Annotated in this window: 50 protein-coding genes and 1 riboswitch; of the genes, 34 read left to right on the top strand and 16 right to left on the bottom strand. The window is 34.8% G+C overall.

Annotated elements, in window-relative coordinates:
- Positions 1 to 223: 223 nt before the first annotated feature.
- Together BMW29_RS10630 and BMW29_RS10635 are read right to left on the bottom strand one after the other, a co-directional pair.
- Entirely contained in the window at positions 224 to 646 is a 423-nt protein-coding gene (locus tag BMW29_RS10630; protein WP_177165750.1) for an ImmA/IrrE family metallo-endopeptidase, read from the bottom strand.
- 66 nt (positions 647 to 712) lie between these two features.
- Complete coding sequence (locus tag BMW29_RS10635; protein WP_177165751.1) at positions 713 to 1,129, bottom strand: helix-turn-helix domain-containing protein; 417 nt, start codon at positions 1,127 to 1,129, stop codon at positions 713 to 715.
- 148 nt (positions 1,130 to 1,277) lie between these two features.
- On the opposite strand from BMW29_RS10635, the gene BMW29_RS10640 reads away from it, so the two are divergent.
- The 4 genes from BMW29_RS10640 to BMW29_RS10655 all read left to right on the top strand — a co-directional run bounded on the left by BMW29_RS10640 (position 1,278) and on the right by BMW29_RS10655 (position 5,628).
- On the top strand, positions 1,278 to 1,616 hold the full coding sequence (locus BMW29_RS10640; RefSeq protein WP_092653189.1) for a hypothetical protein: 339 nt from the start codon (positions 1,278 to 1,280) through the stop codon (positions 1,614 to 1,616).
- A gap of 575 nt (positions 1,617 to 2,191) precedes the next feature.
- Positions 2,192 to 2,389: a hypothetical protein gene (locus BMW29_RS10645; RefSeq protein WP_092653191.1), complete on the top strand. Its 198-nt coding sequence runs from the start codon at positions 2,192 to 2,194 to the stop codon at positions 2,387 to 2,389.
- A 56-nt stretch (positions 2,390 to 2,445) separates the two neighbouring features.
- Positions 2,446 to 3,174: a hypothetical protein gene (locus tag BMW29_RS10650; RefSeq protein ID WP_092653193.1), complete on the top strand. Its 729-nt coding sequence runs from the start codon at positions 2,446 to 2,448 to the stop codon at positions 3,172 to 3,174.
- 129 nt (positions 3,175 to 3,303) lie between these two features.
- Entirely contained in the window at positions 3,304 to 5,628 is a 2,325-nt protein-coding gene (locus tag BMW29_RS10655; protein WP_092653195.1) for a SpaA isopeptide-forming pilin-related protein, read from the top strand.
- Between the two features lie 371 nt (positions 5,629 to 5,999).
- Here the strand turns inward: BMW29_RS10655 and BMW29_RS10665 are convergent, their stop codons facing one another.
- Complete coding sequence (locus tag BMW29_RS10665; RefSeq protein ID WP_092653199.1) at positions 6,000 to 6,647, bottom strand: hypothetical protein; 648 nt, start codon at positions 6,645 to 6,647, stop codon at positions 6,000 to 6,002.
- An 84-nt stretch (positions 6,648 to 6,731) separates the two neighbouring features.
- Between BMW29_RS10665 and BMW29_RS10670 the strand changes: the two genes are divergently transcribed.
- From BMW29_RS10670 to BMW29_RS10795, 26 genes are all read left to right on the top strand, one after another.
- On the top strand, positions 6,732 to 7,019 hold the full coding sequence (locus BMW29_RS10670) for a hypothetical protein (RefSeq protein WP_092653201.1): 288 nt from the start codon (positions 6,732 to 6,734) through the stop codon (positions 7,017 to 7,019).
- Positions 7,020 to 7,034: 15 nt separating this feature from the next.
- The gene (locus BMW29_RS10675) at positions 7,035 to 7,442 is read left to right on the top strand and encodes a hypothetical protein (RefSeq protein ID WP_092653203.1); all 408 of its coding nucleotides are present in this window, start codon (positions 7,035 to 7,037) and stop codon (positions 7,440 to 7,442) included.
- 344 nt (positions 7,443 to 7,786) lie between these two features.
- Positions 7,787 to 9,250 (top strand): FtsK/SpoIIIE domain-containing protein, encoded by a 1,464-nt coding sequence (locus BMW29_RS10680; RefSeq protein WP_092653205.1) that lies wholly within the window; start codon positions 7,787 to 7,789, stop codon positions 9,248 to 9,250.
- Positions 9,247 to 10,323: a replication initiation factor domain-containing protein gene (locus BMW29_RS10685; protein WP_092653207.1), complete on the top strand. Its 1,077-nt coding sequence runs from the start codon at positions 9,247 to 9,249 to the stop codon at positions 10,321 to 10,323. The genes BMW29_RS10680 and BMW29_RS10685 overlap by 4 nt, the downstream gene beginning before the upstream one ends.
- 322 nt (positions 10,324 to 10,645) lie before the next feature.
- Entirely contained in the window at positions 10,646 to 11,017 is a 372-nt protein-coding gene (locus BMW29_RS10690) for a hypothetical protein (RefSeq protein ID WP_092653209.1), read from the top strand.
- Positions 11,017 to 11,445 (top strand): hypothetical protein, encoded by a 429-nt coding sequence (locus BMW29_RS10695; RefSeq protein ID WP_092653211.1) that lies wholly within the window; start codon positions 11,017 to 11,019, stop codon positions 11,443 to 11,445. The genes BMW29_RS10690 and BMW29_RS10695 overlap by 1 nt, the downstream gene beginning before the upstream one ends.
- Complete coding sequence (locus BMW29_RS10700) at positions 11,426 to 11,746, top strand: hypothetical protein (protein WP_092653213.1); 321 nt, start codon at positions 11,426 to 11,428, stop codon at positions 11,744 to 11,746. Before BMW29_RS10695 ends, BMW29_RS10700 begins: the two co-directional genes overlap by 20 nt.
- Positions 11,747 to 11,756: 10 nt before the next feature.
- Positions 11,757 to 11,942: a hypothetical protein gene (locus BMW29_RS10705; protein ID WP_092653215.1), complete on the top strand. Its 186-nt coding sequence runs from the start codon at positions 11,757 to 11,759 to the stop codon at positions 11,940 to 11,942.
- Positions 11,942 to 12,160: a hypothetical protein gene (locus BMW29_RS10710; protein ID WP_092653217.1), complete on the top strand. Its 219-nt coding sequence runs from the start codon at positions 11,942 to 11,944 to the stop codon at positions 12,158 to 12,160. The genes BMW29_RS10705 and BMW29_RS10710 overlap by 1 nt, the downstream gene beginning before the upstream one ends.
- A 38-nt stretch (positions 12,161 to 12,198) precedes the next feature.
- Positions 12,199 to 12,585 carry a conjugal transfer protein gene (locus tag BMW29_RS10715; RefSeq protein ID WP_092653219.1) on the top strand — a complete coding sequence of 129 codons (387 nt, stop codon included), beginning with the start codon at positions 12,199 to 12,201 and terminating at the stop codon, positions 12,583 to 12,585.
- Positions 12,572 to 15,073, top strand: a complete 2,502-nt coding sequence (locus tag BMW29_RS10720; protein ID WP_092653221.1) for an ATP-binding protein — start codon at positions 12,572 to 12,574, stop codon at positions 15,071 to 15,073. Before BMW29_RS10715 ends, BMW29_RS10720 begins: the two co-directional genes overlap by 14 nt.
- On the top strand, positions 15,054 to 17,048 hold the full coding sequence (locus BMW29_RS10725; protein ID WP_092653223.1) for a CD3337/EF1877 family mobilome membrane protein: 1,995 nt from the start codon (positions 15,054 to 15,056) through the stop codon (positions 17,046 to 17,048). The genes BMW29_RS10720 and BMW29_RS10725 overlap by 20 nt, the downstream gene beginning before the upstream one ends.
- A gap of 15 nt (positions 17,049 to 17,063) precedes the next feature.
- Complete coding sequence (locus BMW29_RS10730) at positions 17,064 to 17,996, top strand: bifunctional lytic transglycosylase/C40 family peptidase (RefSeq protein WP_092653280.1); 933 nt, start codon at positions 17,064 to 17,066, stop codon at positions 17,994 to 17,996.
- A 16-nt stretch (positions 17,997 to 18,012) separates the two neighbouring features.
- Positions 18,013 to 18,900: a conjugal transfer protein gene (locus BMW29_RS10735; protein ID WP_177165752.1), complete on the top strand. Its 888-nt coding sequence runs from the start codon at positions 18,013 to 18,015 to the stop codon at positions 18,898 to 18,900.
- Complete coding sequence (locus BMW29_RS10740) at positions 18,901 to 19,485, top strand: hypothetical protein (protein WP_092653227.1); 585 nt, start codon at positions 18,901 to 18,903, stop codon at positions 19,483 to 19,485.
- Between the two features lie 194 nt (positions 19,486 to 19,679).
- A complete protein-coding gene (locus tag BMW29_RS10745; protein WP_092653229.1) occupies positions 19,680 to 19,865 on the top strand; it encodes a hypothetical protein in 186 nt (61 codons plus the stop codon).
- Between the two features lie 390 nt (positions 19,866 to 20,255).
- Positions 20,256 to 21,122: an Rgg/GadR/MutR family transcriptional regulator gene (locus BMW29_RS10750; protein WP_092653231.1), complete on the top strand. Its 867-nt coding sequence runs from the start codon at positions 20,256 to 20,258 to the stop codon at positions 21,120 to 21,122.
- A 64-nt stretch (positions 21,123 to 21,186) separates the two neighbouring features.
- Entirely contained in the window at positions 21,187 to 22,338 is a 1,152-nt protein-coding gene (locus BMW29_RS10755; protein ID WP_092653233.1) for a tyrosine-type recombinase/integrase, read from the top strand.
- Between the two features lie 73 nt (positions 22,339 to 22,411).
- A riboswitch (SMK box riboswitch) is annotated at positions 22,412 to 22,497 on the top strand.
- Positions 22,495 to 23,685 carry a methionine adenosyltransferase gene (gene metK / locus BMW29_RS10760; RefSeq protein ID WP_092653235.1) on the top strand — a complete coding sequence of 397 codons (1,191 nt, stop codon included), beginning with the start codon at positions 22,495 to 22,497 and terminating at the stop codon, positions 23,683 to 23,685. It overlaps the preceding riboswitch by 3 nt.
- Positions 23,686 to 23,807: 122 nt before the next feature.
- Positions 23,808 to 25,277 carry an MDR family MFS transporter gene (locus BMW29_RS10765; protein ID WP_092653237.1) on the top strand — a complete coding sequence of 490 codons (1,470 nt, stop codon included), beginning with the start codon at positions 23,808 to 23,810 and terminating at the stop codon, positions 25,275 to 25,277.
- A 318-nt stretch (positions 25,278 to 25,595) separates the two neighbouring features.
- Complete coding sequence (locus tag BMW29_RS10770; protein ID WP_092653239.1) at positions 25,596 to 27,578, top strand: BglG family transcription antiterminator; 1,983 nt, start codon at positions 25,596 to 25,598, stop codon at positions 27,576 to 27,578.
- Positions 27,571 to 28,038 (top strand): PTS sugar transporter subunit IIA, encoded by a 468-nt coding sequence (locus BMW29_RS10775; RefSeq protein WP_092653241.1) that lies wholly within the window; start codon positions 27,571 to 27,573, stop codon positions 28,036 to 28,038. The genes BMW29_RS10770 and BMW29_RS10775 overlap by 8 nt, the downstream gene beginning before the upstream one ends.
- Positions 28,039 to 28,053: 15 nt before the next feature.
- Positions 28,054 to 28,368, top strand: coding sequence for a PTS fructose transporter subunit IIB (locus tag BMW29_RS10780; RefSeq protein WP_092653243.1), 315 nt, complete (start codon positions 28,054 to 28,056; stop codon positions 28,366 to 28,368).
- Positions 28,369 to 28,387: 19 nt separating this feature from the next.
- Positions 28,388 to 29,488 carry a PTS fructose transporter subunit IIC gene (locus BMW29_RS10785; RefSeq protein WP_092653245.1) on the top strand — a complete coding sequence of 367 codons (1,101 nt, stop codon included), beginning with the start codon at positions 28,388 to 28,390 and terminating at the stop codon, positions 29,486 to 29,488.
- A 27-nt stretch (positions 29,489 to 29,515) separates the two neighbouring features.
- Positions 29,516 to 30,163, top strand: coding sequence for a class II aldolase/adducin family protein (locus tag BMW29_RS10790; protein ID WP_092653282.1), 648 nt, complete (start codon positions 29,516 to 29,518; stop codon positions 30,161 to 30,163).
- A 39-nt stretch (positions 30,164 to 30,202) separates the two neighbouring features.
- Positions 30,203 to 30,919 carry a transaldolase gene (locus BMW29_RS10795; protein ID WP_092653247.1) on the top strand — a complete coding sequence of 239 codons (717 nt, stop codon included), beginning with the start codon at positions 30,203 to 30,205 and terminating at the stop codon, positions 30,917 to 30,919.
- A 102-nt stretch (positions 30,920 to 31,021) separates the two neighbouring features.
- Here the strand turns inward: BMW29_RS10795 and mnmM are convergent, their stop codons facing one another.
- Entirely contained in the window at positions 31,022 to 31,588 is a 567-nt protein-coding gene (mnmM, locus tag BMW29_RS10800) for a tRNA 5-(aminomethyl)-2-thiouridylate-methyltransferase MnmM (RefSeq protein ID WP_092653249.1), read from the bottom strand.
- A 15-nt stretch (positions 31,589 to 31,603) separates the two neighbouring features.
- The gene (mnmL, locus tag BMW29_RS10805) at positions 31,604 to 32,554 is read right to left on the bottom strand and encodes a tRNA modification radical SAM protein MnmL/YtqA (protein ID WP_092653284.1); all 951 of its coding nucleotides are present in this window, start codon (positions 32,552 to 32,554) and stop codon (positions 31,604 to 31,606) included.
- A 135-nt stretch (positions 32,555 to 32,689) separates the two neighbouring features.
- Here mnmL and BMW29_RS10810 point away from each other — a divergent pair, with 135 nt between their 5' ends.
- On the top strand, positions 32,690 to 33,910 hold the full coding sequence (locus BMW29_RS10810) for an MDR family MFS transporter (protein WP_092653251.1): 1,221 nt from the start codon (positions 32,690 to 32,692) through the stop codon (positions 33,908 to 33,910).
- Between the two features lie 71 nt (positions 33,911 to 33,981).
- Here the strand turns inward: BMW29_RS10810 and BMW29_RS10815 are convergent, their stop codons facing one another.
- From BMW29_RS10815 to BMW29_RS10830, 4 genes are all read right to left on the bottom strand, one after another.
- On the bottom strand, positions 33,982 to 34,614 hold the full coding sequence (locus BMW29_RS10815) for a phosphatase PAP2 family protein (RefSeq protein ID WP_092653253.1): 633 nt from the start codon (positions 34,612 to 34,614) through the stop codon (positions 33,982 to 33,984).
- Between the two features lie 129 nt (positions 34,615 to 34,743).
- Positions 34,744 to 40,002, bottom strand: coding sequence for an LPXTG cell wall anchor domain-containing protein (locus BMW29_RS10820; protein WP_092653255.1), 5,259 nt, complete (start codon positions 40,000 to 40,002; stop codon positions 34,744 to 34,746).
- A gap of 453 nt (positions 40,003 to 40,455) precedes the next feature.
- Positions 40,456 to 41,367, bottom strand: coding sequence for a DUF4097 family beta strand repeat-containing protein (locus tag BMW29_RS10825; protein ID WP_092653257.1), 912 nt, complete (start codon positions 41,365 to 41,367; stop codon positions 40,456 to 40,458).
- Between the two features lie 2 nt (positions 41,368 to 41,369).
- Entirely contained in the window at positions 41,370 to 42,014 is a 645-nt protein-coding gene (locus BMW29_RS10830) for a DUF1700 domain-containing protein (RefSeq protein WP_092653259.1), read from the bottom strand.
- Between the two features lie 278 nt (positions 42,015 to 42,292).
- On the opposite strand from BMW29_RS10830, the gene BMW29_RS10835 reads away from it, so the two are divergent.
- The gene (locus tag BMW29_RS10835) at positions 42,293 to 42,541 is read left to right on the top strand and encodes a hypothetical protein (RefSeq protein ID WP_092653261.1); all 249 of its coding nucleotides are present in this window, start codon (positions 42,293 to 42,295) and stop codon (positions 42,539 to 42,541) included.
- A 47-nt stretch (positions 42,542 to 42,588) separates the two neighbouring features.
- Here the strand turns inward: BMW29_RS10835 and thrB are convergent, their stop codons facing one another.
- Genes thrB through BMW29_RS10850 form a run of 3 tightly spaced genes read right to left on the bottom strand, consistent with a single transcriptional unit; the run spans position 42,589 to position 45,793 of the window.
- Positions 42,589 to 43,455, bottom strand: a complete 867-nt coding sequence (gene thrB, locus BMW29_RS10840; RefSeq protein WP_092653263.1) for a homoserine kinase — start codon at positions 43,453 to 43,455, stop codon at positions 42,589 to 42,591.
- A complete protein-coding gene (thrC, locus tag BMW29_RS10845) occupies positions 43,455 to 44,510 on the bottom strand; it encodes a threonine synthase (protein ID WP_092653266.1) in 1,056 nt (351 codons plus the stop codon). The genes thrB and thrC overlap by 1 nt, the downstream gene beginning before the upstream one ends.
- On the bottom strand, positions 44,492 to 45,793 hold the full coding sequence (locus BMW29_RS10850) for a homoserine dehydrogenase (protein ID WP_092653268.1): 1,302 nt from the start codon (positions 45,791 to 45,793) through the stop codon (positions 44,492 to 44,494). Before BMW29_RS10850 ends, thrC begins: the two co-directional genes overlap by 19 nt.
- Positions 45,794 to 46,024: 231 nt before the next feature.
- Here BMW29_RS10850 and ade point away from each other — a divergent pair, with 231 nt between their 5' ends.
- The gene (gene ade, locus BMW29_RS10855) at positions 46,025 to 47,752 is read left to right on the top strand and encodes an adenine deaminase (protein WP_092653286.1); all 1,728 of its coding nucleotides are present in this window, start codon (positions 46,025 to 46,027) and stop codon (positions 47,750 to 47,752) included.
- A gap of 85 nt (positions 47,753 to 47,837) precedes the next feature.
- Positions 47,838 to 48,251, top strand: a complete 414-nt coding sequence (locus BMW29_RS10860; protein WP_092653270.1) for a cupin domain-containing protein — start codon at positions 47,838 to 47,840, stop codon at positions 48,249 to 48,251.
- A gap of 75 nt (positions 48,252 to 48,326) precedes the next feature.
- Here BMW29_RS10860 and BMW29_RS10865 read toward each other — a convergent pair whose 3' ends face one another.
- From BMW29_RS10865 to BMW29_RS10880, 4 genes are read right to left on the bottom strand one after another with little or no spacing between them, the layout of a single operon-like run.
- Positions 48,327 to 49,748, bottom strand: coding sequence for a sensor histidine kinase (locus tag BMW29_RS10865; RefSeq protein WP_092653272.1), 1,422 nt, complete (start codon positions 49,746 to 49,748; stop codon positions 48,327 to 48,329).
- Positions 49,745 to 50,410, bottom strand: coding sequence for a response regulator transcription factor (locus BMW29_RS10870; RefSeq protein ID WP_092653274.1), 666 nt, complete (start codon positions 50,408 to 50,410; stop codon positions 49,745 to 49,747). Before BMW29_RS10870 ends, BMW29_RS10865 begins: the two co-directional genes overlap by 4 nt.
- Positions 50,411 to 50,427: 17 nt before the next feature.
- Positions 50,428 to 51,066, bottom strand: coding sequence for an ABC transporter ATP-binding protein (locus BMW29_RS10875; protein ID WP_092653276.1), 639 nt, complete (start codon positions 51,064 to 51,066; stop codon positions 50,428 to 50,430).
- A 12-nt stretch (positions 51,067 to 51,078) separates the two neighbouring features.
- The gene (locus BMW29_RS10880; protein ID WP_177165753.1) at positions 51,079 to 52,497 is read right to left on the bottom strand and encodes an ABC transporter permease; all 1,419 of its coding nucleotides are present in this window, start codon (positions 52,495 to 52,497) and stop codon (positions 51,079 to 51,081) included.
- Positions 52,498 to 52,836: the final 339 nt, after the last annotated feature.

Here is a 52,836-nt window from a genome sequence, read left to right on the forward strand (position 1 = left end):
AAAAAGAAATCTTCTGTCATTTACCCCTTGCAAAATACACTGTTAACGCGTTATAATAATATGATTTTAATACAATTGCATATCCCGAGAGGATTGGAACGACCTTGTTTAAATACTTTTAACTATGTATAAAGCCATAAAGATATGGCTTTTTTTATGTTTCTGGATAGAACGTTAGTTCTTATTCGTGCAGTGTTTTTTGAATTTTTAGGTCAAAAATAGGTCAAAAGTTAAATAAGTAATGTAAGTCATGTGGAATGCCTAAATCATCCATGACTTGGAATATAGTGCAATTTTCATAATATGAATAATTGGATGTTAGCAGTTTTATTGCAAATTCATTTGCTTCACGCTCAATTTTTGGAATAAAGGAATTTGAAGAGACTCTCTTCATGAAAGGTGTATCAATTCCTTTATGAAGTAAGATGTGAGCCAACTCATGAGCGATAATAAATTGTTGTTTATTTTCATCAGTATTAATATTTACATAAATAACATTAATTCTCTTGTTAGTACTTTTCATTCCTAAAATATTTCCTAAATCTAAGTAAATAATTGGAATATCTAGTTTTTTACATATACTTAATGGGCTTGAGGTTTTTGTTTTCTTTACAATTCTAGTTAGTTGTTTATCAACGAAACTCAATGTTTCATCTCCTTGTATATACTTTTATAGAACGTTAGTTCTTTTTTGTTTAAAAGAAAAGGATTATTAATCGCGATAATCCTTTCTAGTAAATTTTTTCTTAGCTTTTTCTTTACTTAATCGTAGACCAATTTCAAGAGCATTAGCTAAAAGTTCTCTGTCTTCGTGAGACATTGGCTCTCCATAAAAATTTATGTCTGTATCATTTTCCATTCCATCAAGAATTTTGTCAATTTGTTTACCAACATCTTTTTCTTCCTTTTCAGTAAGTTCCCAATATTGTTTGTCATTCTTTTTTCCGAGTAAATAGTCTGTAGATACATTAAATATTTCAGATAGAAGGATAAGTGTTTCATTGTTTGGTTCTGCTCTGCCTACTTCCCAGCTTCCTATAGTTTGTTGAGAAACATTCAAAAGTTGAGCGAGTTCTTTTTGAGTGAGATTTTTTTTATTTCTTAATTCTTTTAATTTATCAGCTAGCATGATCGTTTCAACCCTTTTTTTGTTTCTATTTTCATTCATAATACAACAAAATGTAGAGAAAATGTAAAAAAACAAAAAAAAGTAGTAAAAATTATTGACTTACTACTTTTTGTAGTGTATATTAACTACATAAGGTAGTAAGGAGGCGTTGGAAATAGAAAATCAAACATTAGAATTAATGAAACCAGTGATTAAAGAAATGCTAACTCCAGTAATAGAAGAAGCTGGTTTTGAAATGTTAAAACAAACACTAGAAAAGCTAGTAGAAGAAAAACAAAGACCACTTGTTATTACTAATAAGGAAATTAGAGAAATGTTTTCAATTTCAACCAGTACATTATGGAATTTAAAACAATTTGCAGATTTTCCAAAAGAATGGTTGGGAATAAAAAATCATTATGAAACAAAAGAAGTCTTAAAGTGGTTTGATGAAAACGAAGGACAAGTTTATCAAGAGAAAAAAGAATTGTTAAAACTTGTTGATTAAAGCAAGAAAAAACTTGCTTTAAATAAGCACCTAAAAAGTTAAGTGTTTATTTAAGACAAGTTTTGAAAATCAATACTTTAATAAAAATACATGAGGGTATTATGTAAAACGTTTGGTATTGTATGCAGTTTGAAACTGTCTGATTGTTCTTTGACAAAAAAATAGCTGAAACATTCGGAAATGAATGCTCCAACCACAAATTAAATCTCAACAGTTTAATTATAGTAGAAAGAGCGAGTATTTGCAAATGATTCAGACGGAGTTTGGCTATCCTCCTATAAGAAATTAAAAGGCAAGTGGGTTTAGCTCACCTACTATATGATAGTAAATACTATCGCGTATTCTTTATTCATTTATTACGCTAAAAAGAAATGAATTGCTAATAATAAGTTATTTGACCGACTGAAAGAAGTCTGCTTGCTGTAAAGTACAGCTACTAGGTTCTTTTGGACTGATAAGCGCCATGAAATCGTATTAAAGATATTAGCGAATTAAATATTAACTTTAAGCTATACCATTGATTTGGTGTAGCTTTTTACATATTCAATATGAATATTTGAAGGAGGAAGATTAACGTGGGAAAATTAACAATTGAATTAGATTTTCTTCAACTTGCTTTTTTAAAAAATATTGTTGGAGAGGATATTGAGAAAACGAAAGATATGCTTCAACAATGTAAGGGGAAATATGAAAAAAGATTTAGTGCAACAGAAACACGTTTAAAAAAAATGAATGATTTGCTTATGAAAATCGATATTTTGATAAGTGAATAGCAATCGTTTATTAAATTGGTTATAATGAAAACATACATCATAGGAGGAGAAACAAAATGAATAAAATTAAAAAGTTTGTATTAGAAAATAAGAAGATGGTAGTTATTGGCTCAAGTGTTGTAATGGTAATTTTGGTTGTATTGATTGCTGTAGGTGTTGCAACTAAAGATAATAAAGAAGTTATTGCAAAAGAAGAGACGAAGAAAGTAGCAACTGATAAAAAGGAAACAAAAGATAACGAAAATGAAAAAGTAGTAGTTGCTGAACCTGAGGCGAGAAAAAAGGAAAGAAAAGAGATTGCGCGACAATTTCAATTGATTGCTGATGAAGAAAAAGCGAAAGAGGAAGAGGCTCGCCTTGCAAAAGAAAAAGCTGAATCTGATCAAGTTGCTCAAGAAGAGCAAGTGAATCAAGAACAAGCACAACAAGTAGCTAGTGCACCACAAACAAATGTAGATTCAAATTCACCAAATAATGGTAATAGCGGTTACAATGCGCCTACTACAAATGGTGGAGGCAATACAGGGAATTATACCCCACCAGCAACAGGAAATAGTGGTGGTGGACAAGTAGCACCACCAGTAGCCCCACCAGTTCAAGAACCGCCTAGACGATTAAACGCATTAGGTAACAGCGGTATGGAGTTTGCAACAATGGCTCAAGCTACAGCTTGGGGAAACGCTCAGTTAATTGATGATAATAGTCCTTGGGCATGGATGTCATTCACGGTAACCCAAGTAGATTACAGTGATGGTTCATTTACGTTTACGGTTGGTTTTTATTAGAATAGAAATGCTTAAAAGATAGCTATTTTGTAGCTATCTTTTTTATTGTTTAGGAGGGAGAAAAGATATGAATATGGCACGTGCGCCAGATAAAAAAATAAAATAAGAAAAAAGAAAGGAAGGGGAAAAATGAAAATAATTAAAAAAATCCTAACGTTATCTGCACTGTTGCTAGTGTTTCTAGGTACTGCAAAAGAAGTGTTTGCGGCTACTGCAACTGCAACAGAAAGTACAGGGTATCGTTATAAGGTGGACAGAAATGGAGGGTATCTTTTCGGAGATTTATTGATGATTAAAGTGGATGGTCAATATAGTTTTTGTCTAGAACCCGAAGTATTAGTACAACAAGGAGATGGGTATACTCCTGAAGATATGCCTACAGAAATGCGTGAAGATTTATCAAGAATTGTCCATTTTGGATATGATGTTAATCCTACAAAGCATAACTATGCAGTAACGCAATTTATGATTTGGGAATATGTAGGAGGAGTAATTGATTGGTCTCAAACGAATGTTCCAAATTATGAAGAAAGAAAATCTGAAATTTTAAATGCTGTTGCTGGGTTCAATTCTAAACCAAGTTTTCATTTGCAAAATGTTGAAGTAGACTTAGGGAAATCTGTAACGTTAACAGATACTAACAATGTATTGTCAAGCTACAAGACAGTTAAACCAACTGCTGGTTTAGATGTTTCAATTCAAGGTAATAATTTAATTATTACACCAAATGAAAATGCTACAGAGAATGAACGTGTGATTATTCAAAAAATTCCTGATAACGAATTAGGTTCATCAATTGTTTTTAAAAAGAAAAACTCTCAAACATTAGGCACGTTTAAGTTGAGTGACCCTTCGGCTAGTAAAATTGATGTAAAAGTTAATTTGAAAGGGAATGCAGAAGTTTTAAAATTAGATGAGGGTACAGGAGAAGTTGTACCAAATACTGAATTTTTATTTGAGTATGATGGGAAATCGGAAACTATTAAAACTGATAAAAATGGTGTAGCAATGCTAGAAGGAATTCTTCATAATACAAAAGTGAAAGTAACTGAAACTTTTGTGCCTGCGCCGTATGTGTTGAATAAAAACAATACAAAAGAAATTGTTATTCAAGGTGGGAAAACTGTAAATGTTGAATTTAAAAATCAGCGTGCTACAGGGAAAACAACGTTAACTAAACAAGACAAAACAACAGAATCTAATATACCATTAAACACAACTTATCCAATGTTAGGTGCTAAATATGGCTTGTTTAAATCTGATGGGACACTTGTTAAAGAATTTACTTTAGGCGAAAAAATGTCTGCAACAATGGACAAATTGGAGCTAGGCAGTTATTACTGGCAAGAAACTCTTGCACCTACTGGTTACATTTTAGATTTAACTAAACATGTTGTTGAGTTGACTTATAAAGACCAATTCACAGCCGTTGTTGTTAAAGATGCTCTTTCTGATGATGATGTCATTCGCATGAATATGGATGGTCAAAAGTTAATTCAAAATGACACAAATGAAATGTTGAAAAATGATGTTGAATTTACTTTAACTAATCAACGTACAGGCGAAGAACTAAAAAATGTAACAGCGACTGTAGACGGAAAAAAAGGCTATTTCAGCTTTAAAGACTTACCGCTAGACGATTATGTATTGACTGAAACTAAGGGTGTTGATGGCTACAAAAACATTGACCCAATTTCGATTACTCATAAATACGACAAAGAAACAGATAGTTTTATGTTTACAGTAAAAGACCAAAAAACAGGTAATTTACTGAATGAAGAAACGATCACTCAGCTAGAATTATCGCAAGGCGAAAATGTTGATTTAGGAACATATACGCTTAAAGATAAAGCTGAAAAAGTTGAAAAGCCAGTTGTAGGTATCTCAACAAAGGCACACCTTGGAGATGGAGAGAAAAACACCTTTGTATGGGGTGAAGATGTTAAGTTTTATGATGATGTAAAAATTAGTCATAAAAACATTGAAGAAGGTACTGCACGTGCTTATCAAACAATTTTAGTCGTTGTATATCCTGATGGAACTGAAAAAGATGTATGGACATCTGAAAAAGTTGATTATACAGTGACGGACAAAGAAATGACGGAACGTGTACTTGCTGAGTATGACTATAAACAAGATGAAAAGGGTACTCGTTACTATTTCAAAGAAATTGGGTATAACAAGCTATCTGAAAAAGAATATGAAAAAGATTCTGAACACAATTTTGATGGCAATGAAAAAACACAAGATATTACACCAACGGTTAAAGATGAACCTAAAGAACTTGTTGAACCTGAAAAGCCAGTTGAACCAAAAGAACCAACGCAAATACTACCAAGTACCGGTGAAAAAGGAAACCAATTGTTGATTGGTATTGGTTGTTTAGTTGTAATGTTTGGTTTGCTAGTATTCTTCGGTAGACCAACAAAAGAAAAACAAAATAAAGAACAATAATTAGAGCGTATCAATGATGATAGGCTTATTTTTTATTGTCAAATAGAGGTATCTACGAATAGATACCTCTATGTTTAAGGAGTGTTGAAATGAATGACAAATTTTTCAATATTTTTACTCATTGGTATTGTTATAGCTATAGTTGCTGATATTTCAAATACTATACATTTGCATAATCAGATTCAAAATGAAAGAGGTAAGCATGGAAAATTTAATTGAAGGTATATTGTTATTAATTTTTATAACTGTAACTGTAGATAATTTCTATATATTGTCTTTTTTAGAATATAAAACATTAAAGATGAAATCAAACTATCAAAAATATTCTATAAAAAAAAGAATTATCATAGATAGTACTGTTTTTATTGGCTTTATTCTATGTCTTCTATTTTGATATGAACAGGTTGGTCTTTATTGCTAATTTGTTTAACAACAAATGGGCTTCGTTCGTTGTTAGAAAATATTACTTTTATTTTTTCTATCGGTTTAATTTCAATGAGAAACGGAACAGCAAAACTTACTGTAAATAGAATCAATACTGAAAAGCGTAAAATATAATTATTATTTTCTATAAAATGAATAGGGAAAAGTGCTGTATTAAATAGTTTATCTGAAATAAATGTGCATGCTATATAAATAGAACCAATTCCTTGGAAAATTGTAATAATGCTGGCAACTTTTTTATCTAAAGAGGAAGCTAAATTATCAATAAATTCAGGTAAAACTATTTTAAAGATTGCGTCAAAGTTTGAAAGTAAAAAAAGAATGATTCCTAAAATAACACTAGTGATATAAATGTATAAAAACCCTTCAAATGAATCATTTAATTCTTTTGGTGTTAAAGAAATATTGAGGAAGTATTCTTGAATGGAATTAGGTAAAATAGCAAATAAAAATAAGAAAAAAGCTTTCATCCTTTGATTAAATAAATGTGTACACAGCATAAGGATATAAAGAAATACAATTAATTTTAAAGTGTATTGTTTGAAATATCCTGTGAGGTCATTAATTGATGGCATGAGAAAATCTCCTTTTTAAATAAGTATAGCTTTTATTCTAAAAAAAGAAAAGTGGTGTTTCATAAGAAAGAGGGTGCATGATTCGTGGGGTGGGAGCATTTACAAAACAAGTCGAATGTAGAAATCATGAATTATATAAAATATGACATTGTCTATTTTGTAGAGAATATGGAGTACAAGGAGGTGTTCAGCTATTCAGATTATTTATATCAAATAAGGGTACGCACGCAGTTGTGGAATGTTGATAAATGGGAGTTATTCAGACAATTAATGTTTGAGCCAATTCTTGAAGCGCTAGAAAACAATCTCTCAATATCTTTAATGGATATTGATGCAGAACAGATCGAATTTAAATACAAAAAAATAAAATAAAAGGTGGAAATAATTATGAAAATTACAATGACAGAAGCAGTAGTAAAAGAAAGTTTTGGAGATATTTTATATATCGGTTGTGAAGTGAAACGTGAATATGATAGAGAGTTGCCTGAATTAGAGCGACCAATTAAAAGTGCAACGGTGACTGTTGGCGCTGAAAAGTATGATAAATCAATTGAAATTAAACTGGAAGCAGACGAAAAAGGAGCCATTCATTTACCGAATGTGAAGAAATTTGCCAAAGTTAAAATGACAGATTTTATTTATGACCCTAAAGCAAAAGCAAACACATTTTCAGGTGGAGATTCAGGTGAAACTACGGCATGGGGTACCTTAAATGAAAACTTTACTGCTACAACTGTACAAGCTGTTAACCCAGCAGACAAATTAGCAGACGAAAATGGAGAAAAAAATAAATAATCTATTTGGCTGGTTTGGTCTTTAGGGGCTATTAAACTGGGTCAAATGTAAAGGCGACTGGGGAGTATGAGGGGTGGCAAGCCCCTCTGTATGCCTAAAAATAAAAATAGTATCGTGAAATCAGGAGTTATACAACGGTTTTGCCCCTTACAATACAAAGTCCAAGGGTTGAAATTAATTATTAACTGGTTCAAACGCTTGGCGTATGAGTCACAAGGGGCAAAATGTTTTCTGTCAATGGCAAAAAGGTGGAGATTATTTTTGTGGTTCAGCTTGCTGATCCTAAGAAAATAATACTACCTGACCATTGATATAAAACAAGTTATTTGAATAGGAGGAAAATCATGAAACTACAGTTCATTGATTGGAAATTTAAGGGAAATCGTGTAAGAAGCAACTACAGAAATATTCTAAAAGATATTTTTAGTACAATTTTTGCCATACCAACCCTTATTTATATTTTAGCATTTATATACACAAATTTTGAAACACTGCGACAGTTTACAAATAGCAATTTAAAAGATGGTTTATTTTATTTTGGTAAACATATGCTGATTGCTGTTGCAATTGGTCTATTTACTTGTTCAGTCGCATTTATTTTGATGTATCGTTTTTGGGCGTACATACATCATATTCAAAAGCTATGTCGTATGATGTACTCTTCAAAATACTATTTGGTTAATGATAGAGAAGACCCTAACATGATGGCATCAAGTGAAAAAAGAATGGTTAGAAATCTGCAGTATTTTCCAAAACTATACTTTTGGCGAACACGTGAATATGTAAATATTACTATTCAATTGGATGGTAGTAAATTCAATCAAGATTATAGAGAACTTGCTGATAGATTTGAGCAAATGTTCGCTCTTTCTTTGGTTGAAACTGAGGAAAGAAATGGTTTTTACACGTATAAGATGTTACCGAATGCTTCAAAATATCGTTTACACATATCTGAGATTATTCCGAATGGCTATAGAATTAGACTATCTAAACATTTTGTATGGGATATTTCAAAATTACCCCATGCTCTTATAACTGGTGGTACAGGTGGCGGTAAGTCTCGCTTTATGATTGCTTTAATTAAAGGGTTTATAGAAATGAGGGCTGACGTAAGGGTGATTGACCCTAAATTGTCTGCCCTCTCTGATTTAAGCCGAATTATGCCAAATGTGGCATATACAACTGATGGTATTCTTGAATTAGTTGAAAAAACGGTCAAAGAAATGAATGATAGACAGCTTGAAATGAAAACAAAAGAAAACTATATTTCAGGGAATGACTTTACACACTATAATATGCAACCAATCATTTTAGTTATTGACGAGTATGTGGCATTTATGGATGGTTTACCTAAGAAACAAAAAGATATTTTTGCATCTAATGTTCTTCAAATTACTTTAAAAGGTCGTGAAGCTGGTGTATTTATTGTTCTAGCTACTCAAAGACCTGATACGACAAGTCTTGCTGGCTCTGTACGTGATAATTTGGGTCTTCGTGTGACTTTAGGTGAAATGAAGCCTGATGGTTACCGCATGGTTTTTGGGACAACTGAACAAAAATTACGCAATAAGAAAGGCTTAGGTAGGGGCTATATCTATCAGAACGGCGATTCTCTTATTAGAGAGTTCTTTGCACCATTAGTACCTGATAGCTATAACATGATGAATGAATTCGCTCGGATGCTCGACGTTGAGCCATGCGCTTTTTCGGCGCAAGCCGTAAAAGCAAGCATGAGCGCAAACACCGAGCGTGAGCCGTCAGGCGAACTAGAGGTAAAACAAGTGATACATGGGAGGAAAAACGAATGAGCGAAGCGAACACCCCCCCTACTAATAGGGGGGTAATCGGGGAAAATGAAAAAGATACAAACTATTTAGCTGCCTTAATCGATTGGTGTCAAATTACAGTTCAAGATGTTAGTCCTGAAATGATAGCGAACGACATTTTGAAAATTCCTTTTCAATTAATGAAAAATGATTTGAGAGGTGGTACACGAGGATACAAAGCACTGTTGTGCTTTGATGATATTCGAGTGATGGAAGGTGTTGTAAATACGGAAAACGGTTATCAAATTTTGTTAACCGGTCAAGGCTGTAGAAACTATGAAAAATTTTTAATTGCAAATAATGAAACGTGGTTTGATTTCTTCAAACGAACATTAACTTATAATGTCAATTTTCCTCGTGTAGATATTGCAATTGATGATAGAAAAACTTATTTCAAAATATCTAAATTAATTCAACTTTCTAAGGCTGGCTTAGTGGTTAGCAAATTACGAGATGGTATAGAACATGGCTCGTTTAAATTAAAAGATGGACAACGAAAAGGTCAAACAATTGACTTTGGAAGTCGAAAAAGTCAATTTTTTATGACATTCTATGAAAAAAATTATGAACAAGCTGAAAAATTGGGTCTTGATGAAACGGAAATTGCAGAAAAATGGAATCGATACGAATTGAAGTTTAGACAAGAAAGAGCCGTAAGGCTTGTTCAAGAACTTGTTGCTAGACAAGAAGTATTTACGATCGCTATGGAAATCTTAAATGAAAATATTCGCTTTGTGAGAAAACCGAATGATTCAAAATTAACAGATATTAAAAAATATCCATTATGGCAACCTTGGGCTTGGTTCATGAGTGATGTTAAGAAGCTAAATTTATGCATGAGACCTGAGGCGAAAAATTATTTTACAATGCTTAATTGGATTAAAGTATCAGTTGCTCCAACCCTGAAAATATTGAAAATCATTGATGATGTAACTGGAAAGAATGAACTAGATAGTTTAATTGATGGTGCTAAGTTTTCAGAAAAACATGAAAAGCTTCTTGAAGATTGTCTGAATCAGGCTTTGGCTTTTGAAAAAATGGGAATTATGATTTGATTATTGAATCAATTTAGGTATTTTTTTGCCTGTTATCTTTGGAAATAAAGCGTGAAAAGAAATGTGGGTTCTAGCGTAGCTAGGTTCAGCATTTTTTTGAGGGCTTGAAACAACCGTAGGGCGTTAGTATCTTTTGAAAGGAGAAAAAATGACAATTGGAATGTTTTATTTTTGCTTGTTGGTATTCACTGCTGTACCAATAGTGGTTGCAACTTACTTGTATCAAAATGGAAAAATCAAGTCTTTAACATTAATCTTGATTTTGATAACAGTGGAATTGATAGGCTTAATTTTTATACTATAATCGAAAAGAGGGGTTTGGATGTATCCAATTAATTTATTATCAGAAAGAAAAATTTTTGAATTGTGTAGCTTATTAATTGTCGCTTTGTTGCTAATAATAACTATTTCAATTTATTTTTTAATTCAGTTTCATGGACAAAAAAAAGAAAGAAATACTGATTTAAGAATTTTATCATTGCATGAACAAAGGTGTAAAAAAATATCAGAACTATTTAAAAATGAAAAAATTATCATGACAAATGTTGGAAATTCAGGTATTTATTCTGTTGCAATTAGTACAAAGGATTTGGAAATTGAATTTCAGGAAAATAGTGCAGTTATTCTAAATATGTATTGCAAGAAAGATTATACTAATCCAAAAATATTAAAAGAAGAGGGAGTGAATGAATAATGGGCGTTATTGAATTTTTTGTTGAACTACCAAAATATATTCAGTGGTTGATGCTTGCTGTTATTGTTTTATATGCGTTAAGTGTACAATCTGATTTATCAATTTTGTTGAAAAAGGCAGAAAAAAGAGAGAATGAGAAATCTTTTGGTTCTTTAGGTATTCCAATGGGAGCATCAATTGGTAAAATAAAGCCTTTAAAAGAAAGGCGTATTGAAGAAATTTTATCTATGCTGGGTGTTGTTGAAAATCAAATCGTTGTTAAGGAATTATCAGAAGATATATTTACTATAATAACAGAATCAAAGGACTTAGAAGTGATGTTCCAGCCACATGATACAACGATCATTCGTATGATGTGTAAGAAAGATTATTCAGACCTCCTTATTAAAAAGAAAGTAGATTCAACAAATGAAATGGATAACACTTGATGACAAAATGCAAGAATTAGGTTTTACTGTAATATCTACTCACAACGAATATTTTCGAGATTATGGCAAAAATAAAATGCTAGTTGTTGAACGTAAAAAAATAGTAAAAACTATGACCGTTTTATCTGAAAAAGAAGAGTACACCATTCATGAGTTTGAATTTTATAGTTGTGAATTTGTACAAGGTAAAATGCAATCTAGAAAAATATATGTGAACACTACAGATGTTAGAACTCTGCTATTGAGAGTAAAAAGACACCTGTATTTTTTATTGTCAAAAAACATTATAGACAAAATTTAGGAGGGATATTATGCCAAATGTAACAGACTTATTTATAGGTATGTTATCAGTATTTGGGTTCATTACATTAATTAATTTCTTGTTTTTGTTGCTAGCGAATAAGTTACAAACAAGAAAAATCACAAAAATAGTAGAAGAACAAACAGAGGTTTTGTACTATGCCATTCTTGAAGAATTGAAAGGAGGTGACGAGTAATGGGCGCTGGACAAAATTTATTTAATACACTGCAGACAGAAGCTGGATGGCTTGTATTAGTTGGTATTTTAATTGTAGGTATCTATTTTGCGATTAAACGAAAGTTTACAGAAATGTGGGCTACAGTTGCTGTCTTAGTAATCGCTGTTGGCTTTGTATTTGATACTGAGGGCGTTAAGACTATTTTCCTAAACCTGTTTAAATCAATCTTCAGGTAGCTTATGCTACTTGAAGTATTTTGAAAGGAGAGAAAACAATGAATATTAAAGTATTTACTAAAATATGGAATGTAGAAAAAGTGTTGTACAAAATTAGCGATTTCAATTTGCCGTTTGTTCTCACTTTTTCGCAAATAAAGTATTTGCTGACTACATTTATGTTTATGTTGATGTTTGGTGAAAAAATTCCAATTCCATTATTAAAAAATGGAGTGATTAAAAATATAGCTGTATCTATCGGTATCATGATGTTTTTATCAAATGTAAAGTTAGATGGAAAGAAACCAATGAGCTTTTTAAAATCATTTTTCAAGTATATGTTTAGGGGTAAATCAAGTTGCAAAGGGAAGCCAGTAAAACTAAAAAAATACACATGGGATGAAACAATAACAGTTGTAAGGAGGTTAGACCATGTTTCCAATTAAATACATTGAAGAAAATCTAGTATTTAATAAAGAAAATGAGTGTTGGGCGTATTATGAACTTGAACCATACAATTACAGCTTTTTATCAGAAGATAAAAAGTTAGGCATATTTCGAGAAATCAAGAAATTGATTTCCCAAAATCATGATGGCGATATTCACGCTTTATATATCACTACAGAAGAAAGCATACGTGATATACAAGAGCGTTCTAAAAAGCTGATACGTTCAGAAGGTGAGTTAAAAGAGTTAGCTTTTGACCACATGGACATGCAAACAGAAGTTTTGATAAATGCCAATGGAGAAAATGAGAACAAAGTGAAGTATTTTATTGGCTTTAAGTTATCCAATAAAGAAGATATGTTTCAGGATGGTGATTTTGTTGCTGTGCTGGTGAAAAAAATCAAAGAATTTTTTAGACGAGCATCTAAACAACTATTTGATGATGTAACCATTTTTGATGCTAAGGAACTTGATCGTTATGTTGCCATTGAAGATATGCTAGAAAATCGAATTTCTAAAAGATTTAGGTTCAGAAGATTAAATCAAAAAGACTTTGGTTATATTGTTGAACACATCTTCGGTCTTGAAAGTATTGCTTATGATGATTACGAGTATGCTATTAAAAGTGTAAAAGAGGGAACGAATGTACAATTTAAAAAGTATGATTTGCTCAAGTTGACGGATGTTGGAATTGAAGAGGAAAAAAGATATATTAAATTGCAACATGGTGATAACCTACAATATGTTGCAGTGCTGACTGTATCTGAACTTACTGGTGAATTGTCATTTCCAGGAAATGAAGTTTTATATCTACAGCAAGAAAACTTTGATTTTCCTGTTGATGTAAGTGAAAATATTGAAACAATTGGTAATCGTTCTGCATTAAAAACTGTTAGGAATAAAAAGAAAGAATTGGATGACTTAGACGACAACGCACAAGAAGCTGGTACATCTTCATCAGGTCAAGTTTATGATGCGATAGAGGAAGCCGAAGAGTTAGAGGACATCTTAGACAGTACAAAAGAAAGTATGTACAAGTTAAGCTATCTGATACGTGTTAGTGCTTCATCAAAAGAAGAGTTGGAAAAACGTGTAACAACTGTTAGAGATTTTTACAGTGATTATAACATGATTTTACAGCGACCGTATGGTGACCAGCTAGGGTTGCTTCATGAGTTTGTACCATCATCAAAACGTTATTTGGATGACTATATCCAATACGCTACTTCTGATTTCATTGCCTTGCTTGGTTTTGGTAGTAGTCGTTTTATTGGTGAAGAGTTGGGCTTTCCTATTGGTTATGATGTTGCTACAGGTCAAACGGTTAGAATCAGACCTGAATTGGCGGCACAAGGGGTTAAAGGTGCAGTAACTAACGCATTAGCCAAAGCGTTCATTGGTTCTCTTGGTGGCGGTAAGTCTCAAGCAGAAAATACGATAACCGTTAACAGTGTGCTGTGGGGGGCTGAAAGTTTAATGCTAGACCCTAAAACTGAACGTGATAATTGGAAAGAGGATATACCTTGGTTAGCTCCTTATATCAATAATATCAATTTTACAGCTGAGGAAAAAAACAACGGAATTCTCGACCCTCTAGTTATTATTGAAGATAAGAAGAGCGCTGAACGTTTAGCACTTGATATTTTAACCTATTTAACAGGTATCAGTATTCAAGATAGTGCTAGATTTCCACTCTTAAAAGGTCATATTTCTAGGGCTGTTACAAAACATGGTGGGATGCTTACGGTTATTAAAGAATTACGAAACACTAACACAAAAGAAAGCTTAGAATTAGCAGAACACATTGAGAGTTTTTCTGAGTTATCCTTTGCTAGCTTATTGTTTAGCAATGGTACAGCTAGCCGAAAAATTAAACTTGATAAAGAAATTAATATTTTTGGTAGTGAAGAACTAGTGCTTCCTGATGAAGAGACTGAACCTGATAAATATACACCTAGTGAAATGTTAACTGTAGCAATGATGCTTGTATTCTCGCATCTTGGTCTTATCTTTATCAGAAGTGGCAATAACGTGTTTAAAATTGTTACCTTAGAGGAAGCTTGGAGTTATATGCAATTTCCACAAGGTAAAGTATTAACTGGAAAAATGATTCGTGAGGGTCGTTCTAAAAATAGCGCTACTGATATTGTCACTCAAAATACAGATGATATTGCAGGCGAAAAAATGAAAAACAATATTGGGTTGAAATTTGCTTTTAAATCAACTGATAAAGTAGAAGTGGAAAAAACATTGAAATTCTTTAATTTAGAATTTACGGATGAAAATGCTGAAACTTTAGCAACACTTGAAAATGGACAATGCTTGTTCCAAGACTTGTATGGAAATGTCTCAGTTATTCAAATTGATTCAATGAGTGATGAGTTGGACCATGCTTTTGATACAAGACCAAATATGGAGCAAGAAGACTACGAGGACGATTATGAAGACTATTACGAGGGGGAGGAATATGAAGAAGAAGAGATTTAGAAAAACAAAAAAAGTCTTAAAAGTGCTTGGCATATCGCTAGGTACTATTTTTTTAACCTTTTTCATTATTGGACTGATTCCACCTTTACGTGTTCATGCGACTTCGTGGGTTAAAGATACGGTTGGAGTAATTGCAAATTATACCAAACACCCCATAGACAATTACTCTCTTGATTTTTATATTGATACATCAGGAAATTGGCTTCCGTGGAATTGGGGCGACGGTATCATGAATGCTGTCTATTATGCGCTGTTTCTTCTTACAAATATGTTTTGGATGCTAAATGCGCTTTTTAGCTATTTTGTTGGCTATATTGTTGAGCAAGCGTACAATCTTGATTTTGTAAGCAAAACGATTAAAAAATTAGCTGTAAATATGCAAACCCTTGCTGGTGTTGACAAAAATGGGTTTAAATATACAGGATTGTTTCCAAAAATGGTACCAATTTTAATTTTGATATTTGGTATTCATTTTACGTGGGTTGGCTTGTATAAAAGAAAGTTGACTAGTGCTTTATCTAAAATGTTAACTTTTACTATGCTATTAGTTGGCTCAATGGGGTTCATTGCTTACTCGGAAGATTATTTGACTAAACTCAATTCTTTTTCTGTTGAATTTAATAGAACGGTGCTAAGTGCTGGTACAAAACTAAGTTTTGGTGAGGGGAGTAATGAAAGTGCAACGAATAACCCTGAGACACAAATTAGAGAAACCTTGTTCAATATCCAAATTAAACAACCTTGGTTATTGCTTCAATATGATGATACAGACATAACGGAAGAAAGGTCAGAAAAAATACTGCAGTATGATCCATCTGCAGATGAAGAAAAACGAAACAAGGAGGTTGAAGCAGAAGTCACAAAAGAAGGTAATACAAGTATGGGTTACCAAAATGTTGGAAATAGACTTGGTATGACTTTAATGTTGTTGATTGTGAATGCGGTTATCAGCTTTGTTGTTTTAACACTGGTAGGACTGAAAATATTTGCTGATGTTATGTTTTTAATGTATGCAATCTTCTTACCAGTGGCATTTATCTTCTCATTGTTCCCAAATAGTCAAAGTTTGGCAATGAAAGGCTTTTTGAAAATGTTTAATTCTATGTTGACGAAAGCTGGTATTACTTTGATATTGACAGTTGCTTGTTCAATATCAGCACTTCTTTACAATACAACTAATGAATATGGTTTCATGCTGATGGCATTTGTTCAAATTGTTAGTTGGATTGGCATTCGCTATAAGTCTAATGAATTAATGGGCTATATGCACTTAAATCATAATGATAGCGAGCAAGTATCACAAGGCTTAGGTCGTTCAGTTAGAAAGGTTACTCGGACTGCTGGGGCGTTTAGTCGGATGCGCCGTTATAAAAATATGAAAAATGCAATGTCAAATCGGCAAGCAAACCGAACAAATGGAAGTGCGCCACAAGCGTTGCAAAATAAAAATGTTAAGAAAACGCGGTTTAAGAAAACTGCTCTGCAGAAATCTAGTGAGTTGGGGCGTAAAGCTGGTAGAATCGGAAGCGTTAAAGACAGGGTGGGGTCTAAGTTTGATAAAGCAAAAGACAATATTAAAAATACACCTACTAACTTAAAATATAACGCTAGAAAAGCTAAACAATATGGTAAAAGTACGCTTAATAACTTTAGAGCTGGCTTTGACCATGAGAAATTAAGTAAAAATCAAGAAAGAAATAAAGCTAGAGCGAATCGGATGAAACAAGCTAGAGAACGTACCACCAAAATGAATAAGGATGATTTTAAAGTGAAACAAAATAGAGTAGAAGCACGTATGCACACTACAGCAAGACGTACACCTGAGGGAACAATTCAAAGAAAATCTAGTGAGCATTATGGCGTAAAACGAAATAGAGTTTCAACTAAAACGACTAGAGAACAAAATAAATCAGTGAAACAACGCGAAAGAAATGTATCAAATTACAGAAAAAATATGAGGAAAAGAGGCAAATAGATGATTAAAAAAGCTATGAAAATTAAGTTTTTTGCGCCATTGGTTATCCCTCTTTTTCTGATTCTCGTTGTTGTAATGCTTGTTGGTAGCTTAGGAGGGAAAAAGGAAGAAAAAGGCTCTGATACAAATATTAGTATTGGACTTGCTCCTGAGGTAGAAAGATACCGTCCGCTTGTGGAAAAATATTGTAAAGAATTTGAAATACCTGATAAGGTGGATGTTATTCTTGCAATCATGATGCAAGAAAGTGGTGGTCGTGTTCCTGATGTGATGCAATCGTCAGAAAGTCTTAATTTACCACCAAATAGTATTACTCCTGAAATATCAATCAAGCAAGGGGTTAAGTATTTTGCTAGTTTATTGCAACAAACGGATGATTTGGACACCGCCTTACAAAGCTATAACTTTGGCGGTGGTTTTATTGGCTGGTTAGCTGATAAAGGGGGGAAGTATACCCCGGAATTAGCTAGTCAATTTAGTGACTATATGGCTCAAAAAATGGGCTGGCGTGGTTATGGTGATAAAGAGTATGTGCCACATGTTAAACGTTATTTAGGCAATGTAAATCTTGGCTCAGAATTTGCTAATAGTGTGATGGATGAAGCAATCAAATATCAAGGCTATCCTTATATATTTGGAGGAAAAGCACCAAATGAGTTTGATTGTAGTTCATTAACACAATGGTGTTATAAAGTCGCTGGTGTGAATATACCAAGAACCGCACAACAACAATATGATGCAATGACAATAGTTAACAATGAAAAAGAAGCACAAGCTGGCGATTTAGTATTCTTTAAAGACACCTATCCAACAAGTGACTATATAACTCATGTAGGCATTTATGTAGGAAATGGAAAAATGTATCATGCTGGCGATCCTTTGGGCTATGCTGAAATTTCTAGTTATGGGAATAAACTTGTAGGCTTTGGTCGTGCAACTAGCAAATAAGAAAGGAATGATAAAATTGTTTAAGAAAAAAGAAAATCAAGAAAAAAAGAAGAAAAAACAAAAAGTAGTCCACATTACGCCTAGAAAAAATCGCAAGGTTTTTCTTGTGGTGGGGTGGGGGTTATTAATATTCAGTGTTGTTTTTGGAGTGTGGAATAATTTTCGTTCAGAGAGAATTGTTACAATTAATGAAACAAAAGTGATACAAGAAAAAGAATCAGATATTTCAGGTATCACAAATTTTGTAACGGACTTTGCAAAAACTTATTATTCGTTTGATACAAACGGAGATTCGCAAAAGGCACGTTCTGCAAATCTTGAAAAATATTTGTCAAATGAATTACTAAAGACAAACACTGACAATTTAAAAGAAGTGAAAGGAAAAGTATCTGTATCTAATGTGAAAGTCTATTCAGTGAAGCCAATAGCAGAAACTGAATATGAAGTGATGTTTACTGTGCAACAACAAGTACAAGATAAGCATGTTGAAAATGCTTATACACTAGATGTTTATGTTAAGGATAACGCTTATTCAATCATTAAGAACCCAACTTTTGTTGCAATGCCTAAAAAGTCGGACTATGAAAGAAAGCGTGATACATCTACTGATTCAGTACCTGATTATAATAAAGTCAAAGAATTTTTAGAAACATTCTTTAAAATTTATCCACAATCAACAAAAAAAGAATTAGTGTATTATGTGAAAGATGAAAATGTTCAGGAAATTCAAAAAAACTATGAATTTGTGGAAATCTCAAATTTAATCGTTAAAGAAAATGATGGCTACCAAGCACATTTCTATGTCACTTATAAAAATACTGATACCCAAATGCTTGTTGTAAATGAATATGATATTCAATTATCAAAACAGAATGATAAATATGTCATTGAGGAGTTGGAATAAATGGATAAGAAAGCTATTATAGCTGGACTGGTTGTAATTATTCTGCTTTTTGCTGGTTTCAGCTTACACCGTAAACAGCAAACAAGAATTCAAACGTTAAATGATGAAGTGTCTCAGCTTCAAGAAAAAAGTGCCAGCTTAAAAGAAGAAAAAGAAATGCTGGAATCAAAAGAAGCCAAAGCGAAAGAATTGCATACAGTAGAAAATCAAGATTCTAATGCTGAGGTTGATTCTTTTGTAAATGATTATTTAGAAGCAATGTACAATTATTCAAACAATACAGATAGAAACGAAGCATTAAAACCATTTGTTACTGCAACATATAATCAATTTGTTGAAAGTTTTGGTACAACTGATTCTGTAGTGCCATTTGAAAGTAAATTGAACAATGTTGATATTTATAGAACCAGTGAAAGTATGGTGTTGGTTCGTATTAATTACAGCTTTAAAGTAGCTGACAATGACAAAGTGGACTACGATCTATTGTTAACCTTAGAAGTTGAAAAAGGGGCTATAGGTGGCTATCTAGTGAACAAGCAGTTTACAGAATCAATACAAAAACAGAATCAACAAAAGGTATGGTAATTTGCTCCAGCAATGTAATAATTGTAACAAAATCAGAATCAACAAAAAGGTATTGTAATTTATTGCAGTAAAAAGTCACGTACTTCTTGCTGAAGGTAAAAGTGTGTAACTATTAACCAGGTAATAAGTGAGTGCCTTCTACACGTGCAAAAAGTCCCTCACTTATTACTGCAGACGAAAGTGAGGGACTAAAAATGGCGATAGGTGAAAATAGTGTAAGAAAAGATATTACTTTAAATAAAACAGTCTACGAATATTTATTAGTGATGTTAGCAGAAGAAAGTAGATTTGATTATAGGTATACAAAGCCTACAATTTCCAAGTTTATTTCAAAATTGATTATTGAAGAAAAAGAACGTAGAAACAAAAAAGACCACTAAAATGTGGTCTTGAAAATGTGAGTATATTACACATTTTAATGTTTTTTTAATAATGTGTTGTATACTCATAGTAAAATGAAAATATTTTTCTTTTTTAGAAAAGATTAACAGGTAGAATTATGTATAATAAAAGTCCTTGAACAAAATTCAAGGACAAATTATGTTTAATCTTGTTGTCTTAACGAGATTGTATCATGAAAATAAATACGTTTCAATGTAGAATGTGAAGATATTATACATTGTTTTATTTCATAATCCAAATGTCAAATGTGGTAATGATGTATTTAAGGATATCCAAAGTAGTTCTCTCCTTTCTTTGCAATTTTAAAATCATTATAGCATAATTAAAAAAAGTATAATATATTCACATGGAAAAAAAGGAGGCTTTTTATGTCCACTAAGTATGGTATGAGTTTGAAAAAAATGAGAATAGAAAGGGAAATGTCACAAAATGAAGTTACCAACAATCAAATATCGCGTTCTTTGATTGCTAAAATTGAAAATGATGATGTGAATCCTAGTGTTGATAAATTTAGAATCATGTTGCAACAATTAAATGTTTCTTTTGAAGAATTTTTCTACATAAATGATAGCTACAACTTAGCCGATTTTGAAAAATTTAAAAAGAAATTCTTTTCAGTTGCTTCAAATTCAAATAAAGATGTACTTTATGATTTATTAAGAGAATGTGATGACATGATAGAAGTACAAAAAAATACTGCTTTAACTGAAATTAAAGCGATTATTATGGCAATGGTAGAAATATCAAATAATGATTATGATATGGCGAGCAAGCTAGTAAAACCAATATGGAAGCGAATTTCAAAAATAGAAGTGTGGAGTTTATTTGACATTCATTTAATCAATTATATTCTGTTCTTGTTTCCAGTATCTTTAGCTGTGGAGATTGTTAACCAAGCAATAAAGTCTCTGAGGAAATATGATGATTATTTAGATAATAGAATGCAAGAAATGAAACTAAAAATTAATTTAACTCTGATAATGATAAAAAATAATGAAGTATCTTCTAGTACCTTAAGGTATTTAGATGAAGTGATTCAGGAATCAAAAAAAGAAAACAATAGCTTATATTATATTGTAGCTCTTTTTAGAAAAGGTGTTTGTCGTGTGATTACTGGGGATGGAGAAGGAATAGAGGATATAGAAAATTCATTGTCATTATGTAAAATGTTTGATGATGTTAATTTGTATAATGGGTTATTAAAAGAAAAAGAAGTTTATTTGGATAAAAAATAGAATAGATTGAAATTAGAGCCTACATACTTAGTAGGTTCTTTTTTTATTTTGGGGGATAAAAAAAATGGCGAGTTTTCAAAAATATCAAACGCAAAAGGGTGCTAGATGGCTTTTTAAAGAGAAGATAAACGGGAAATATTCCACAAGGCGTGGTTTTAAAACAAAGCAAGAAGCAAAACTAGCTTGCGCGAAAATTGTTCGTAAAAGCCAATTTTTGTTTGATGATAAAGCAATGTTTAAAGAAGTTGCTGAAATATGGTTAAATGATTATAGAAAGACAGGTATTAAAGTAAGCACACTTTCACACAAAGAAGCTCAGGCTTCTTTTTTTTCTGAAAAATTTAAGAATGAAAAAATTAGCGCGATCACTTCGGAAATGATAGAAGATATTTTTGAAGAAATGAAAAGTGAGGGGTATGCTTATGGGACAATAAAAAATTACAAGAAAACAATTAGTTTAATTATGAAGTATGCTTTAAAGAAGCAATTTATTTATTTTAATGTTGTTGGTGATGTTAGAATGCCGTTTTTTGATGAAGATGTCATTTCAAAAAAAGAAGCAATTGAAAGAAAATATTTAAACTTGAATGAATTAAAAGAGTTTTTAGCTGTAAGTGAGAAAACACACACTGACGAAATTCATACATTGTTTTTACTGATTTCTGAAACTGGTATGCGAATTGGAGAGGCGCTGTCTCTTTTGGAAAGTGATTTAGATATTGAAAATAACACAATTGAAATATATAAGTCACTAACAAGGATTGCTGTTGAAGACTTTAAGTTGACTACACCAAAAACAACATCATCAGTACGTAAAGTATTTGTTAGACAATCGTTAATGGATAAATTGAAAAAAATAATGAAAAAGAATGAACAGATAAGAGAAAAGATGACTCTTAAATCAGACTATAAATTATTGTTTTTTTCAAAAGCTATAAATGTTGGTAACCCATATCTTGTTGGAACAATAAATGATAAAATAGAGGAAGTGGTGGCACAAACCTCCATAAAAAAACATGTAACCTCAAGAACATTCAGACATACAGCGGTAAGTATGTTAGCCGAAGCAGGCGTATCATTGGAAGCAATCAAGGAAATGATGGGACACAGTAGCAGTAAGATAACGGAAACGATTTATTTACATGTGACTGACTACACCAAGAAAGATACACTTTTGAAACTTGATGCACTTATGAAAAAAATAGGTCAAAATTAGGTCAAAAAGAAATCTTCTGTCATTTACCCCTTGCAAAATACACTGTTAACGCGTTATAATAATATGATTTTAATACAATTGCATATCCCGAGAGGATTTATTGTCTATAACAATAAAGATGCCTTGTAACCGAACTATTTTAAGGGGGAACAAAGAATGACAGAAAGACGTTTATTTACTTCTGAATCTGTTTCAGAAGGACATCCAGACAAAGTGGCGGATCAAATTAGTGATGCGATTTTGGATGCGATTTTAGCAAAGGATCCAATGGCAAGAGTTGCTTGTGAAACAACTGTAACAACTGGGCTAGTACTAGTTGTAGGTGAAATTTCTACGAATACTTATGTAGATATTCAACAGGTTGTGAGAGAAACCATTCGCGGAATTGGATACACACGTGCGAAGTATGGTTTTGATGCAGATACTTGTGCAGTAATGGTTGCCATTGATGAGCAATCCTCTGATATTGCCCAAGGTGTAGATGATTCATTAGAAGTACGTAGTGGCGCAGATGATGCATATGATCAAATTGGTGCAGGTGATCAAGGGTTAATGTTTGGGTACGCAACGAACGAAACACCTGAATTTATGCCATTACCGATTTCATTAGCACATCAATTAGCAAGAAGATTAGCAACAGTGAGAAAAGAAGGGATTATCTCTTATTTAAGACCTGATGCAAAATCACAAGTGACAATCGAATATACTGAAGATGGGCTGCCAAAACGTGTAGATACAGTTGTTATTAGTACACAGCACCATCCAGATATTACATTGGAGCAATTAAAGAAAGATGTTATGGAGCAAGTTATTTTAGAGGTCTTACCAACAAACTTAGTAGATGATGAGACACGTTACTTTATTAATCCAACAGGTCGTTTTGTAATTGGTGGTCCTCAAGGGGATTCCGGTCTAACTGGGAGAAAGATTATCGTTGATACGTACGGTGGTTACGCACGCCATGGTGGTGGTGCTTTTTCTGGGAAAGATGCAACAAAAGTGGATCGTTCAGCAAGTTATGCAGCCCGTTATATTGCAAAAAATATAGTGGCAGCAGGTCTTGCAGATAAATGTGAAGTCCAGTTAGCTTATGCAATTGGCGTGGCACAACCTGTATCGATTGCAATTGATACTTTTGGCACTTCATCTTATAAAGAATCAGATTTAATTAAAGCGGTTCGAGAGAACTTTGATTTACGTCCAGCAGGGATTATTGATATGTTAGATTTAAGAAGACCTATCTATAAACAAACCGCTGCATATGGACATTTTGGTCGTACAGATGTCGACTTACCTTGGGAACGTACTGATAAAGTAGCAGCGTTACAAGGGAGCTTGGCGAGGTAATATTAAAAGAGGCGACCTCTATTTAGGATACTGTATGTATTCTATTTGGAGGTTGTCTCTTTATGTCATCGTGCATCTTTAGTTTTGGAAGATGGGATGGAACTAAGGGGGAAATAGGTTATATGAAAAAACAGAAACAAACAAATGTTGTATTGGTAACCATTGCTATTTTTGTAGCAACGTTTATGACAGCTGTAGAAGGAACAATTGTCTCAACCGCAATGCCAACCATTGTTGGGAGCTTAGAAGGCTTATCATTAATGAACTGGGTGGTGTCGATTTATCTTTTAACTAATGCGATGATGACACCAATTTACGGGAAATTAGCTGATAGAATTGGCCGTAAGCCTATTTTTATGTTTGGAGCAATTTTATTTATTATTGGTTCTTCATTATGTGGTTTAGCTCAAAGTATGGAGCAATTAATTGTCTTTAGAGCGATTCAAGGTGTAGGGGCAGGAGCTATTATGCCAATTGCATTTACCATCATTGCAGATATTTATCCATTTGAAAAAAGAGCAAAAATTCTTGGTTTAAATGGAGCTGCTTGGGGTGTTGCCGGAATTATTGGGCCATTATTAGGTGGTTTTATTGTTGAAAAATTAAGCTGGCATTGGATTTTCTTCATTAATGTACCAGTAGGAATTATTACAACGATTATGATGTATGTCTTTTTAGTTGAAAAACGAGAAGTCAAAAAAGCACCAATTGATTATTTAGGCAGTATTACGTTAATGATTGCCTTGTTAAGCTTACTTTATGGCTTCCAAGTCTTGGGAGAAAATAGTGAGATTTCAGCTATGTTAATTGGCGTTTTTGCTGTATCTATGCTGTCATTTATTTTATTTGTGATTGTGGAAAGAAGAGCAACAGATCCGATTATTCCACTAAGCTTATTTAATAATCGTGCCTTTGTGATTCCAAATGTGATTGCTGCTTTAGTGAGTGGCTTCTTAATTGGTGTGGAAATGTATATTCCAATGTGGATGCAAGGGGTACTTGGTTTGAAAGCTGCTATGGGTGGATTTGCAGTAACACCTATGTCAATCACTTGGGTATTTGGTTCTTTCATTGCTGGTCGGATGATTGTTAAATATGCAACGAAATTCATTTTAACCGGTAGTATATTAGTGATTGGGGCAGGGGCTATTTTCTTAGCATTAGCACCAGAAACAACTGATTTCGTGGTCTTTCTTTTAATATCAGCTTTATTGGGAATTGGCTTTGGGATTACCATTACAACCACAACCGTAACGGTGCAAAATGTTGTACCACAAGATCAAGTAGGGGTAGCTACTTCCTTTAATACCTTAGCACGTACGCTTGGTCAAACAGTGATGGTGTCTATTTATGGGATTGTCTTGAATATGCATATTGCCAACAATATCGCGGCAAATGCAGGGAAAGGCGTGACGCATAGTATGATGGATAAATTGGTCAATCCATTAACTGTTGGGGAATTAAACCCTGATTTGGTACCCACACTTAGAGATATTTTATATAGCGGTCTGCATGGTGTTTATTTTGCAGCAGCGATTACGTTGTTTATTGCCTTAGTGATTAACTTGTTTAATAAAAAAGAGTTAGCTTAAATAACGCAACAAGTAGATTCCTATAGTTGAGCAGGAGTAGAAAAATCCAAGCATTTTTGCTTGGATTTTTTTGTTGTCCAAATAGTGCAAGAGAAAAAAATAAATTATTTTTATTATTTTTCATAGAAGAGCCTATCTAGTAATTTTAATAGATAGGCTCTTTCTTCTTATTGATTAGCGACCTTATTTAGACTCTAATTTGAGTCAGCTTTAGGCAGTTGCAACATTAGTGTTGCAATAGGATGTCATAGTCAAAAAGTTTTTCCTATGCTAAATTACAGTTAAGGAAAGCGCTTTCTTAAAGAGGTGGGAAAAGGAGTGAGGGAAATAGAGATTACAAAAAGACAATTCCAACTGATTCGATTATTAATCAATAACAGTGAGGCTCATCCTGTTCGATATTATTCAGATAAGTTGAATGTATCCTCTAGAACGATTCACCATGACTTAAATCACATTGAAATTCTCTTAAAAGATACAAGCTTGATATTGGAGAGAAAGCCTCGAGTTGGTATTTCAATAAAAGGGCATGCAGATGAAAAGTTTAAACTTCTTAACCAACTCACTCAAAGTCAAACTGAAGTTAACAATATACCAAAGGAACGACAGTTTATCATTTTGAAAAAATTACTAATAGAGGAAGAAACACTTTCTTATCAGCAGTTATCTGAACTGTTTATGGTTAGTAAGTCCTCTATTTCAAGTGATTTTGATGAAATTCAAAAAATGTTATCTTCTTCCAAAACCGTTCAATTAGTCAGCAATTCATGTGGGACTTTTGTGGAAGGTAATGAAGAAGAGTGGCAAAAAGGTTTGATTCAATTAAATGAGTCATACGCAAAATATAAAAGTGCCTCTGCCTCTGGATTAGAGCGTTTTATGATGTGTATGAAGCAGTTATATGATGAAAAAATTGTCACCACTTCTTTTCAATTGATTAAGGAATTAGGGCATAAGCAGAAGAATCCCTTAGCTGACTATTATTTGATTAATTTATTAAATGTATTGATTGTTCTGACTTATCGCGCAATGCAGCAAAAGCATCATCAAATGTCGAATCAAAATTTTATTTATAAAGAAGTGATGAATTTAAAGCTCTACTTTATTTCTAAAAAATTACTGGATGATTTGTCCCAGCAAATAACGGTTTATTTTAGTGAAGAAGATCGGATGTATTTTAATCAATATATTGTTGCAAATGGTGTCCAAAGTTATGTGGATCAGCAAGAGGTTGTGACTTCTGAGTTTTCAAAAATTGTTCAGCAACTCATCGAAAAAATGAGTGATTCCATTAAAATTGATTTGTCTCAAGATGTGTATTTATATGAGAATTTATTAGCACATTTTGTGCCGATGTTATATCGCTTAAAAACACAAATTGTCGTGAAAAATCCTTTATTAAAATCCATAAAAGAAGAATATTCTGTCATGTTTAGCGTGACCTGGTTTGTGATGAGCATGCTGGAGGAGTTATATGAAATTGAATTAACAGAAGATGAAGTAGGCTTTATGATGGTTCATTTTCAAGCGGCTCTTGAACGAAATGCACGAAGTAAAAAAGTATTGATTATTTGTCCAACAGGAATTGGTACATCTGAATTAATTGCAAATCGGATTCGTCGCTTTTTACCAGCTTTAGATATTATTGAAGTCGTTTCTTTGGATAAGCTGTATCAAAATAATATTGATGAAGTAGACTTTATTATTACAACGGTTCCAATCAAAAAATTGAATCGCCCAATTATTCATGTGTCGCCTTTAATGAGTGATGTGGATATTCGTAATGTATCAAAGTTTTATACCGATGTTTTTTTGAAAGATGCGTCTATTGAAGATGCTGAACAAGAAATAGATTTTCCCGTTTTAAAGAAATGGATTGATGAACGTTATATTTATACAAATCAGAATTTTGCTAGTAAAGAAGAAGTTTTTGATTTTATGACAGAAAAATTAGTAACGGATCAAATTGTTGAACAGGAATTTAGGGAAAGCTTGATGCAGCGTGAATTAATGGGTGGCACAGCCTTAAATTCTGGTGTGGCCATTCCGCATGGCAATCCTAAAAATTTGAAAGAAACGAAAATATTTTTATTAACGAATACAACTGCAATTAAATGGGGCGAAAAATTTGTTCATTCAATTGTGATGTTGTGTATTTCAGAAAAAGATTTAAAAGATGTCCGTGATATTTTAAATGATATCTATCAAATTGTGAGGACAAAGGACTCTGTTAAAAGATATTTAACGGGTAAAACAAAAAATCAGCTGTTAGAAATGGTAGGAGGTAGCGCAATTGATTAGAAAAGACATGATATTTGTTGATGTGTCCGCTACAAATAGGGACCAAGTGATATCGAAATTATCAGAGACTGCGAAAGCATTAGATTTAGTTGATTCAAAAGAAGATTTTATTCAAGCTGTGATGCAAAGAGAAGAGGAGTTTCCAACTTCAATTGGGTTTAAAGTCGCGATTCCTCATGGGAAAACCAAAACAGTGAAAGAGCCTTTTATTGGTTTTTGTAGAACCGAACAGCCATTTATTTGGGAGCAAGAGGGAAATAAAGAAGTATCCTTAATTTTTCTGATTGGTGTGCCGCAACATTTAGAAGGAACCTTACATCTAGTCATCTTATCTCAAATTAGTCGGATGTTGATGAATGAAGATTTTAGAAGAAAGTTGTCTGAGAGCAAACAGAAGGAAGATATCTATGCGTTATTACTAGATATTGAAAATCATATTAAAGAAAAAAATGAAAATTAATAGGAGGAATAGAAAATGACTAAAAAAATTATTGGTGTTGCAGCTTGTCCAGCAGGGATTGCTCATACGTATCTAGTTGCTGAAGCAATTGAAAATGCTGCTAAAAAATTAGGCTTTGAATGCAAGGTAGAAACACAAGGTTCGATTGGCATTGAGGATCGTCTAACAGCAGAAGAAATTGAAAATGCAGACCTTATTGTATTTTCAGTCGGTGTAGCAGTTCGTGACAATGAGCGTTTTGAAGGATATGAAGAGAAAAGTATTAAAGTACCATTGCATCAAACAATAGAAAGTATTGATCAAATTATGGCAGACTATTTCAATAAATAACAATGGGAGGCTTATGATAATGGAAAATGAAAAAGGAATTAAAGCTAAATTGTTGATATTTCAACAGTATATGATGACCGGGATTTCTTATATGTTACCAGTTACTGTTATTGCAGGGATGACTTTAGGGATTACTGCATTGATTGGGCAATTAGGTGGATTTGCTGCAAATGATCCAGAGTTATTAACAAGTAGCGATGCTTTTGTTCGAAATGTTGTTTGGGCAAACCAAATTGTTGGGAAAAACTTTATGCCTGTTATGTTTATGGTTCTTTCAGGATATATTGCTTTTGCAATTGTAGATAGACCTGGTTTAGCGCCAGGATTTCTGGGCGGTATGTTAGCCAATATGTTAGGTGCAGGCTTTGTCGGGGCATTACTTGCAGGATTCTTTGCAGGATTTACCGTGAAATTTTTAAATAAAAATATCAAGATGAATCGAAAATATATGGGTGTTAAAACAATGGTTATTCTACCTGTGGTGGGTAGCTTCATCATGATTATTTTAAGTAAGGTAGCTATCGAACCAATTGGTGTCGGTTTTACCAACTTAAGTAAATGGTTTGTAGAATCAATTGGTCAAGGCGGCGGAATTACATTGTCTGCAGCTTTGGGTGCAGCTAGAAGTGTGGACTATGGTGGACCAGTTTCTAAAGCAGCAGGTACCATTGGGAAACAGCTTTTCTTTGATACAGGGTATTCATATATTGCTTGTATGATGGGGGTTGTGGCACCGATTGGTATTGGTTTAGCGACAATTTTAGATAAATTTGTGGTTGGGAAAAAAGTCTTTTCGCCTCAATTACAAGGAAATGGACTTCCTTCTCTGATTCTAGGTTTATTGGGTATTCAAGAAGGGGCAATTCCTTTTGCTGTAGCAGATCCATTTACGATTATCATTACAATGATTGGATCAGGAGTAGCAGGGGCAATGGGCTTTGCATTTGGTTGTGAAATATTCCCAATTTCAACCTTTGGCTTCTTTACCTATCCTTTAGTGAATAATATTATTGGCTTTTTAATCTCTTTGGTTACAGGTGTGATGATTATTTGTTTCGGTATGATCTTCAGAGCCAATCATTTATATAAAAAAAGACAGGAAGCAAGTGCTGAAGCGTAAGACTTAAATATGGAAGGTGTGGAAAAGATGTTATATGAAAAAGAGAGAACAGACTTATGTACGATTATTAAAAATATGTACCAACGTTATGGAACAAATGCTGCGGGTGGAAATGTGAGTGTCAGAATAAATGATGAACATATTATTATGACACCAACGCTAATGTCACAAAATCATTTATGTGATTTATCACCTTATCAAATTTTAGTTGTGGATATGGATGAAAATATTGTTGAAGGTGATGGCCGTTTAACGAGAGAAATTAATATGCATATGGCTTGTTTTAAACAGCATCCATCAATTGGCTGTGTCCTTCATGGTCATGCAAAAGAATCAATGGTTTTTGCTTCAATGGGAATTGATATGCCTAATTTAACTGAAGCAACACAAAAATTTGGTAAGATTCCTTGTTTACCATTTGAACCAGCCTGTTCACCAGCCTTAGCTGAAATGGTGAGAGAACGTATTGAGGCTTTAGGAGACGATGTGCTATCAAAAGCTTTTCTATTGAATAAACATGGCGTATTGATTACAGAGGCGAGCCTACATAAAGCGCATGATATGTTAGAGCGCCTAGAATATAACGCTTATATTGCCTATAAAGCGATGATTTTTGATAAGCTAGCCATTCATAAAATGGAAGAAGGAACCTATGCCTATAATTTAGAGGAATAAGTAAAGCAAAAAAAGTTGATGAATGGAGGAAATGAACAAATGAACAACAAGCAGTTTCAAATCCAAATTTATTCAGATGGTGCAGAGATTAAAAAAATGCAAGAAAGCTTTCAGACAGGATTTGTATCAGGTTTTACCACAAATCCATCTTTGATGAAAGCAGCTGGAATAAAGGATTATGTCTCTTTTTCAAAAGAAGCAGTGAGCAACTTTCCACTTTTGCCCATCTCATTTGAAGTCTTTGCAGATGATTTTGCAACAATGGAGCAAGAAGCACGAAAAATTGCTACTTTTGGTAAAAATGTTTATGTAAAAATTCCTGTAACGAATGCCAAAGGAGAAAGCTCAGCGCCATTAATTAAAAAACTTTCTCAAGATGGCATTCAATTGAATATCACAGCAATCACAACAGCTAAACAAGTCAAAGAAGTGGTTGAGGTATTTCAAGCAGGAACCTCAAATATTGTGTCTGTTTTTGTGGGACGTTTAGCAGATAGTGGGATTGATCCTATTCAGTTTGTGAAAGAAAGTCGTCAAATTTGTGATACAAAAGCAGGAACCTTATTATTATGGGCAAGTACCAGAGAAGTATTTAATATTTATGAAGCTGAGCGTTTAGGCTGTGATATTATTACCGTTCCACCGCAAATTATTAGTAAATTAAGCGGAATTGGTACAACACCAGAAGAAATTTCCTTAAATACAATCCAAACCTTCCAAGAAGATATTCAACAATTAGGATTTCGTATTTTATAAAGCATAAAGAATGGAAAGATTTAGTAATAGTGAGTAAGTTACAGTATGACACAAGCAAAAAACTTAGACAGCTTTTCTTGTCTAAGTTTTTTGCTTGGTAGATTATTTCTTCTCAATCGCCAACACAAAGGGCGGCGCATTTTTCTGATTAATAAAACCATATTGCAATACATTATATTGTGTTTGGTCTAAGCTTTCACAAAATGCTAACACAGCATCTTTTTCCACTGCTCCACCGTCATGTCCATAATAAACTACAATAATCAGTAAGCCAGCTTTTCTTAGTCGCTCCAACATTTGTGTGACAGCTGAAAGTGTTGTATCAGGTTTGGTAATCACGCTTTTATCACTTTTAGGTAAATAGCCTAAGTTGAAAATCGCCGCACTGATTTCTTTTGTTTCTGGAACATGTTGATTGAACGTTTCATGTCCTGCATGAACTAAGGTTACTTGCTCTGTTAAACCAGTTAATAATAATTTTTCCTGTGTTTGTTTGATGGCTTCTGCTTGGATATCAAAGCCATAAACATGACCTTTTTTCTCTACTAAAGTTGCTAAAAATACAGTGTCACTTCCATTACCAACAGTAGCATCAATGACTGTATCTCCTGGGGCAATCACTTGTTTTAATAAATCATGGCTGAAAGGAACCGCGGTTTTTAAATACATCATGGCACACTCCTTTTAGTTGTTTTTGACGCGATGAATCCCTTGATAAGAATCACGTCGTTTCATTTCTGCATCAATCGCATTCAATACTTCCCATTTTTTTAAGCTCCACATGGGACCAATCAGGGTATCTCTTGGTGCATCTCCGGTTAGGCGATGAATAATGATTTCCTCAGGAATGCTTTCTAGTTGGTCACAAACTAAATTGACATAGGTGTCTTTTTCCATGAGTTCTAAGCGTCCTTCATGATAATCCCGCACCATTTTTGTGTTGCGCATTAAATGCATTAAGTGAATTTTAATTCCTTGAATATCAGAATCAAGAACGGTACGACGCACGCTTTCAAGCATCATGTCTGTTGTTTCTCCTGGTAGGCCATTAATTAAATGGGTGCAAACGCGAATGTTGTGCTTTCTGAGTTTGGCAACACCATCTAAATAGGTTTGATAGTCATGTGCGCGATTAATCAAGCGACTGGTTTCTTCATAAATGGTTTGTAAGCCTAATTCTACCCATAAATAGTAGCGCTCATTTAATTCAGCTAAATAATCCACCACATCATCTGGTAAGCAATCAGGTCGTGTGGCAATGGCAATACCAACAACACCAGGTTCATTCACGACCTGTTCAAAGCGGTGACGCAAGACCTCAACTGGAGCATGTGTATTGGTAAAGTTTTGGAAGTAAGCGATGTATTGATTGGTTTTTGGCCATTTTTTATGCATCATTTGGACTTCTTTTTGAAATTGGATTGGTAATGGATCTGCGCGATTTCCTGCAAAGTCACCAGAACCAGAAACGCTACAAAAGGTACAGCCACCATGGGCAACTGTGCCATCTCGATTTGGACAATCAAAGCCGCCATCTAAAGGAACTTTAAAAACTTTATCGCCAAATCGTTGGCGTAAGGCATAATTCCATGTGTGATAGCGTTTATTTGGATCATTTGTATATTTAAAATTCATTTTTTCCACCTCAATAGCTCTTATTTTACCATGACTTTTGAAGGATTTAGTGGAAAATAACAATCTTATGAAAAAAGTTTCTTTTTTCTGGTTTTTTAGTTAGAATGAGGAGGTGAGTTTAGGAGGAATCGGGATATGTTGAAAAAAACGGGATTACCAAGAGATTTATGGATTGTTGCCATTGGGATGGTGCTATTATATACAGGCTTATCTTTTATTTGGCCGTTTAATATGCTTTATATGACAAAAGAGTTAGGGATGTCAGAAACAAGTGCTGCAATGGCTTTATTAATTAATTCTGGAATTGGTATTATTGCAAGCTTAATTGGGGGACTGATTTTTGATCGCTTATCTGGCTTTATTTCATTAAGTATTGGGACGATTATTTTAGTAGTGACAACAGGCTCCTTATTTTTATTCCATGGCTATCCATTCTTTTTATGGAATATTTGGGCTGTGAGTGTGGCAATGGGAATGGTCTTTTCTGGGCTATATGCCGCTGCTGGGCTAACGCATCCGACTGGGGGCAGAACCGGATTTAATAGTATTTATGTGGCACAAAATGTTGGCGTTGCAGTAGGACCATTTTTAGCGGGCTTCTTATCTAAAGAGCATTTAGGTAATGTCTATATTGGTGCGTTTGCTTTTGCAATTATTTATGCAGTATTTTTCTTTATTTTCTTTCCAAAAATTGATTGGAAATCTGAAAAGGTGGCAAGTAGTGAAACGAAGCATCATCAAAAAGGTGGGGTGAGAGAGCATCCAACTAAATTTGGTGTTTTAGCGATGCTCCTTTTATTATTAACCTATTTATTCTGCCAATTACCTCATGTACAATGGCAGTCGAATTTGTCCACTTATATGGTACAAGTCAAAGGGCTAACCAATGGTGAATATGGCAATTTATGGAGTATTAATGGTGGCTTAATCGTACTAGGACAGCTCTTCTTAATTCCACTAGTGCGCAAATTTAAAGAGCGCTTAAAAGTTCAAATTTATATTGGGATTGCTTTGTTTACCTTATCTTTTGTGGTTGCGATGCAGGCTTCACATTATACTGGTTTTTTAATCGGAATGATTTTCCTAACCTTAGGAGAAATGTTTGCTTGGCCAGCTATTCCAACGATTGCTTATCAGCTAGCACCAAAAGGACATGCTGGTTTGTATCAAGGACTAGTCAATGGTGTTGCAACAGCTGCTAGAATGTTAGCGCCTTATTTAGGGGCAATTGTTGTGACACAGCTTGGTGGAATTCAAGCGTTGTTTGTAGCAATTTTCATTTTATTGGCGTTGGCTGTTATCAGTATTACTTTACAGCAAAGAGTGCAACGTTTAGATGAAAAAAGAAGTAAATGACCTAGGCGTGTCTGAAAACTACGGTGGCATCGCGAAAATATTCGCCAATGTAGTTTTCAGATACGGTCTAGTCAGTTACTTCTTTTTTTGAATAACGGGACTGTGAAACATAGCCAAGTTAAAGCTAATAGATAACCACCTAAAATATCACTAGGATAGTGAACGCCTAAGTAAATTCGGCTGATACCTATCATGAGAATCATGATGCTAGCTAAACAAATTAAACTTGTTTTTAACCAGCGATTTTGAATCGTTTGATAGCTGAGGTAGATAAGACTACCAAAGAACATCATGGAAGCCATTGAATGACCACTAGGAAAACTCCAGCTTTTTTCTACTACTAAATGGGTTAAATCTGGTCTTGGACGTCTAAAGATTTCTTTCATGATTTTATTTAATAATCCTGCACCCAATGCCATGTTTTGGACAAACCATAAGCTAACTGTTATTTCTTTCTTTTTCAAAAGAAAAAGCACAATCACTGCAGAGAGTAGTACAACAACCAAAGGATTGCCAAGTTGTGTGAGGCTTTTAAAAAAGGTTGTTTTCAAATCAGTCATATTGCCTCGAACCCATGAAGTGATGGTTGTGTCAAATTGTTGCCGTAGGGCTGTGTTTTTTTGAATATTAAATGCGATAAAGCTAAATAATGAAAGTGGCAACAGCCAAGAAATACCCCATGTCCATTTGTTTTTTATTTGCATAAAAAGCTCCTTTAAGTTCTGTCTTGCATCTCATAATTGTACCATAAAATCAAAAAATAGCGTAAGAAGTTTGACAAGTTGTCTTGCTTCTTACGCTATTAATATGCTATTTTTTTGGTGTGCTAAATGTTACTTATCTTCACCAAGTATACGTTTTTTTACAAACCATAAACCAATGGCAATTGTGACGAAGGCGGAACCTGCTATAGTCCAAGCAATAGAGCCTTTTTCACCAGTATTTGGTAGGGTTTTTGTTGTAGATCTAGTAGTTGTTTTAGTTATCGTGTTTTGTGTGCTTGTTCCGGTTCCTATAGTGCCATTACCAGTATTTCCTGTACCATTACCATTTCCGTTGCCGTTACCACCAGTAGTCGTTTTAGCTAAAACGGTTGTTTGGACAGTTGTACTGTTACGCTCTATCTGATTGTTTGTTCCTTGAGTGAAGGCTGTGACAACATCTCCCGTTTTTATGCGGTTGTTAGAGAGATCAGTAGTGTATGAGCCTACGACAGGAGCTGCGAATAATGAGAAGGTAGCAACTGTGTTGGGAACCGTAACAGGTGCTTTAATCACTGTACCATCTGCTAATGTTACATTAACAGTGAAGGTGCTCGCTTCAGGAATTGGTGCTTCTAATAAAACAGTCCCAGTAATCGTTTGATCGCCTTCATGAATGGTTGGTAAGACAGGTGGTGCAATCAAGTATTTGCTCCAATCCATTCCTAAAGCAGGTAGAATCGTACTGCTTACTGGTAAACTCATTTTCGTACGGCCTTCATTTGTTCCCTTGATAACAGTTGTTACGGTATCACCAGCAGTGAGCGTTTTGCCATTTAATGGAACTGAGAAAGTCCCATCGGCATTTAAAGCTGCTGATGCAGTAGAGGCATCCGGTAAAGTCACAATGGCTTCAAGTGTTGTCCCAGCAGGAGGTGGTGTCGCCATGCGCATATTACCTGTTACCTCAGTATCATCTGCATAAATAGGATGAACGGTTGGTAGTGCAAGCGCATAATTAAGCCAATTATCGGTATCATCACCAGCTAAAACAATTGTATCGACTGTTGCACTTGTTTTTTCAACCCCAGCATTTGTACCACTAATTTGAGTTTTTACAATGCTATCTTTTGTTAATGTGATACCTGTTAAATCGACAATGAATTGACCATCTTCGTTAACAGTTGCTTGCTTCGTTGTTAAATCAGGTAAAGTCACCACTGCTTTAAAAGTCGAACCTGTAGGGATAGGAGTAGTCAGTGTCACACTACCTTTTAATTCAGTATCTCCTACATGTAACGGCTGAATAGTTGGTGTTGTGATGTCATAAGCTGCCCAACTAGGCTCAATTGTTATTGTGACAGGAATACTTTCTTTTGTTTCATCATTATGAGTTGCAAGAATCACAACAGAGATTGTTTCTCCAGCATTTAATGTGCCATTACCTAGAGGAACAGAGAAAGTACCATCAGGATTCACTGTCGCAGTTACTTTAGAGCCATCTGGTAAAGTGACAACTGCTTCAAACATTGTGTTAGCTGGAATCGGTGTAGTAAGAGTGACATGGCCAGTTACAGCTGTGTCGTCAACAGTTACTGGATTCACAGTAGGTGTTGCAACCACATAATTTTGCCAAATTGGATCAATCGTGTTATCTACAATGGTAACAATAGTCGGTCCGTTTTTCACATGACCAGCATTTTCACCTTGAATAAAGGTTGTGACTGAACCCCCAGCAGTTAGTGTATGACCAGCAGTAGAAATCGTAAATGTGCCATCCTCAGCAACAGCTGCCTCTAATTGTGTACTATCAGGTAATGTCACAATTGCTTTAAATAAACTGTTTGGAGGAACGGGTGTCATCAAGTTTACTTTTCCTTTAATGGTTGTATCATCTGCAACAATTGGCTCAACTGTAGGAGGTGCAATTTGATAGACTTCCCAAGCAGGATCGACACCTTGTGAAACGGTTGTAGAAATAGGGTTGCTGTCTTTAGTGACGCCAGCATTTGTACCTTGAATGATAGTAGAAAGTACATCGTTAGCTTGAAGTGTCACCCCAGCTAAAGGAATAGCGAAAGTGCCATCAGGATTGACAGTTGCATTGACTTTAGAGCCATCAGGTAAAGTTACAATTGCCTCAAAGGTACTGTTTGGAGGAATCGGTGCATTTAAAGTCACTTTTCCACTAACAGTAGTTGCATTTGTATCAATCGGTTCAACAACAGGATCAGCAATTACATAAGCCGCCCAAGCAGGATCCACACCTTGTGAAACGGTTGTAGAAACAGGCTGACTATCTTTTGTAACCCCAGCATTTGTCCCTTGAATAATGGTAGAAAGGACATCCCCAGTTTGAAGAATCACCCCAGCTAAAGGAACAGCGAAAGTACCATCTGGATTAACAGTTGCATTGACTTTAGAGCCATCAGGTAAAGTTACGATCGCTTCAAAGGTACTGTTTGGAGGAATTGGTGTATTTAATGTGACCTTTCCATTAACAGAAGTTGCGTTTGTATCCACAGGTTCGACAACAGGATCAGCAATTACATAAGCTTCCCAAGCAGGATCAACGCCTAGTGTAACAGTAGTCGAAACAGGTGCACTATCCTTTGTTCCATCAGCATTTGTTCCACGAATAATGGTGGAAAGTACATCCCCAGATTGAAGTGTCACACCATCTAAAGGAACCGCAAATGTGCCGTCAGGATTGACTGTTGCACTGATTTTAGACCCATCAGGTAGTGTTACAATGGCTTCAAAAGTAGCGTCAACAGGAATTGGCTGAGTCAGTGTTACATGACCAGTCACTTCAGTTGCATTTGTATCAATTGGATTGACAGTAGGTGTACCAACTGTATAATTTTCCCAACTAGGAGCAACCATTACTGTCACAGCCGTACTATCCTTTGTTTCACCATTATGTGTTGCACGAATAATGGTAGAAAGCATCTCTCCAGCTGTTGGTGTATAGCTACCAAAAGGAACTAGAATATTTCCAGAAGCATCAACGGGACCAGTTACAGTTGTCTGATCAGGTAAGGTAACGATGGCTTCAAAAGTCGTGCCAACAGGTATGGGTAGAGTTGGAATCATTTTTCCAGTTAAAGTTGTCTGACCTTCTCTAACAGGTTGAACAGTTGGTGCTGCAACAAGGTAACTTGTCCAAAGTGGGTCAACGATATTGTCAACAATTGTGACCACAGAAGGACCATTTTTTAGATCGCCAGCATTACTTCCTTCAATGAGTGTAGAAACTGTATCCCCAACATTTAAAGTATGCCCATTTAAAGGAATGGTAAAAGTTCCATCCCCAGCGACAACAGCATTTAATTTCGCCCCATCTGGTAAAGTCGCAATGGCTTTAAATGTGCTGTTAGGAGGGATTGGCGTTGTTAGGACAACTTTCCCTGTGATATCAAAATCATTTGAATCAATTGGATTAACATTTGGTGCGGTTATTTGATAGTCAGCCCATGCAGGGTCTACTCCTAATCTGACAGTAGTAGAAATTGGATTGCTATCTTTAGTGACGCCAGCGTTTGTTCCTTGAATAATGGTAGAAAGGATATCACCAGCTTGTAGTGTTATCCCGCCTAAAGGAACAGCGAAAGTGCCATCAGGATTGACTGTTGCATTGACTTTAGACCCATCTGGTAAAGTCACAATCGCTTCAAAGGTACTGTTAGGAGGAATTGGCGTGTTTAACGTAACTTTTCCAATAGCAGCCGTTGCATTTGTATCAACAGGTTCGACAGCAGGATCAGCAATGATATAAGCCGCCCAAGCAGGATCCACACCTTGTGAAACAGTTGTCGAAACAGGTGTACTATCTTTTGTAACCCCAGCATTTGTTCCTTGAATAATGGTTGAAAGCACATCTCCAGCTTGTAGTGTAACACCACCTAAAGGAGCAGAGAATGAGCCATCAGGATTGACCATTGTATTCACTTTAGATCCATCTGGTAAAGTCACAATCGCTTCAAAGGTACTGTTAGGAGGAACGGGTGTGTTTAATGTTACTTTTCCATTAACAGTAGTTGCATTTGTATCAATAGGTGCGACAACAGGTGGGGCAATCGTATAAGCCGCCCAAGCAGGATCTACACCCTGTGTTACTGTAATAGGAACTGCGGTACTGTCTTTTACAATGCCCATATTTGTTCCACGAATGATGGTAGATAATGTCTCCCCATTTTGAGGGAGATAGCCAGTGAATGGAACCGTGAATGAACCATCAGGATTAACAGGTGCAGTTAAGGTTGTATTGTCAGGGAAGGTCACAACTGCTTCAAAGGTAGAGCCATTTGGAATTGGTGTATTCAGTACAACATTTCCTGAAAGACCAGTTGCATTTGTATCTACGGGTTGAATGGTTGGACTTGCCACCAGATAGCTATTCCAATCAGTAGCGAAGTTTAAGGTAACATTTGCTCCCTCTGAATTGATTAAACTAAGAAGATTAGCATTAATCAGTGGTGTATTCACAGTGGCAGCATGAATCGTTGCTTGTGCTGTACCTGGAGGTTGCACTTCAAATCTTGCACGATAAGTGTTTTGACCAAGTAAGCTAGCACTGAAAAAGTCATCTAATACATTACTGGTTCCACCTACAATCGCTGTTACAACAGTTAAAATTGGATTTAAAGCCAATTGCAATGTATCTAAAGCAGCACGAACAGGAGCACCAATCAGCCCACCAGGAACGGTATTTCTGACAGTAGTAATGGCAGCTTGTACCGTATTAAATAATGCGGCATAAGTTGTTTTGACATAGCTGCCTAAGCCACTTGTATAATCCACACTAATACTTGAACCATCTGGTGAAACAGTTCCTGTCACGGTAGTGTTATAGTCGCCAAAGGTTTGTAGGCTTTGCAGTTGAGTAATGGCATCGACAATAGGCGTTAAATTAACCCCAGCAACTGCGGCGACTGTTTTTAAAGCATTCAAGGCTGTATTTAAGGTGCCAAGCAATAATTTGACTGCAGGTAAATCGGCAGGTGTAAAAGGTAAGAATTTAACATTGATATCGACTGTGGCATTCCCAACTACTTTGCCTTTTAACTCAGGTGGCAGGCTAAATACCACAACTTTGGAGTCTGCTAACCCAACAGAAGCTAGTGCTTCTCCTGTGAAAGTTAAGTCCACATCATAGTTACCGTTTTCATTTGGGACCATATCGACACTAGGTTTTGAAGTTAAAGAGGTGTTTGATAAAATATTGACATCAGCTAAGCCGGCTGCGCTGACCTTACTTTGCTGAAAGAGAATTTGACCATTTTGGATAATTGGTGTAAATGGTGATAGGAATAAGACAGATGCTGCTAAAACAATAAAACCTTTGTTGAGATGCTTCTTGAATGCTTTTTTCTTTTTGGGTTCATTCATTTTGGTACTCCTCCTCTAAATAAGACTCGCCGAACTATTTATGGAAAAAATACGGTGCCCAACACGTTTTTAGCCATTCCTCCTTTTTGATGACGTTAGTATATTCATAACGTTTTGATACTGTCAAATTACCACATTTTATGTAGGAAACAAAATAAAAAGCCTTTTCATTTTTTTGAAGGCTTTTTACTTGATTTATTTATTTTTTTGTTTATTATGGATGCTTTTCTATTCATTTAATTTCTTTTTATTTCGCTTTGTGAAAACTTTTTCATTTGATTTTTTTGAATTATTAATGAAATGACTTCTTTTTTATAAATACTTTATTCTATTTTTTTTTCAAAAAAACCTTATAATCTATTACTATATCTATAGAAGCATTTTTTATAGAGAATTCTATTTATTTCTATATTTATATTGGAAAAACCACAATCGTTTGATTGTGGTTTTTTATTAGTCGTCATCGTCATCAACAGAGAATGAAATGTTTCCGCTAGACGTTCTTAATTTAATTTTAGCTGAACCTTTACCGAATGTTTTTTGCGATACATTATCCATATTATCTAATTGAATATAACCACTAGAGGTTTTGGCTTCAATCGTTGCATCTTTAGGCTCATGGTCTAGAGAAAGTTCAATATTTCCAGAAGTCGCTTCAAAATCAATCTCTTGATCTAACCTATTATTTGACAAATAAATATTTCCAGAAGTAACATTTCCTTTAACTGTTCCAAATAAATCCTCGAGGATAATATTTCCAGAACGTGCTTCAAAAGTAATTTTATTGGCAATAATGTCATCTAAGTCAATATTGCCAGAAGTAGTTTTAACTGAAAGTTTATCTGTACTTAAGTCAGAGATTTCTACATTTCCGCTGTTTGTTACGACCTTCACCTGTTTCATTGAAAGCTCATCATCAATAATTAGATTAGCAGAGGTTCCTTTAATTTCAAGATTTTGAATGGATTTTGGTAAATAAATATCTACCTTTACATTTGGACTAAAATCAAATTCCATAAATAAAAGATCAATCTCAAAGTCAAATTGGTCAAAGAAACCTGGTGGGGTAGAAGTGACAAGCATTTCTACTTTGTCTTTTGAATAATTTGTCTTAATCGGTGTTCTTTCAAGGTCTGTTCCTGATAAAAATACTTCAATTTGATCAGAATTTGTATAATGAATGGTAGTATCTCCACGATTTCCAATGTCTAGAGTAAGGGTATCGAGATTTTTTGTTTCATAAGTTTCTTCATAATTCTGGATATCACGCCTTACTTTTGTGAAATTAAGTCCAACGCCAACTGAGCCAATAATGATTAGAAGAATAGCTAATGAAACAATAAAGCTAGTCTTTTTCTTTTTCATGTTTAGTATCCCCCTCTAATTGCTCGAATATTCCATTTTATATAAGCTGCACATGCTTTAAAGAAGAACTTAGTAATAGGAACGATAAGAAGCAATAGAAGTAAACCAATGCCACATAAAATTAATGAGGCAAAAAACTGGAACATTGCATAAGATGAAAGTTCACCCACAGCCACAACAATTCCTATAATTGGTGAAAGAATGAAGCTTGTGCTGACAATCCATGCTGCAAAAATCACACTAATAATCGCAATGATAGGCGCAAGGATAAAGATTAGGTTAAAGAAACCAAGGGCAATTGCGACAAAAATTCCTCTAGTAGGAGATGCAGTTCGGTAAGGGGGCTCTCCAGCATATTGTGGACCTGAATAGCGTTGTTGTTCAGCTTGAGTTGCTTCAAACTCCTCCCAATCTCCTTTGCTAAATTGTGGTGCCTGTACTGTTGGTCGAATGTTGTGTGCAACAAAAATTCCTTTTGCAATATCTTTTGGATTTCCTAATTCTTTTGAAATCAGTTCCTCAGATTTTCCTGCTTCTATTTCTTGCTCAAAAACAGATTCATAATAGGCTAATGTATCTTCCAAGATTGGAGATGGAACGCCTCTAAGACTAAGCTTGAGTGAAATTAAAAAATGTTCTTTATTCATATGAGCAACCTGTTCCTTTCTAAAAAAATCTATTGATTTAACAGCTCTTTTATATTTCTTAATATATCAAATATACAGGTTAGAAAAGTACAATACAAGCGGTATTCGAAAAAATGGTACTAAAGTATGAGTGGCTGTACACCCCTATATGTAGGGCTTTTTAGTGCATAAGAGTGAAAAAAATAGGCTTGAGGATTTTATTGAGGAAACTTAGTCTTTTCTTAAGAAACTTGTTGTATAGTGAAAGTACCTTTAAAAGAGAAAGGGGATTAGATTAGATGCAAATGATTGAATATGAGCAAGCAGGTGTTTATGAATCAGGTTTAATTAAACAGATTTCATTTCCTACAATTATTGTTGAAACTGAAGAAGGTCAAGAGATAGAGATAAAAGCAACTAAAAAACAAAAAAGCGATCCACTATTCTGGCGCGCCTTAACCGATATTTGGCAGGCTAAAATTTGGCTACCATTTCATGTTGGCTTAAAACAATTTAGAGATTCGGATTGGGTCGTTGAAATGGCCTAAAAAATAACGTGTCATCAGTTACTATAAGAGCTGATGACACGTTATTTTTAGTTGATACAGGTCACACCGGTTTGATTCATCGAAAGATTTAATAAATTAAAATCAGGATAACGACATTGTAAAGCTTGCTGGAAATCAGCTAAATGCGTAGTTGGTAGAAGCGTTAAAACGCTCGGCCCAGCCCCACTAATACAAGTGCCATAAGCATGAAATTGATGTGCTAAGTCTTTGATAATATCAAAGTGTGGAAGTATTTTTTTTCGATAAGGTTCATGAAATAAATCAGCTTCAAGCAATTGACCAGCAGTTACTAAGTCTTGGTTCAATAATGCCGCAATCATCACATGACCAATTGATGCACCCGCCACGGCTTCTTTATAAGGAAGTGCTGCAGGTAATAAGCCTCGACTTTCAGTAGTTAGTAATTCAGTAGGAGGAACAGCCACTATGATGCCACAATCAGGAAATTGTCCTTGCTGATAATAGACTTGATCTGCAACAGAAGTAGCAATGACAAATTGCCCTAAAATAGCAGGAGCCACATTATCGGGATGCCCTTCTTTTTTGACTGCCAGTGCTAATTTTTCAGCAGTAGTCAGCTCTAGTTGACCTAATTGATTGGCTAGTTCAATTCCTGCAACAATCGCTGAAGAACTACTACCTAAACCACGAGCTGTTGGAATATCAGAATGAACCACTAAATGATGGGGCTGTAAATCAGGTTGGATAGACAAGGCTGTTGCCACAATTAAATTTGTTTCATCTGTTGGAATGTCTGCCCCTAATTGATGTTCAATCAACCAAGTTGTTTGGGGTGAGCCAATATCTAGTGTTAAAAATAAATTAAGTGCAAGTCCCAAACAATCAAAGCCAGGCCCTAAATTAGCAGTAGTAGCAGGTACTTGAATACGCACTAATCCTTCACCCCTAGTCTTAAATGCTGACGCATATCTGCAACAGTATCCATTTTAGCAATTGGAATATCATGAACAGCTAAAGCGGTATCTGGATCCTTTAAGCCATTTCCTGTAAAGACACAAACGACCGTTTCTCCTGCCTGAATCAGTCCTGCTTTCACATGTTGAATCACACCAGCTAATGAAGCAGCAGAACCAGGTTCAATGAAGACACCATCTTGTTTAGCCACCTTTTTATAAGCATTGATAATTTCATCATCCGTTACTGAATGGATATAGCCCTTAGACTCATCTCTTGCAGCTTCTGCTAAAGCCCAACTAGCTGGATTTCCAATCCGAATCGCTGTTGCAATTGTTTCTGGTTGAGCAATAGGAGCACCTTGGACAATTGCAGCCGCGCCTTCAGCTTCAAACCCATGCATTCTAGGTAAAGCAGTTTGATGGGCAGCATGCCATTCTTTGAAGCCTTTCCAATAGGCAGAAATATTCCCTGCATTTCCAACTGGAATCGCTAAGACATCAGGGGCTTGTGTCAGCTGTTCACAGATTTCAAAAGCAGCTGTTTTTTGTCCTTCTAAACGATAGGGATTGACAGAATTTACCAAAGTGACCGCTTCTGTTTCAGCTAATTCTCGAACAGCTGTTAAAGCTTCATCAAAGTTCCCTTTAATGGAAATAATGTCTGCACCATACATAACAGCCTGTGCGAGCTTGCCAAGGGCAACTTTTCCTTCTGGAATGACAATATAAGCTTTTAAGCCTGCACGTGTGGCATAAGCCGCCGCAGCGGCACTAGTATTTCCTGTAGAGGCACAAATGATGGCTTTCGCACCTTCTTCTTTGGCTTTCGCAACAGCCATCACCATCCCACGATCTTTAAAGGAGCCTGTAGGATTTAAGCCTTCGTATTTGCCATAAAGATTGATGCCTAACTCCTTTGATAAGCTTGGTAAAGGAATGAGTGGTGTATTTCCTTCTGCAAGGGAGATAAGTGGTGTCTTTTCATTGATTGGTAAATAATCTTGATAGGTGGTTAATAGTCCTTTGTACATATTGATTCCTCCAAAACATCAAATCTGGCTTTTAGCACCATATCTGAGTCAGATTCTAGCCCTGCGATTGCCTGGTCTAGTTGTTCTTTACTACCTTGATGAGTAATAATAATAACCATTGCTGAATTTTGGTCAAAGGGCTGTTGAATAATTTGCTCAAAGCCAATTTGATGAGCAGCAAATAATTGCGTTAGTTTAAGAAATGTTCCAGTTTGATCCGTCATATTTAAGCGTAAATAATATTTAGCTTGAATGTCTTCTTTGGCAGTCAATTTTGTTTCATGTTGATAATGACTAAAGCCATCACCAGTTGTATGCATTCGAATGTTTTTGGCAACTGTGATTAAGTCACTTACCACACTGGTCGCAGTTGGTAATTCACCCGCACCTGGGCCATAAAACATCGTTTCACCAACGGAAGACCCTGTCACAAAGACCGCATTATTTTCGTTATTTACACCTGAAAGTGGGTGTTCATTTGGTAAGAGCATTGGTCCAACCATACCATGGATTGTTCCATTTTGTTCTTCTGCTGCACCAATTAATTTGATGGTATAGCCTAGCTGATGGGCAATCTGGATATCGGTTGCTGTAACAGAACGAATACCACCTGTGCTAATTGCGCTTAGAGGGAGGTTCATGCCGAAAGCAAGTCTCGATAAAATAACCATTTTTCTAGCAGCGTCAATCCCATCTACATCATTTGTTGGATCAGCTTCAGCAAAACCAAGTGCTTGTGCCTCAGCCAGAACTGCTTCATAGGATAAGCCATTCTTAGCCATTTTGGTAAGCATAAAGTTGGTTGTTCCGTTAACAATACCCATCACTTTTTTGATATTATCTGCAGCTAAGCTGTCAACTAATGCTCTTAGAATGGGGATACCTCCAGCAACACTAGCTTCATAATATAAATCGCAATGATTTTCTTTGGCAACTTGAGTCAATTCATTCCCATGTAAAGCGATGAGATCCTTATTGGCTGTCACAACATGTTTTCCCTGTTTAAGTGCTTGTAAAATATAGTCTTTTGCGGGCTCAATACTTCCCATGACTTCAACAATAATATGGATTTCTGGGTCCTTTAAAATCGTTTCTACATCTGTTGTTAAGTGGATATCTGTTTGGTTTTGATGCTTTTCAATTTGTCTAACAAGTGCGGTTTTGATGCCCATTGTATAACCAGTTACTTGAGAAATTTTCTCTTGGTGTTCTTTTAGAATATGCAATACACCACTTCCAACTGTACCCAGTCCTAAGATACCAATGTTTAATCGTTTTTTCATGAAGGGTTCCTCCTTTGGTTTATGTGAATTTGATTAAAAACCTTTGATACAGTATAACAAAAATATAGGAAGAATAGGCATTTATTTTAAAAAAAGGGGAGATACGTATAAAAATAGCAAAAAGAGAATATCCCAAAGATTAAATTTTCCTCATTTTTTATTGAAAAACATCGTGCTTTAAGGTAAAGTCAGAACAATCTATTTTTGGAGGAGGGCTTTTAGTTGGATAATATGAAGCAAAAAATTGAGGTCGCAATGGGTAGAAGATTGGCTGATTTAGTCATTAAAAACAGTCAAATAGTCAATGTTTTTACGCAGACCTTAACACAAGGTGATGTCGCTATTTTTAATGGAGAAATTGTTGGCATTGGTTCTTATGAAGGGGTAGAAGAATTAGATGGTACAGGAAAATATCTTGCGCCGGGTTTAATTGATGCACATATGCACATTGAATCTTCCTTAGTTTTACCAAGTGAATTTGGCAAAGTATCCTTAGCTCATGGGGTGACTGCTTTAATAACAGATCCACATGAAATTGCAAATGTTTATGGCGTAGATGGACTAAAATTTATGCTAGAGGACAGTCAAAAAAGCAAAGCTGATATTTATACGATGCTGCCTTCTTGTGTGCCTGCGACTCAATTTGAACAAGGCGGTGCTGTGCTTCATGCAGCAGATTTAAAACCCTTTTATGACAATAAACAAGTATTAGGTTTAGCTGAAATGATGAATTATCCAGCAGTTTTAGCTGGAGCTGATGAAGAGGTTGAAAAGATGCACGATGCTTTATCTGCAAATAAAAAAGTGGATGGTCATGGTGCAGGGTTAACCGCGCAGGAGCTGAATGCTTATATTGGCGCTGGGATTAAGACCGATCATGAGTGTACAACAATTGAAGAAGCTGCGGCGCGTTTGGAACGAGGTATGTCCGTTTTAATTCGCGAAGGCTCTGCGGCAAAAAATGCGCTGGCATTATTTCCAATTGTGCAAGAAAAAAATATGAGACATTTTATGTTCTGTACAGATGATAAGCATTTAGATGAAGTTTATGAAGAAGGCAGTATTGACCATATTGTCAGAATGGCTATTCAAGCGGGAATTCCACCTGTTATGGCGATTACAATGGGGAGCTATAATGCTGCGACTTGTTATGGCTTGGAAACTATTGGGGCAATTGCTCCAGGGTATCAAGCCGATTTCGTTTTATTAAATGATTTAGCCAGCTTCGATATTGCTCAGGTCTATAAAAATGGTGAATTAGTTGCAGAGGCAGGTGTTTATTTACCAACTGAGGAAACGCCAAGCTATGCTTTTCCTCCATCTGTGAATATTCAACCACTGACAAAAAATGATTTAGCTTTAACAATTCCTTCAGGCTATCAAGGGAGAATGATTGGTGTATTGCCAAATAGTATTGTCACTGAGCCAATTGTTGAGGCGGTTGAGACAGATGCACAACATTTATTTGTTCCTTCATTAGAAAAGGAGCAATTGAAAATAGCTGTGATAGAACGACATTTTGCTTCTGGAAAAATTGGCTTAGGGATTGTGAAAGGCTTAGGTTTGAAAAGAGGAGCAATTGCCACCACAATTGCCCATGATTCACATCATTTAATTGTTTGCGGAACAAGCGATGAAGAGATGCTATTCGCTGTTTCAGCATTAGAAGAAATTGGTGGTGGAATGGTCGTAGTTTGTGAAGGTAAAGTGCTAGCTAGCTGTCATTTAGAAATAGCAGGACTCTTATCTGCCAAACCATGGCAAGCTGCAATGAAGGATATTCTTGGGATTAATGAAGCAGTGAAGCAATTAAAAGAGGTCGATGATTTTCATATGATGTTGACGGTATCGTTTTTAGCTTTGCCGGTGATTCCAACCTATAAGATGACGATTAATGGATTGTTTGATGTACGAAGTTTTAACTATGTAGAGGTTGCAGTGCCACCAAAAAGTGAGTAGTTGAGAACGACTATCATTTAAGGGCTTTGTTAAGGTGTTTTTGAAAATTAGTGTTATGGTTAAGGAAATAAAGGGAGGTTTTTATATGGAATTAAAAGACTATGGTAAAGAACCAATCGCGTTTAATATCGAAGAGGCAACCCTACAAAATGACCGTTACCGCACCACTTTATGGACAGGTGAACATTTTCAAATTACCTTAATGAGCATTCCACCAGGTGGCGGCGATATTGGGATGGAAATTCATTCTCATGTAGACCAATTTTTACGTCTAGAAGCTGGTACAGGTAAGGTTGAAATGGGAAAAGAAAAGGATCAGATTACGGTTAGTCAAGTAGTCAAAGCAGATGATGCCATTGTGATTCCAGCAAATACTTGGCATAATGTGACAAATATTGGTGATGTTCCTATGAAGCTATATTCAATTTATTCTCCACCAAATCATCCATTTAATACTCAAGAAGAGACTAAAAAAGAGGCTTTTGAGCAAGAGGGTTAAACCGTAAAATAAAGAGCAGATAAGTTACCTTGCCAACTGAATCTTGATTCAGCTGACAGCACTTATCTGCTCTTTTTATCTTACTTGTGGTTCAATGATCATTGTTAAGTGGGTTTCCTCGATATGGCAAGAGATTTGATAACCATAGGACATTAAAATTTTTCGGACAATATACAAACCCAATCCATGACTGTCATCATCGTCATCTTCTGAATGAATGGAATAAAAAGGTTGGAAAATTTCATTTGGATCCAGCTGATGTGGCTCTTTCATAGAATTACTAACAATTACTTTTCCGCCATCAGTGTTGATTAGGATAGAAGAGGCAGCAGGACTATATTGAATGGCATTTCCCATCAGATTTGAAAAGACCTTCAATAAGTATTTTTCAGGAATCATTAGTTTTAGCTGGGGATCAACATTTTGAACAATATCCAGCTGTTTATCTTCTATTAAGACTTCATAAAATCCAGAAACAGTTGCTAAGCATTGTGCGACATTGGTATCCCCTTGGAACTGTAGCCCCTCTAATTTTGAGGTTTCAAGAATTTCATTGACTAGCTTGGTCATACTATGCAGCTCTTTATAGCAAATTTGTAAATATTTTTCTTTGTCCTGATATTCAGGGAAGTTTGATAACATGCCTTCAATCATTGTACTCATTGCCATAATTGGTGTTTTCAATTCATGGGTAACACCTTTCATGAAAAATTGACGATCTTTTTCTAAGCGTTGTACATAATGGAATTCTGCTTCAAGCTGTTGTAAGGTGTTTTTTAATTTGTTATACATATCGGTTAAATTATTTTCAAGTAACTGCATTTCATCTTTGGACTGAATTATTTCAGGTGCTTCATAAGTCAAATCAGACATTTGTTCAATAACTTGATTGATAGATTGAATTTTTTTTGAGAAAAATTTAGCATAAATAATAGACACAATCGCCGAAACAATTAAACCAATGGCCAAAAAGATGGGGAGTGCTCTAAAGAGAATCGCTTGATAATCTTTTGTTGTGACTGAAATCGGATAGGTAACTGAAAGATGAAAAGTTTTTGATTGATATGTGATTGTTTTGTTTTCAAATAACATATTTTTTGAATCGGTTGTTACGACCGTAATCAAATTTTGATCATCTGATGATGGTGGCATCAAAGGGTCATCAGTTACTTGCTGTCTCATAATCAAATTATCTGTATCAGATGGAAGTGAATCTGCTTCAAACACATATTTAGGATAAAGCACTTGTTTTTCATCCTGAATCAAAATTTGATAACCTAGTTTAATAAAAGCATCTAATTTTTCTGGCTGAACCCCTTCATTTTGAATCGTTGTTTCGATTTTATGTACATCTTCTTTAAAATTACTTTTTTGTGTTTCTTCTAAAAAGAACGCAGTAGAAAAATAAAAAACAAGAAATCCAAAAATAAGGGTTAATAAAATAATACTGAGACTAAATAACCAAGTTTTAAGATAAAATGTTAATTGATGCTTCATAATTTCTCCACCTTATACCCAATTCCTTTAATTGTTTTAATCACATCATTGCCTAATTTTCGCCGGATATTTTTAACATGAACATCAATGGTACGGCTATCTCCAAGAAAGTCATAGCCCCAGACAACTGTTAAGAGCTCTTCCCTAGAATAGACTTTTCCTACATTTAAAAACATGGCTTGTAGGATTTCAAATTCTTTGGGTGTCAGCTCAATTTTTTCTCCATTTAAGGTCACTTCATATTGCTGCACAAATAATTGTACAGAACCAATCACAATTGATTGGTTCTGATTGTCATAAATTCTATTTAAAATAGCATTGATTTTAAATAAGAGAATATTCATAGAAAATGGTTTTACAACATAATCCTCAATTCGTTTTGTATAAGCATCAATTTGGATGAATTCATCATCTAAAGCACTGATAATCAAAACGGGTTGCTGCGGTGAAACTTGGCGGATTTCTTGTAAGACTTCCTCTCCATTTTTCTTTGGAAGCATCATATCTAGTAAGATCAGATGAAAGGTCTCTTGTTCAAATAATGAAATGGCTTCTTCTCCATCCTTAGCAGCGGTTACTGTATAGCCATCTTTTACTAAAAAGGTACAAATTGCTTTTTGAATAGATAGGTCATCTTCAACTACTAGAATATGATAGCTCATGCTTCATCTCTCCTTGTTTATGTTATTTTTCCATCACTAATGTGAATGACTTCATCCGCATAGTTTTCTAGTTGTGCGTCATGGGTTACACAAATCACACATTTATTTTCTTCTTTTGCAAGATTTTTAAGCAACTGGATGATGGCTTCTCCTGTAGCAGAATCTAAGTTTCCAGTGGGTTCATCAGCAAAAACAATTTTTGACTGACAAGCAATCGCACGGGCAATGGCTACTCTTTGTTGTTGACCACCAGATAACTCTGTACATTTACGTTTCATTTGAACATCGTTTAAGCCAACTTTTTGCAAATAATCTTTCGCTATTTGTGTATGATTGCCTTTGTTTCCTGTAATTTCTAAGGCAAGTTTGACATTTTGTAAGGGGGTTAAATAATTGATTAAGTTATAGGCTTGAAAGACAATACTATTGTTTCTGCGATAAGCACGTAATTGTCCACCTTTAATTGTTTTATCATCAAGAATAACAGTCCCTTGTTGGGTGGCATTGATGCCTGAGAGTAAGGAAAGCAGGGTGGTTTTACCACTCCCTGACTTTCCAATAATAGCATACATTTTCCCGCTCTCAAAGCTTAAATTAATATTGGATAAGACTTCAGTTGCTTGGTATTTATAAGATAAATTTTTTGCAATTAACATAGGGGTTCCTCCTTATTCTTTAGCTAACATAATGCTTTTAGGGTCTTTTCGTAGTACAAGGGATAATGGAAGTAAGGTTGAGATGAAGACAATGGATATACCCAAAGCGAAGCTTGTTGTTAGGACGCGATTATTTGTGACCGTAACATTGATTTTTTTAATAGGTTCTGCTTCTGTCTGTTCCGATTGTTCACTCCCCATAATCATGAGCGTCTCATTACCATCTTTTTTATTAGATTCAGTATCTTTTTTCAGTGTTTCTACTTCATTCGAAACTAATGAATCACCTATTTTTTCAGCAGAGGCGGAACTTATACCAATGGCTAGACCAAAGGCGCAGATAAAGAGAATCAAAACTTCTGTCAACATTTGTAATACAATACCTACTTTAGATTCGCCCATTGAAAGTAGCACACCGATTTCAAATTTACGGTCGCGGAAGGATAGAATCATAATGAGTGATAAGACTACTACACCTGCAATGCCAGCAATCCATAAAATAATGGTAGAAATACTTGCGACATTATCAATAGCAGCTGTCATTTTGTCATATTGATCAAAATCTGAATTGAAAGAGAAATAATCCCAGTCAATGCTCGTATCTTTTTTTAATTCATTTATTACTTTCCTAATATTTTCCACCTTATCAACTGTTACTTTAATGTTTTCATAACGAATTGATTTACTAGGGTCATCAAGAGTCATCGTTTTTTCAGCTACTTTACTAGTTGTGTAAAAAACATTATCAGGATTAGACATTGGGTTAAATTCCATCATTTTATTTTGTTTGACATTTTGTGTTTCAAAGAAGCCTGAGATTGTATATGTAATATCTTTTGAGGCAGAATCGCCACCTTTAGCTTTAATCGTATCGCCAATTTTTAAGTGATTCTTTTCAGCAAGTTTTTTTGAAATGATAACCGGGTTTTCAGCATCAGATTCATACGGCATTTTTCCATCAACAAGTTTATATTGTTCACTTGCAAAGTTTTCATTGTCTTTTTTTGCATCGAAGCCGTAAATATAATTTGTTGGCATATTGTATCCTTCAGGCATCCCAGACATTGACATACCGCCATCAGGAAATTCATTGTTTCCTACAGTGATTTCTTTTAAATTGGTGTTGATGTAAGCTTGTAAAGAGACTTGCGTATCTGTTACTCCTTTTACTTTTTTTATTTTTTCTAGAAGGTCTCTGTTGATATCAGGAAGTTCTTTTCCTTGGGATTGCATTAATTTCTCCATATTGTACTGTACAGTCATTTCAGCCTTCATTTTATCTTTTGCTTGCTGGCTCGCCTGATCTACTGCTTTTTGAATAGATAGCCCTACTATAATCATTGTTAATACAGTTGTAATTAGTAATAAGACCAAAAATGATTTTCGTAGTTGTTTCCCTACGCTTAAAATTGCTCGTTTAAAATTTCTCAAAATGCTCATTCCTTGTATATTATATTTAAGGTTTTTATCTTCCGATTATAATTGGAGAACCTTATGAACCATTGTAATTTTCATTTGGTATTAACTCAGTTCATCTGAGATAATATAACTATTGGATTGAGAGGTTGTGCCGTTCATTCCTTGAGTCTTTGAACTCGTTCTCGAAAGACTGGCACCTCTCTCTGATTGGCTGTTTGCGAATGAGTTAGATGTTGAAGGTATTAATGCCTTACTCCGTATCTAGAACAAGGTAGTGACGCTTTTCAGACGAGTGGCAATCAATCCAAAATTTTACCCTTAGAAGGTGTTTCTATGCTCTATCTTGGTATT

The organism is Isobaculum melis, assembly GCF_900111355.1.
Taxonomy (GTDB): Bacteria; Bacillota; Bacilli; order Lactobacillales; family Carnobacteriaceae; genus Isobaculum; species Isobaculum melis.

Excerpts from the sequence above, each read along its gene's own strand:
- BMW29_RS10635 (WP_177165751.1), bottom strand. The coding sequence starts at position 1,129 with ATGCTAGCTGATAAATTAAAAGAATTAAGAAATAAAAAAAATCTCACT.
- BMW29_RS10650 (WP_092653193.1), top strand. The coding sequence starts at position 2,446 with ATGAATAAAATTAAAAAGTTTGTATTAGAAAATAAGAAGATGGTAGTT.
- BMW29_RS10655 (WP_092653195.1), top strand. The coding sequence starts at position 3,304 with ATGAAAATAATTAAAAAAATCCTAACGTTATCTGCACTGTTGCTAGTG.
- BMW29_RS10665 (WP_092653199.1), bottom strand. The coding sequence starts at position 6,647 with ATGCCATCAATTAATGACCTCACAGGATATTTCAAACAATACACTTTA.
- BMW29_RS10675 (WP_092653203.1), top strand. The coding sequence starts at position 7,035 with ATGAAAATTACAATGACAGAAGCAGTAGTAAAAGAAAGTTTTGGAGAT.
- BMW29_RS10680 (WP_092653205.1), top strand. The coding sequence starts at position 7,787 with ATGAAACTACAGTTCATTGATTGGAAATTTAAGGGAAATCGTGTAAGA.
- BMW29_RS10685 (WP_092653207.1), top strand. The coding sequence starts at position 9,247 with ATGAGCGAAGCGAACACCCCCCCTACTAATAGGGGGGTAATCGGGGAA.
- BMW29_RS10690 (WP_092653209.1), top strand. The coding sequence starts at position 10,646 with ATGTATCCAATTAATTTATTATCAGAAAGAAAAATTTTTGAATTGTGT.
- BMW29_RS10695 (WP_092653211.1), top strand. The coding sequence starts at position 11,017 with ATGGGCGTTATTGAATTTTTTGTTGAACTACCAAAATATATTCAGTGG.
- BMW29_RS10700 (WP_092653213.1), top strand. The coding sequence starts at position 11,426 with ATGAAATGGATAACACTTGATGACAAAATGCAAGAATTAGGTTTTACT.
- BMW29_RS10705 (WP_092653215.1), top strand. The coding sequence starts at position 11,757 with ATGCCAAATGTAACAGACTTATTTATAGGTATGTTATCAGTATTTGGG.
- BMW29_RS10710 (WP_092653217.1), top strand. The coding sequence starts at position 11,942 with ATGGGCGCTGGACAAAATTTATTTAATACACTGCAGACAGAAGCTGGA.
- BMW29_RS10715 (WP_092653219.1), top strand. The coding sequence starts at position 12,199 with ATGAATATTAAAGTATTTACTAAAATATGGAATGTAGAAAAAGTGTTG.
- BMW29_RS10720 (WP_092653221.1), top strand. The coding sequence starts at position 12,572 with ATGTTTCCAATTAAATACATTGAAGAAAATCTAGTATTTAATAAAGAA.
- BMW29_RS10725 (WP_092653223.1), top strand. The coding sequence starts at position 15,054 with ATGAAGAAGAAGAGATTTAGAAAAACAAAAAAAGTCTTAAAAGTGCTT.
- BMW29_RS10730 (WP_092653280.1), top strand. The coding sequence starts at position 17,064 with ATGAAAATTAAGTTTTTTGCGCCATTGGTTATCCCTCTTTTTCTGATT.
- BMW29_RS10740 (WP_092653227.1), top strand. The coding sequence starts at position 18,901 with ATGGATAAGAAAGCTATTATAGCTGGACTGGTTGTAATTATTCTGCTT.
- BMW29_RS10745 (WP_092653229.1), top strand. The coding sequence starts at position 19,680 with ATGGCGATAGGTGAAAATAGTGTAAGAAAAGATATTACTTTAAATAAA.
- BMW29_RS10750 (WP_092653231.1), top strand. The coding sequence starts at position 20,256 with ATGTCCACTAAGTATGGTATGAGTTTGAAAAAAATGAGAATAGAAAGG.
- BMW29_RS10755 (WP_092653233.1), top strand. The coding sequence starts at position 21,187 with ATGGCGAGTTTTCAAAAATATCAAACGCAAAAGGGTGCTAGATGGCTT.
- metK (WP_092653235.1), top strand. The coding sequence starts at position 22,495 with ATGACAGAAAGACGTTTATTTACTTCTGAATCTGTTTCAGAAGGACAT.
- BMW29_RS10765 (WP_092653237.1), top strand. The coding sequence starts at position 23,808 with ATGAAAAAACAGAAACAAACAAATGTTGTATTGGTAACCATTGCTATT.
- BMW29_RS10780 (WP_092653243.1), top strand. The coding sequence starts at position 28,054 with ATGACTAAAAAAATTATTGGTGTTGCAGCTTGTCCAGCAGGGATTGCT.
- BMW29_RS10785 (WP_092653245.1), top strand. The coding sequence starts at position 28,388 with ATGGAAAATGAAAAAGGAATTAAAGCTAAATTGTTGATATTTCAACAG.
- BMW29_RS10790 (WP_092653282.1), top strand. The coding sequence starts at position 29,516 with ATGTTATATGAAAAAGAGAGAACAGACTTATGTACGATTATTAAAAAT.
- BMW29_RS10795 (WP_092653247.1), top strand. The coding sequence starts at position 30,203 with ATGAACAACAAGCAGTTTCAAATCCAAATTTATTCAGATGGTGCAGAG.
- mnmM (WP_092653249.1), bottom strand. The coding sequence starts at position 31,588 with ATGTATTTAAAAACCGCGGTTCCTTTCAGCCATGATTTATTAAAACAA.
- mnmL (WP_092653284.1), bottom strand. The coding sequence starts at position 32,554 with ATGAATTTTAAATATACAAATGATCCAAATAAACGCTATCACACATGG.
- BMW29_RS10810 (WP_092653251.1), top strand. The coding sequence starts at position 32,690 with ATGTTGAAAAAAACGGGATTACCAAGAGATTTATGGATTGTTGCCATT.
- BMW29_RS10815 (WP_092653253.1), bottom strand. The coding sequence starts at position 34,614 with ATGCAAATAAAAAACAAATGGACATGGGGTATTTCTTGGCTGTTGCCA.
- BMW29_RS10820 (WP_092653255.1), bottom strand. The coding sequence starts at position 40,002 with ATGAATGAACCCAAAAAGAAAAAAGCATTCAAGAAGCATCTCAACAAA.
- BMW29_RS10825 (WP_092653257.1), bottom strand. The coding sequence starts at position 41,367 with ATGAAAAAGAAAAAGACTAGCTTTATTGTTTCATTAGCTATTCTTCTA.
- BMW29_RS10830 (WP_092653259.1), bottom strand. The coding sequence starts at position 42,014 with ATGAATAAAGAACATTTTTTAATTTCACTCAAGCTTAGTCTTAGAGGC.
- BMW29_RS10835 (WP_092653261.1), top strand. The coding sequence starts at position 42,293 with ATGCAAATGATTGAATATGAGCAAGCAGGTGTTTATGAATCAGGTTTA.
- thrC (WP_092653266.1), bottom strand. The coding sequence starts at position 44,510 with ATGTACAAAGGACTATTAACCACCTATCAAGATTATTTACCAATCAAT.
- BMW29_RS10850 (WP_092653268.1), bottom strand. The coding sequence starts at position 45,793 with ATGAAAAAACGATTAAACATTGGTATCTTAGGACTGGGTACAGTTGGA.
- ade (WP_092653286.1), top strand. The coding sequence starts at position 46,025 with ATGAAGCAAAAAATTGAGGTCGCAATGGGTAGAAGATTGGCTGATTTA.
- BMW29_RS10860 (WP_092653270.1), top strand. The coding sequence starts at position 47,838 with ATGGAATTAAAAGACTATGGTAAAGAACCAATCGCGTTTAATATCGAA.
- BMW29_RS10865 (WP_092653272.1), bottom strand. The coding sequence starts at position 49,748 with ATGAAGCATCAATTAACATTTTATCTTAAAACTTGGTTATTTAGTCTC.
- BMW29_RS10870 (WP_092653274.1), bottom strand. The coding sequence starts at position 50,410 with ATGAGCTATCATATTCTAGTAGTTGAAGATGACCTATCTATTCAAAAA.
- BMW29_RS10875 (WP_092653276.1), bottom strand. The coding sequence starts at position 51,066 with ATGTTAATTGCAAAAAATTTATCTTATAAATACCAAGCAACTGAAGTC.